General features: G+C 60.8%; 44 protein-coding genes. 32 read left to right on the top strand and 12 right to left on the bottom strand.

Annotation, left to right across the window (positions count from 1 at the left end; all coding sequences use genetic code 11):
* The first annotated feature begins 44 nt into the window (after nucleotides 1–44).
* From AC07OT_RS15585 to AC07OT_RS15575, 3 genes are all read left to right on the top strand, one after another.
* A complete protein-coding gene (locus AC07OT_RS15585) occupies nucleotides 45–371 on the top strand; it encodes a hypothetical protein (RefSeq protein WP_495108435.1) in 327 nt (108 codons plus the stop codon).
* 89 nt (nucleotides 372–460) lie between these two features.
* Nucleotides 461–754, top strand: coding sequence for a TreTu family toxin (locus AC07OT_RS15580; RefSeq protein WP_281113442.1), 294 nt, complete (start codon nucleotides 461–463; stop codon nucleotides 752–754).
* 8 nt (nucleotides 755–762) lie between these two features.
* On the top strand, nucleotides 763–1,050 hold the full coding sequence (locus AC07OT_RS15575) for a hypothetical protein (protein ID WP_477748201.1): 288 nt from the start codon (nucleotides 763–765) through the stop codon (nucleotides 1,048–1,050).
* Nucleotides 1,051–1,589: 539 nt separating this feature from the next.
* On the opposite strand, the gene AC07OT_RS15570 is transcribed toward AC07OT_RS15575, so the two are convergent.
* Both AC07OT_RS15570 and gspH read right to left on the bottom strand, forming a co-directional pair.
* Entirely contained in the window at nucleotides 1,590–2,201 is a 612-nt protein-coding gene (locus tag AC07OT_RS15570) for a type II secretion system protein GspJ (protein WP_495108434.1), read from the bottom strand.
* Complete coding sequence (gene gspH, locus AC07OT_RS15565) at nucleotides 2,198–2,650, bottom strand: type II secretion system minor pseudopilin GspH (protein ID WP_495108433.1); 453 nt, start codon at nucleotides 2,648–2,650, stop codon at nucleotides 2,198–2,200. The genes AC07OT_RS15570 and gspH overlap by 4 nt, the downstream gene beginning before the upstream one ends.
* 93 nt (nucleotides 2,651–2,743) lie before the next feature.
* Between gspH and AC07OT_RS15560 the strand changes: the two genes are divergently transcribed.
* On the top strand, nucleotides 2,744–3,175 hold the full coding sequence (locus tag AC07OT_RS15560) for a type II secretion system protein N (RefSeq protein WP_027607547.1): 432 nt from the start codon (nucleotides 2,744–2,746) through the stop codon (nucleotides 3,173–3,175).
* Here the strand turns inward: AC07OT_RS15560 and gspI are convergent.
* Nucleotides 3,162–3,527 (bottom strand): type II secretion system minor pseudopilin GspI, encoded by a 366-nt coding sequence (gene gspI, locus AC07OT_RS15555; RefSeq protein WP_027607546.1) that lies wholly within the window; start codon nucleotides 3,525–3,527, stop codon nucleotides 3,162–3,164. The two genes, AC07OT_RS15560 and gspI, sit on opposite strands and share 14 nt — an antisense overlap.
* A 148-nt stretch (nucleotides 3,528–3,675) precedes the next feature.
* On the opposite strand from gspI, the gene gspG reads away from it, so the two are divergent.
* The 22 genes from gspG to AC07OT_RS15445 all read left to right on the top strand — a co-directional run bounded on the left by gspG (nucleotide 3,676) and on the right by AC07OT_RS15445 (nucleotide 39,139).
* Nucleotides 3,676–4,125, top strand: a complete 450-nt coding sequence (gene gspG / locus AC07OT_RS15550; RefSeq protein WP_053140795.1) for a type II secretion system major pseudopilin GspG — start codon at nucleotides 3,676–3,678, stop codon at nucleotides 4,123–4,125.
* A gap of 8 nt (nucleotides 4,126–4,133) precedes the next feature.
* Complete coding sequence (gene gspK, locus AC07OT_RS15545; protein WP_281113440.1) at nucleotides 4,134–5,012, top strand: type II secretion system minor pseudopilin GspK; 879 nt, start codon at nucleotides 4,134–4,136, stop codon at nucleotides 5,010–5,012.
* Nucleotides 5,009–6,079 (top strand): type II secretion system protein GspL, encoded by a 1,071-nt coding sequence (gspL, locus tag AC07OT_RS15540; protein ID WP_495108432.1) that lies wholly within the window; start codon nucleotides 5,009–5,011, stop codon nucleotides 6,077–6,079. The genes gspK and gspL overlap by 4 nt, the downstream gene beginning before the upstream one ends.
* On the top strand, nucleotides 6,072–6,584 hold the full coding sequence (locus tag AC07OT_RS15535; protein ID WP_141157428.1) for a type II secretion system protein M: 513 nt from the start codon (nucleotides 6,072–6,074) through the stop codon (nucleotides 6,582–6,584). The genes gspL and AC07OT_RS15535 overlap by 8 nt, the downstream gene beginning before the upstream one ends.
* On the top strand, nucleotides 6,581–8,899 hold the full coding sequence (gene gspD, locus AC07OT_RS15530) for a type II secretion system secretin GspD (protein ID WP_495108431.1): 2,319 nt from the start codon (nucleotides 6,581–6,583) through the stop codon (nucleotides 8,897–8,899). Before AC07OT_RS15535 ends, gspD begins: the two co-directional genes overlap by 4 nt.
* A gap of 154 nt (nucleotides 8,900–9,053) precedes the next feature.
* Nucleotides 9,054–10,472 carry a type II secretion system ATPase GspE gene (gspE, locus tag AC07OT_RS15525; RefSeq protein WP_027607540.1) on the top strand — a complete coding sequence of 473 codons (1,419 nt, stop codon included), beginning with the start codon at nucleotides 9,054–9,056 and terminating at the stop codon, nucleotides 10,470–10,472.
* Nucleotides 10,472–11,683 carry a type II secretion system inner membrane protein GspF gene (gspF, locus tag AC07OT_RS15520; protein ID WP_141157431.1) on the top strand — a complete coding sequence of 404 codons (1,212 nt, stop codon included), beginning with the start codon at nucleotides 10,472–10,474 and terminating at the stop codon, nucleotides 11,681–11,683. Before gspE ends, gspF begins: the two co-directional genes overlap by 1 nt.
* A 516-nt stretch (nucleotides 11,684–12,199) precedes the next feature.
* Complete coding sequence (locus AC07OT_RS15515) at nucleotides 12,200–13,384, top strand: substrate-binding domain-containing protein (protein WP_495108430.1); 1,185 nt, start codon at nucleotides 12,200–12,202, stop codon at nucleotides 13,382–13,384.
* Nucleotides 13,385–13,570: 186 nt separating this feature from the next.
* Entirely contained in the window at nucleotides 13,571–26,059 is a 12,489-nt protein-coding gene (locus AC07OT_RS15510; RefSeq protein ID WP_495108429.1) for a filamentous hemagglutinin family protein, read from the top strand.
* 818 nt (nucleotides 26,060–26,877) lie between these two features.
* Entirely contained in the window at nucleotides 26,878–27,471 is a 594-nt protein-coding gene (locus AC07OT_RS15505) for a transposase (RefSeq protein WP_065939822.1), read from the top strand.
* 59 nt (nucleotides 27,472–27,530) lie between these two features.
* Nucleotides 27,531–29,120, top strand: a complete 1,590-nt coding sequence (locus AC07OT_RS15500; protein WP_495108428.1) for a ShlB/FhaC/HecB family hemolysin secretion/activation protein — start codon at nucleotides 27,531–27,533, stop codon at nucleotides 29,118–29,120.
* Nucleotides 29,121–29,144: 24 nt separating this feature from the next.
* The gene (locus AC07OT_RS15495) at nucleotides 29,145–30,944 is read left to right on the top strand and encodes a DUF2341 domain-containing protein (protein ID WP_495108427.1); all 1,800 of its coding nucleotides are present in this window, start codon (nucleotides 29,145–29,147) and stop codon (nucleotides 30,942–30,944) included.
* 11 nt (nucleotides 30,945–30,955) lie between these two features.
* Entirely contained in the window at nucleotides 30,956–31,381 is a 426-nt protein-coding gene (locus AC07OT_RS15490) for an ExbD/TolR family protein (RefSeq protein ID WP_010211136.1), read from the top strand.
* 3 nt (nucleotides 31,382–31,384) lie between these two features.
* The gene (locus tag AC07OT_RS15485; RefSeq protein WP_065939819.1) at nucleotides 31,385–32,089 is read left to right on the top strand and encodes an energy transducer TonB family protein; all 705 of its coding nucleotides are present in this window, start codon (nucleotides 31,385–31,387) and stop codon (nucleotides 32,087–32,089) included.
* Between the two features lie 47 nt (nucleotides 32,090–32,136).
* Complete coding sequence (locus AC07OT_RS15480; protein ID WP_115488586.1) at nucleotides 32,137–33,837, top strand: putative porin; 1,701 nt, start codon at nucleotides 32,137–32,139, stop codon at nucleotides 33,835–33,837.
* Nucleotides 33,838–33,855: 18 nt separating this feature from the next.
* A complete protein-coding gene (locus AC07OT_RS15475) occupies nucleotides 33,856–34,482 on the top strand; it encodes a DNA repair protein (protein ID WP_495108426.1) in 627 nt (208 codons plus the stop codon).
* Nucleotides 34,483–34,502: 20 nt separating this feature from the next.
* Nucleotides 34,503–34,964, top strand: coding sequence for a YbjN domain-containing protein (locus tag AC07OT_RS15470; RefSeq protein ID WP_065924373.1), 462 nt, complete (start codon nucleotides 34,503–34,505; stop codon nucleotides 34,962–34,964).
* Complete coding sequence (locus AC07OT_RS15465; RefSeq protein ID WP_141157436.1) at nucleotides 34,961–35,902, top strand: peptidylprolyl isomerase; 942 nt, start codon at nucleotides 34,961–34,963, stop codon at nucleotides 35,900–35,902. Before AC07OT_RS15470 ends, AC07OT_RS15465 begins: the two co-directional genes overlap by 4 nt.
* A 51-nt stretch (nucleotides 35,903–35,953) precedes the next feature.
* Nucleotides 35,954–36,934, top strand: coding sequence for a LysR family transcriptional regulator (locus tag AC07OT_RS15460; protein ID WP_323147274.1), 981 nt, complete (start codon nucleotides 35,954–35,956; stop codon nucleotides 36,932–36,934).
* A gap of 118 nt (nucleotides 36,935–37,052) precedes the next feature.
* The gene (locus AC07OT_RS15455; protein WP_495108425.1) at nucleotides 37,053–37,607 is read left to right on the top strand and encodes a histidine phosphatase family protein; all 555 of its coding nucleotides are present in this window, start codon (nucleotides 37,053–37,055) and stop codon (nucleotides 37,605–37,607) included.
* A 45-nt stretch (nucleotides 37,608–37,652) separates the two neighbouring features.
* A complete protein-coding gene (cobF, locus tag AC07OT_RS15450) occupies nucleotides 37,653–38,408 on the top strand; it encodes a precorrin-6A synthase (deacetylating) (RefSeq protein ID WP_495108424.1) in 756 nt (251 codons plus the stop codon).
* Nucleotides 38,409–38,419: 11 nt separating this feature from the next.
* The gene (locus tag AC07OT_RS15445) at nucleotides 38,420–39,139 is read left to right on the top strand and encodes an alpha/beta hydrolase (protein ID WP_115488593.1); all 720 of its coding nucleotides are present in this window, start codon (nucleotides 38,420–38,422) and stop codon (nucleotides 39,137–39,139) included.
* A gap of 69 nt (nucleotides 39,140–39,208) precedes the next feature.
* Here AC07OT_RS15445 and AC07OT_RS15440 read toward each other — a convergent pair whose 3' ends face one another.
* Nucleotides 39,209–39,763 carry a DcrB/PsbP domain-containing protein gene (locus tag AC07OT_RS15440; RefSeq protein WP_495108423.1) on the bottom strand — a complete coding sequence of 185 codons (555 nt, stop codon included), beginning with the start codon at nucleotides 39,761–39,763 and terminating at the stop codon, nucleotides 39,209–39,211.
* A 72-nt stretch (nucleotides 39,764–39,835) separates the two neighbouring features.
* A complete protein-coding gene (locus AC07OT_RS15435) occupies nucleotides 39,836–41,644 on the bottom strand; it encodes a monovalent cation:proton antiporter-2 (CPA2) family protein (RefSeq protein ID WP_495108422.1) in 1,809 nt (602 codons plus the stop codon).
* Between the two features lie 489 nt (nucleotides 41,645–42,133).
* On the opposite strand from AC07OT_RS15435, the gene AC07OT_RS15430 reads away from it, so the two are divergent.
* Nucleotides 42,134–43,126, top strand: a complete 993-nt coding sequence (locus tag AC07OT_RS15430; protein ID WP_257228077.1) for a glycosyltransferase family 2 protein — start codon at nucleotides 42,134–42,136, stop codon at nucleotides 43,124–43,126.
* A 51-nt stretch (nucleotides 43,127–43,177) separates the two neighbouring features.
* On the opposite strand, the gene AC07OT_RS15425 is transcribed toward AC07OT_RS15430, so the two are convergent.
* From AC07OT_RS15425 to AC07OT_RS15395, 7 genes are all read right to left on the bottom strand, one after another.
* On the bottom strand, nucleotides 43,178–44,881 hold the full coding sequence (locus tag AC07OT_RS15425; protein WP_495108421.1) for a hypothetical protein: 1,704 nt from the start codon (nucleotides 44,879–44,881) through the stop codon (nucleotides 43,178–43,180).
* Nucleotides 44,881–46,032 (bottom strand): hypothetical protein, encoded by a 1,152-nt coding sequence (locus AC07OT_RS15420; RefSeq protein WP_495108420.1) that lies wholly within the window; start codon nucleotides 46,030–46,032, stop codon nucleotides 44,881–44,883. Before AC07OT_RS15420 ends, AC07OT_RS15425 begins: the two co-directional genes overlap by 1 nt.
* A 60-nt stretch (nucleotides 46,033–46,092) precedes the next feature.
* On the bottom strand, nucleotides 46,093–47,493 hold the full coding sequence (locus AC07OT_RS15415; protein ID WP_495108419.1) for an ABC transporter ATP-binding protein: 1,401 nt from the start codon (nucleotides 47,491–47,493) through the stop codon (nucleotides 46,093–46,095).
* Complete coding sequence (locus tag AC07OT_RS15410; RefSeq protein ID WP_032885379.1) at nucleotides 47,490–48,341, bottom strand: ABC transporter permease; 852 nt, start codon at nucleotides 48,339–48,341, stop codon at nucleotides 47,490–47,492. The genes AC07OT_RS15415 and AC07OT_RS15410 overlap by 4 nt, the downstream gene beginning before the upstream one ends.
* Nucleotides 48,342–48,346: 5 nt before the next feature.
* Nucleotides 48,347–49,900, bottom strand: a complete 1,554-nt coding sequence (locus AC07OT_RS15405; RefSeq protein WP_065939807.1) for a CDP-glycerol glycerophosphotransferase family protein — start codon at nucleotides 49,898–49,900, stop codon at nucleotides 48,347–48,349.
* 217 nt (nucleotides 49,901–50,117) lie between these two features.
* Nucleotides 50,118–50,603, bottom strand: a complete 486-nt coding sequence (locus tag AC07OT_RS15400; RefSeq protein ID WP_141157445.1) for a hypothetical protein — start codon at nucleotides 50,601–50,603, stop codon at nucleotides 50,118–50,120.
* On the bottom strand, nucleotides 50,560–51,627 hold the full coding sequence (locus AC07OT_RS15395; protein WP_495108418.1) for a nucleotidyltransferase family protein: 1,068 nt from the start codon (nucleotides 51,625–51,627) through the stop codon (nucleotides 50,560–50,562). The genes AC07OT_RS15400 and AC07OT_RS15395 overlap by 44 nt, the downstream gene beginning before the upstream one ends.
* 701 nt (nucleotides 51,628–52,328) lie before the next feature.
* Between AC07OT_RS15395 and AC07OT_RS15390 the strand changes: the two genes are divergently transcribed.
* From AC07OT_RS15390 to AC07OT_RS15370, 5 genes are read left to right on the top strand one after another with little or no spacing between them, the layout of a single operon-like run.
* On the top strand, nucleotides 52,329–53,309 hold the full coding sequence (locus AC07OT_RS15390) for an NAD-dependent 4,6-dehydratase LegB (RefSeq protein WP_065939804.1): 981 nt from the start codon (nucleotides 52,329–52,331) through the stop codon (nucleotides 53,307–53,309).
* An 8-nt stretch (nucleotides 53,310–53,317) separates the two neighbouring features.
* Nucleotides 53,318–54,469: a LegC family aminotransferase gene (locus AC07OT_RS15385; protein WP_065939803.1), complete on the top strand. Its 1,152-nt coding sequence runs from the start codon at nucleotides 53,318–53,320 to the stop codon at nucleotides 54,467–54,469.
* Nucleotides 54,466–55,620, top strand: coding sequence for a UDP-N-acetylglucosamine 2-epimerase (gene neuC, locus AC07OT_RS15380; RefSeq protein ID WP_065939802.1), 1,155 nt, complete (start codon nucleotides 54,466–54,468; stop codon nucleotides 55,618–55,620). The genes AC07OT_RS15385 and neuC overlap by 4 nt, the downstream gene beginning before the upstream one ends.
* Nucleotides 55,621–55,623: 3 nt before the next feature.
* Nucleotides 55,624–56,709, top strand: coding sequence for an N-acetylneuraminate synthase (gene neuB / locus AC07OT_RS15375; RefSeq protein WP_065939801.1), 1,086 nt, complete (start codon nucleotides 55,624–55,626; stop codon nucleotides 56,707–56,709).
* Nucleotides 56,706–57,398, top strand: coding sequence for an acetyltransferase (locus tag AC07OT_RS15370; RefSeq protein ID WP_495108417.1), 693 nt, complete (start codon nucleotides 56,706–56,708; stop codon nucleotides 57,396–57,398). The genes neuB and AC07OT_RS15370 overlap by 4 nt, the downstream gene beginning before the upstream one ends.
* The last annotated feature ends 273 nt before the right edge of the window (nucleotides 57,399–57,671 follow it).

The raw sequence follows: 57,671 nt of genomic DNA, 5'->3' as shown, positions 1-57,671 counted from the left end.
GTAGACGAGGCCTGATCCCAAGTGGTCCTAAGAGGTTAATTGCCATGGATAAAGAGTCTAGGATAACTCTTGTTTCGCCAGAGTTTGAGACGTGTGCCGAATGCTATGTAAAATTAATGATATATCCTGGGGGTATGAGTCTGGAAAAAATCACTCGCCTTATGACGGTTGTGCTGATTTCAGTTAATGTTGTGGGGAGTAGTGTTACTAATAGTCGTGGAGTAACAAGGAGAGTGAAAGAATCAGGTTGGTTTGTATCTATTGAGGGATATTTTCTTTCAAAAGATATTAGGGCGCATGTGGATTGGTTGGTAAAAAAACACTCCCCATCGAGAATCGTTGAGACTGATTCAGCAGTCGAATGGCGTTAAGGTTACATTAAAGTGTGTCTGGTTTTCCTCGCTGGGCCATAGTGGTCCCGTCCTCTGGTCGGAGTAAATGAGGGCCTTGGCGGATTTGGATGCCTCCTGATGAGCTGGTGCAGATGCAAAATGCAAATAAAGTGGTGCAAGGCGCTGGAGGACAAACCTTTGTTTCGACTAATGGCATCTCCGACTTTAAAGAAGCTGCACCCAGAGGCTCTGTCTATGTTGAGTTTGATGTTCCAGCTAACAGCTTGCTGCAGGGCGGGAAAGATGGCTGGTTTAAAATGATTGGCCCTGATGAAGGTAAGTCTCAGCAGTTCTTGCTTAATAAGCAGGGCGGCGAGCATCTTCCGACGGTCAAGAACATTGAAATTCTAGATAAGAAGTGAGAAGTCTTATGGATGGCTCTTGGTTTAATGAAAGCGTAAAACCACTTTTGAAGGGGTTTTCTCTAGAGCACTCATCATTTGCTGATGGGGATTTTGGTGACCTTGAAAGGATAGAGCTGGAAGGTTTTAACAAGCTAGGAACTGTCGAATTTTGGTCTAAAGGTTGGGTGGGTATTGATATATATGACTGTGCTCTTGATGAGCAGGTTATGAATGTGTTGCTTTCTCCAGAAGAGGAAGAATCTGTTTCTCAAGCATTTGAGATTTTTGTAAAGATATTGATGCAAGATAGTTGATGGTGCAAAAGGCGCAGCAACGGCTCTAGAGACAACCAGTCCTGTTGTCGTGACTGGGAAGCGCGCAATTGATAAGGCACAAAGTTACAAGGGGCTCTTCGAGACGTATAGATGACCCACTGTTTCACGCTGTCATATATCACGGTGATATTGACGGCTGGAGAAAGGATATTAAAGCCGGTGCCGAAGGCCTCGGGTTGCTGCTGGCTCGAATCGAAGGTAATCAATTTGTTATTGCCGATGGCCGCTCCATTCCTCTTTCAGAGTGAAAAATAGAGTTCTCTTAAACTTACTCCACTGACACCGGCCTTGCGCCGGTGTTTTTGCACCCTACCTGCACCCTTTCTGCAGTTAAGTGGGGGGTAAACGGGGTCTGACCGAGTGATCCCCAGATCACCCAACAGGTGTTCCAACGCTAATCTCAGAGACAAAGTTGACTCAAGTAACTATGTCGTTCTTCAGGATGGTCAGTTAGTGAACCGACTGCTTTGCAATGTCTTGCGCTCGCCAGCTACATGAGAAGCGCGAGTGGGGGACGGCTATCTCAGTGGCCCCACCACCTGCCGATACTTCTCCACCCCCTGCGGCGTCTCCCGCACCAAACTGATCTCCAGTCCCAACGGATCCTCGCGCCGATTCCCGCTCAACTGCCGCCAGCCCTTATCCGCCTCCCACACCCGCACCTGCAAATCACGGACCCCGCTCAACACCACCACCCCATCCTTCGCCGCCGGCAGCGGATAGCGGTCTCGGGCGGGGGCCGCAGCGCGATACAAACTGTCGCCCTTGAGCCACCAGCGCACCCGTTGCAGGCCATCGCCGGCGACGGGTGCGCTGCGAATGATGTCCAGCCGAAAGCCTTTGCTGTCGGAACTGCGCACGGTGATCGCCGCCAGTCCATCGAGCTTTTCTGCACTGTTCTTTGAGGGCTCCGAGGCGTTCAGTTCGACGCCGGCGCGCAGGCTGATGTCGCGCTGCAGCTGGTTCAGGGCGCGGAGCAGCACTTCGGTCTGTTCGCTGCTCGCCTGCAGGTGCTGGTCGGCGCGGGTGACGCTGTCCAGGCCGCGCCAGGCGATCACGCTGACCACGGCCATAAGCATGATCGCCACCATCACTTCGATCAGGGTGAAGCCTTGCTCGGATCGCTTCATGGCTGGCTCACCACGCGCATCAGGCCGGCGGTGTCGCGTTGCAGGCTGAGGCTGTGTTGGCCGTCGGACAGCACGATGCGCACGGGTGGGTTGATCCATTCGGCGTCGAGCACCAGGGTTTGCCGGGGTTCGATATTGATGTGCATCGGTGTGCTTTCCCACAGGCGCGGGCGCAGTTGGGTATCGCCCTGGAACGCTTCGACGCCGCTGCCATCGTCGGTGCGGCGGTTGAAGCGAAAGCCCTTGGCGTCGGCGTGCCAGGTGATCGGGCGGCCGTCCGCGCGGGCTTCGGCCTGGGCCACTTGCAGCAGTTGGCTCAGGCGCTCGGCGTCCTTGCGCAGCAGGTGCAGCGGGTCGGGCTTGATGGTCAGGCTGATGGCGGCGCTGGCGATGCCGATGATCACCAGCACCACCATCAACTCGATCAGGGTGAAGCCTTGCTGTTTCATCGGTAGGCCCCTCGAAAGCTGGTGAGCTTGTGAAATAAAAACGTGCGAATTGGCCTGTAGGCTGGTGCCATGGACAAACAGGAGGTCCTTCCCATGGCATTCACCCTGCGTTTCTCACCGGCCCACGGTGTGCAGATCGTGGCGTTGCTGGCGGCATTGGCCGGTGTGGCGGTCTGGACGCCGCTGTTGCTGACGTCCGCCGAGTCCCATACGCCCCAGGCCGCGCCCCAGGTGCTGGCGGCGCGCAGCGATAACCCGGCGCTGCAATGGTTTTCCAATGCGCCGGCGGCGTTGCAGGTCAAGGTCTCTGGGGTGCTGGCCGGGGCGCGCGGTGCGGTGGCGATCCTCAGTCTCAACGACGGCCCGCCGCGCAGTTTCCTGCTGGGCGAGCGCCTCAGCCCGGGCGTGCGGCTCACGGCCATCGAAGGCGACGGGGTCGAGATCGAGCGCGGCGGCGAGAAGCTGCGCGTCAACCTCGACAAGTTGCCCGATGGGCCGGCCTTGCCGCGGCTCACTCGGCCCTGACCTGTGTCTCCACGCGGGCCAGCGGCGGCGCCTCGCGGCTGGCGTCGAGCACCTGCACATTGACTTGAAACAGGCGGCCATCGCGACTGATGGTCTGTTCGCATCGCAGCTTCAAGCGCCCCTGGTCACAGCTGAAGGTCTTTGTGCCGTCGCGCAAATGCCCCTCCAGGCGCAACTCCGCCAGGCGACTCTGCGCCGCCAGCAACCCCATGGATTTGTCCCGCAGCAGGCCGTTGCCCTGGGTCATCAACCCGGCCACGCGGATGGCGGCGGCCATCGCCACAGCGATAATCGCCAGCGCCACCAGCACCTCGATCAGGGTAAAACCTTGCTCCTTGCGACGGCCGTACATGGGGTTCTCAAAGCCGGGAAACAGGCCCGCAGACTAGCGCCGGCAGTTGACCGATTGGCGACCGAAACTCCCGAGGATTTTCAATACGACTGACATGTGTTCTTGCAACACTGCGCCACGAAATGTACCCAAGCCAAGGAATGTCGAGATGGATATCGCGCGCCTAACATCCCCATTGCCAGGCCCTCGCGGCCAGCGTGGCTTCACCTTGATCGAGATCATGGTGGTGGTGGTCATCCTCGGGATCCTCGCGGCGATGGTGGTGCCCAAGGTCCTCGATCGCCCGGACCAGGCGCGGGCCACCGCCGCGAAACAGGACATCGGCGGGTTGATGCAGGCGTTGAAGCTGTATCGCCTCGATCACGGCACCTACCCGAGCATGAACCAGGGCCTGAAAGTGCTGGTGGAGCGCCCGGCGGATGCCAAGAACAGCAACTGGCGCGCCTACCTCGAGCGCTTGCCCAACGACCCCTGGGGCCATCCGTATCACTACCTCAACCCAGGCGCCAACGGTGAAGTCGATGTGTTCTCCCTGGGCGCCGACGGCCAACCGGATGGCGATGGCGTGAATGCCGATATCGGCTCCTGGCAGTTGTAAGGCGCGCCATGAAAGGGTATTCGCCCCCAGCGGCGAAGCAGCGCGGCATGGCGATTATCAGTGCCTTGCTGATCGCGGCGGTGGTGGCGGTGATCGCCGGCGGCATGCTCACGCGCCAGACCGTATTCACCCGCAGCCTGGAAGCCGAACAGTCGCGCGTGCAGGGCCAATGGCTGTTGCTCGGTGGTCTTGAACGCAGCCGGCAGATGCTCTGGGAGGCGCGCCAGAAGGACGTGCTGACCCGCCTTGACCAGCCCTGGGCGCGGGCCCAGGCCGGCGTGTTCGAGGGGCGGATCGACGATGAACAGGGCAAGTTCAACCTGCGCAACCTGGTTAACCGCCAGCAGCCCGATGCCGAGCAATTGCAGAGCTTCGAGCGCCTGTGCCGCACCCTGGGCGTGGCCCCGGCCGTGAGCCGGCGCATCAGCCAGCGGGTGATTGCCTCCTACGAACAGAACGGGCAGCCCGCCAAATACCCGATGCTGCGCAGCCTCGACGACCTCAGTGGTCTCGAAGGCCTGACCCCGGAGGTGTTGCAGCGCTTGCAGGCGTACGTCAGCGTGCTGCCCGGCAATACCTGGGTCAACGGCAACACCGCGAGTGCCGAAGTGCTCAGCGCGGTGGTGCCGCAGCTCAGCCTGTCCCAGGCCCATGGGCTGGTGGCCGAGCGCGACAATGGCCATTGGTTTATCAACCGTGGGGATTTCGTCAACCGCCTGCACTTGCCCCAGGTCGAGTTGGAGTCGGTGCAGGTGGGCATCACCAGCGAGTGGTTTCGTTTGCAGGGCCAGGCGCGACGCGAGCGCCGGCGGGTGACGATCGACGCGTTGCTGCACCGCCCCGAAGACCGTGAGCCCAGGGTGATCTGGTCGCGGGTGGGCGTATGAAACGCTTGCGCATTGCCTTGCCGCCGCTGGATCAGGTCTGTGCTGAAAGCCAGGTGAAATTTGCCTGGCTCGAGCGTGGCGTGGTGGTGTCCGAGGGGCAGGAAAGCCTGGCGCAATTGGGCAAGAGCCGGCAGGCGGTGGACTGCTTTCTGCACGCGCGTGACAGCCTGCTCACCAGCCTGGAGCTGCCGCCATTGCCCGCAGCAAAAAACCAGGCGGCGGTGGCCTGTGCGGCCCAGGCGCTGATCCTCGGGCCGGTGGAACAGATGCACGTGGCCCACGGCCCGCGCGAAAGCGATGGGCGCGTGCAGGTGGGCTGGGTGCCCAAGGCCGGGCTGGAACGGCTGGGCCAGGTCTTGGCCCAGGTGCAGCTCAAGCTGCGCGGCCTGTACCCGGCGCCCTATGCCTTGCCGGTGGGGGCGGCGGCGTTGGACGACGGCTATCTGTTGACCCGCGACAGCCTGCAGCAGGGCGCTGTGCACCCGCTGGGGTTGCAGGCGCTCGACGTGCCGCTGGTGGCAGAGGCGCAGCGTTGGAGCGGCGCGGTGCCTGGCTGGGGCTTGCACGCTCGCCTCGGTCAAGCCTCCGGTGCCGGATGGGGCAGGGCGCTGGCTTGTGTGGCGCTGGCCGCTGCCATCTGGACCGTCGGCCTCAACCTGTATGCCGCGCGCCAGGTCGACGAAGGCCAACGGCTCAAGGCGTTGATGAACCAACAGGTGCGCCAGGCGTTTCCTGAATTACCCGTGGTGCTCAACCCCTTGCAGCAGGCCCGTCAACAGTTGGCCGCACGTCAGAGCGGCGCGGCCGCCGATTCGGGCCAACGCTTCAGCAGCCTGCTGCAACTGGCAGGCAGCAACCTGCCCTTTATGGTGGGCAGCGTCGATAACCTGAACTTTGAGCAGGGCACCTTGCACCTGGCGCTACTCGCCGACAGCCGCAACCCGGCGGCCGAGGGCGAGTGGCAGGCCGCGTTGGTCCAGGCCGGTTTTGCCGCCACGCGCGATGAGCAGGGCTGGAGCATCGGCCCGGCGCCGGCCACGGAAAAACCGGAGGCCGGCGATGAATAGGTGGCTGCGCCTGCGCACCCAGGCCCAGGTGTTCTGGAGCGGCCTGGCCCTGCGCGAGAAACGCCTGCTGATCGGCGCCGGGCTGGTGCTGGCGAGCCTGCTGACCTGGCTGGTGCTGGTGCAGCCGGCGTTGAAAAAGATCGACTACTGGCAGGCCGAAACCCCCAGGCTGCGCGCCCAGGCCGAGGCCTTGCAGGTGCTGTTGCAGGACGTCGCCGCGCCGCGCCAGGCCGACGAAGCCGCGTTGCGCCAGGCCCTGGACAGTGCCGGCCTGCAAGGGCATTTCCAGGTGCAGGCGCTGGACGCCGGCGGTTGGCGCCTGACCTTCGACAACGCCCCGGCCGACGCCGTGGTGGGCTGGCTGCTGGGCAATCCCCGTTCATTTTCCCTGGAGGTGTCCGAGGCGCGTTTGCAACGTGCTGCGGATGCCGTCGATAACTCGGCCGGCACTGTGTCCGGGACCGTTCGCATGGATCAGGCGCCTGGCGCTAAGGAAGCTTCATGAAGTGGTCAGTCCTCCCTTTTCGCAAGGCCGCGCCGTTGCTGTTGCTGGCCTTGAGTGCGTGCAGCAGCCCGTCAACCACGCCGTTACTGGTGGACAGTGAGCTTGGCCAACCCCTGGCTGATACCCGGCGCAGCGGCGATACCCTGCTGGATCGCCAGCGCGACGAAGCGCCGAAACCGCGGGTCCAGCACCCGGTGACCAACAGCGTCCGTGGCCAGGCCCCGGCGCCGGTCAAGGCGCGTAACCCGCTGGGTGACCAGCCGGTGCAGCTCAACTTTGTCGATGCCGATATCCAGGCGGTGGTGCGTGCGCTGTCCCGTGCCACCGGCCAGCAGTTCCTGGTGGACCCACGGGTAAAGGGCAAGCTCACCCTGGTCAGCGAAGGCCAGGTGCCGGCCCATCAGGCCTACGACATGCTGCTGGCGGCGCTGCGCATGCAGGGCTTCAGTGTGGTGGATGTGGGCGGCGTGGCCCAGGTGGTGCCGGAGGCCGATGCCAAGTTGCTCGGCGGGCCGATCTACAGCGCCGGCAGCAGTGGCATGCAGACGCGCACCTTCCGCCTGCAATATGAAAATGCGGTGAACCTGATCCCGGTGCTGCGCCCCATCGTGTCGCCGAACAACCCGATCAACGCCTACCCCGGCAACAACAGCATCGTCATCACCGACTATGCGGAAAACCTCGCGCGGGTCGCCCAGATCATCAGCGGCATCGACACCCCCAGTGCCATCGACACCGATGTGGTGCAGATTCAGAACGGCATTGCCGTGGACATCGCCGCCATGGTTTCCGAGCTGCTGGAAACCCAGGGCGCCGACCAGACCCAGAAGATCAACGTGGTCGGTGACCCGCGCTCCAATTCGATCATCATCCGTTCCGGCAGCCCCGAACGTACGGAGCTGGCGCGCAACCTCATCTACAAGCTCGACAATGCCCAGGGCAACCCCAGCAATATGCACGTGGTGTACCTGCGCAACGCCCAGGCCGCCAAGCTGGCCCAGTCGCTACGCGGGCTGCTCACCGGCGAGAGCGATTCCGGCGTGAGCGACGACGCGCGTGGCAAGCTCAGTGCCATGGGCGGCAATGGCAATAACAGCCAGGGCACGAGTAATGCCCAGAACAGCAGCGGCACGCCCACCGGTAGTGGCGTGCAGTCGGGCTATGGGCAAGCCACCGGCTCCAGCACCGGCACCAGCAGCGGCAATACCGCCAACGAGCAGGACACCGCGTTCAGTGCCGGCGGCGTGACCATCCAGGCCGACGCCACCACCAACACCCTGCTGATCTCCGCGCCGGACCCGCTGTACCGCAACCTGCGGGAAGTGATCGACATGCTCGACCAGCGCCGCGCCCAGGTGGTGATCGAAAGCCTGATCGTGGAAGTGGGCGAGGACGATGCCACCGAGTTCGGTGTGCAATGGCAGGCCGGCAACCTGGCGGGCAGAGGTGGCTTCGGCGGGGTGAACCTGGGGGGCAGCGGTGTCGTGGGCACGCCCGCCAGTCCCACCAGTATCGACGTACTGCCCAAGGGCCTGAATATTGGCGTGGTCAACGGCACCGTGGATATTCCGGGGATCGGCAAGGTACTCGACCTTAAGGTCCTGGCCCGTGCCTTGAAGAGCAAGGGCGGCACCAACGTGCTGTCCACGCCGAACCTGCTGACCCTGGACAACGAAGCGGCGAGCATTTTCGTCGGGCAGACCATTCCATTCGTCACCGGCAGTTATGTGACCGGTGGCGGCGGTACCAGCAATAACCCGTTCCAGACCGTGCAGCGCGAAGAGGTGGGGCTCAAGCTGAATGTACGCCCGCAGATCTCCGAAGGCGGCACGGTGAAGCTGGATATCTACCAGGAGGTCAGCACCGTGGACACACGGGCATCGGTGTCGGCGGGCACGGTGACGAACAAGCGCGCGATCGATACCAGCATCCTGTTGGACGATGGGCAGATCATGGTGCTGGGCGGGCTGTTGCAGGACGGCTACAGCCAGAGCAATGACGCGGTGCCGTGGCTCTCGGATATTCCGGGGTTGGGGGCGTTTTTTCGCAACGAGAAGCGCAGTGTGAGCAAGACCAACCTGATGGTGTTTTTGCGGCCTTACATTATTCGCGACAGTGGCGCGGGGCGCAGCATTACCTTGAACCGCTATGAATTCATGCGTCGTGCCCAGGGTGGGTTGCAACCGGAACACAGCTGGGCGATGCCGGATGTGCAGGCGCCGCAATTGCCGTCGGTGGAGAAGGCGATTCCGGGGGGGCAGCAGCAGGGGCCGAGGGCAGTCATTCGCGCCGTACCGGTAGGCGCACGGCCATGAGTCCAAATGAAGATCCAAATGTGGGAGGGGGCTTGCCCCCGATGAGGGTGTGTCAGCCACAGATATACAAACTGATCCACCGCTATCGGGGGCAAGTCGAATCGTCGCACCGCCCCTCCCACATTTGCACTGTGTATTCCTATGGGAGAGGGGTATGAGCCTGCTGCCCTACGCCTGGGCTAAATCCCAACGCATCCTCCTGCGTCCCGGCGCCGACGGCATGCTGCTGACCGTCTGCCCCTCAACCCCCGGCTGGTCCATCAGCGAAGTACGGCGCCAGTTCGGCCAGGCCCACCTCGAGCAGGTACGCGACGACGAACTCGACGGCCTCCTCGCCAGTGCTTATGCCGATACGGGCAGCGCCGCCGCTGTGGTGGGTGCGGCGGAAAACGAGGTCGACCTCGACCGCCTGATGCAGGACATGCCCGAGATCACCGACCTGCTCGACACCCAGGACGGCGCACCGGTGATCCGCATGATCAACGCCTTGCTCACTCAGGCGGCGCGGGACGAGGCCAGTGATATCCATATCGAGCCCTATGAAACCCACTCCGTGGTGCGCTACCGCGTCGACGGCACGTTGCGGGATGTGGTGTCGCCGCGTAAGGCGCTGCATGGCGCGCTGGTGTCGCGGATCAAAATCATGGCCCAGCTCGACATCGCCGAAAAACGCCTGCCCCAGGATGGCCGTATCGCCCTGCGCGTGGCCGGGCGGCCCATCGATATTCGTGTGTCGACCGTGCCCACCGGGCATGGCGAGCGGGTGGTGATGCGCCTGCTCGACAAGCAGGCCGGGCGTTTGCAGCTGGAGACCCTGGGCATGGAGCCGCAGCTGCTGGCGCGCCTCGACACCTTGATTCGCCAGCCCCATGGCATCGTGCTGGTCACCGGGCCTACGGGCAGCGGCAAGACCACCAGCCTGTACGCCGCGCTGGCGCGGCTGGATGCGAGCACCAGCAATATCCTCACCGTGGAAGACCCGGTGGAATACGACCTGCCGGGCATCAGCCAGATCCAGGTCAACGCCAAGATCGACATGACCTTCGGCCTGGCCCTGCGGGCGATCCTGCGCCAGGACCCGGACATCATCATGATCGGTGAAATCCGCGACCTGGAGACCGCCCAAATCGCGGTGCAGGCCTCGCTCACCGGGCACCTGGTGCTGGCGACCCTGCACACCAACGATGCGGTGTCGGCGGTCAACCGCCTGATCGACATGGGCGTCGAGCCGTTCCTGCTGGCCTCGTCACTGCTGGGCGTGCTGGCGCAACGCCTGGTCCGCCGCCTGTGCCCGCATTGCAAGCAGGAAGACCCGGCCGCGCCCGGCACCTGGCGCCCGGTGGGCTGTGCGCAGTGCAACCAGATCGGCTACAGCGGACGTACCGGTATCCATGAATTGTTTTGCGTCGACGACGAGGTGCGCAGCCTGATCCACCAGGGCGCCGGCGAGCAGGATCTGCGCGTGGCGGCGCGCCGTGCGGGGATGTTCAGTATGCGTGAAGACGGCGAGCGCTGGGTGCGCAGCGGCGCCACCGCACCGGAAGAAATCCTGCGCGTGACACGGGACGCCTGATGAATCGCTACCGCTATGAAGCCGCCGATGCCAGCGGCAAAGTCGAGGCCGGGCACCTGGAGGCCGACAGCCAGAGCGGGGCGTTTGCCGTGCTGCGCGGCCGTGGCCTGACCGCGCTGCTGGTGCAGGTCGAGGGCGGCCAGCAAAGCGCCGCCGGTAGCAGCCTGTTCAGCGCCAAGCTGTCGGACAACGACCTGGCCTGGGCCACGCGGCAACTGGCGAGCCTGCTCGGCGCCAGCCTGCCCCTGGAGGCGGCATTAAGCGCCACGGTGGAACAGGCGGAGAAAAAACACATCGCCCAGACCCTGGCCGCCGTGCGTGCCGACGTGCGCGGCGGCATGCGTCTGGCGGATGCGCTGGCGGCGCGGCCACGGGACTTTCCGTCGATCTACCGCGCACTGATCGCGGCGGGAGAGGAGTCCGGCGACCTGGCCCAGGTGATGGAACGCCTGGCCGACTACATCGAGGAGCGCAACAACCTGCGCGGCAAGATCCTCACCGCGTTTATCTACCCCGGTGTGGTCGGGCTGGTGTCCATCGGTATCGTGATTTTTTTGCTCAGCTACGTGGTGCCCCAGGTGGTCAGCGCGTTTTCCCAGGCGCGCCAGGACTTGCCCGGGCTGACATTGGCGATGCTCAACGCCAGCGACTTTATCCGCGCCTGGGGCTGGCTGTGTTTCGGCGGCATCGTCGGTGGCTTTTGGGGCTGGCGCCTGTACCTGCGCAACCCCGTGGCGCGCCTGAACTGGCATAGCCGGGTGCTGCGCTTGCCGCTGATCGGGCGTTTTGTGCTGGGCCTGAACACCGCGCGCTTTGCCTCGACCCTGGCGATCCTCGGCGGTGCCGGGGTGCCGTTGCTGCGGGCCCTGGAAGCGGCGCGGCAAACCCTGTCCAACGAGCGCCTGAGCCAATGCGTCAACGATGCCACGGCCAAGGTGCGCGAAGGCGTCAACCTGGCCCCGGCACTGGCGGTGGAAAAGGTCTTCCCGCCGGTGCTGATCCACCTGATCGCCAGTGGCGAAAAAACCGGCTCGCTGCCACCGATGCTGGAGCGGGCGGCGCAGACCTTGTCGCGGGATATCGAACGGCGGGCCATGGGCATGACCGCGTTGCTGGAGCCACTGATGATCGTGGTGATGGGCGCGGTGGTGTTGGTGATCGTGATGGCGGTGCTGTTGCCGATCATCGAGATCAACCAACTCGTTACCTGAATGCATGCAGTTGAGAAATGTGGGAGGGGGGGCCCCTGATAGCCATGGGTATTTACACAACGTTCAGAAACGGGTGAGTTCCTCTGTGGTGAGCGGGCTTGCCCCGCGTCGGGCTGCGAAGCAGCCCCAGTAAAGCAGAATGCGGTATATCAGAAACTCTGCTGAGGCTGGTTTTGGGGCAGGCCGATATCGCCGGCTCCCAACCTCGGGTTCCTCATTCCGTCACATCCAGGCCCTGCGCCACAGCCCGCGCCGCCTTGGCGAAACCCGCGCTGAAACCTCGCTGTCACCTGCCGCCAAACCGCTCACAATCATGACCAAAACACCCGAGAATCTTTTTAAAAATCAAGCCCTTCCTCCCGAGGTTTTTTCCTTTTGCTGTCATCGGAAACTGCGAAATTTCCTACCCATGGCCTCACCCCTTGCCACCCCCGAGACACGGCTCGGGACCGAAGCCATGGCGTCATGCAAGAGCCATCTACCCCAACGTACAAACACGACGAAAGGAGATTCTTCATGTTTAAGCGCAACGTTCTCGCGGTATCCATGACCCTCGCTGCACTGTGCTCGGCACAGGCTGCATTCGCTGACGTAAACGGCGGTGGCGCGACTCTGCCACAGCCGCTGTACCAGACCGCCGGCGTCCTGACCGCTGGCTTCGCCCCTTACATCGGTGTGGGCAGCGGCAAAGGTAAGCTGGCGTTCCTGAACAACGACTATAGCCAGTTCGGCACTGGCACCAAGAACGTGCACTGGGCTGGCAGCGACTCCAAACTGTCGGCGGCCGAGCTGCTGGCTTACAAAAACGACCACCAAGCGGCCTGGGGCAAATTGATCCAGGTGCCATCGGTTGCCACGTCGGTTGCCATTCCGTTCAACAAGGCCGGCACCGCGGCGGTTAACCTGAGCGTTAACCAGCTGTGCGGCGTGTTCTCGGGTCGCCTGACCAACTGGAACCAGATCACCGGTTCCGGCCGCACAGGTGTGATCAAAGTTGTTTACCGCAGTGAATCCAGCGGTACCACTGAACTCTTCACCCGCTTCCTGAACGCCAAGTGCAGCGAAGCCAAAACGTTCGCCATCACCACCACCTTCTCGTCGAGCTACGGCAACGTGGCCAATAGCGCGCCGGCCGGTTCCGTGGCCGCGACCGGCAGCCAAGGCGTGATGACTGCGCTGAACGCTACGGACGGTGGTATCACCTACATGAGCCCGGATTACGCCGCGACTACTTTGGCCGGTCTGGATGACGCCACCAAAGTCGCCAAGGTTGCCGGTGTTTCGCCTGCGCCTGCCAACGTGTCGGCCGCTATCGGTCAGATCCTTGCTCCAACCCAAGCCCGCCCTAATGGCACGTTCATCGACGCCACCAACCAAGACAACTGGGTCCCAGTATTTGCTGCCACCGCGAGCGGCTCAGCTACCTTTGCTTACCCAACTACCGGCTACCCGATCCTGGGTTTCACCAACGTGATCTTCAGCCAGTGCTACGCCGACGCTAATCAAACCACTCAAGTGCAAGACTTCTTCCTGCGTCACTACGACAGCGTTGATAACAACGACGCTGCCATCAGCGCCAACCGCTTCGTACCACTGCCAAGCAACTGGAAACAAGCGATCACCGACACCTTCGCTACCGCTTCCAGCGCGCAAGGCATCGGCAACACCAGCGTCTGCAACGGCATCGGTCGTCCGCTGTAACCCAAGCGTTCAACGACCCGCAACACCTGATCAGCAACGGCCTGTGCCGTTGCTGATTTTTTTGCATTAGCAGCCGTATGTGAACTTTGCATGACAGAAGTTCAGTCGCGCCCCTCGCCAACCGCCTAACCCTCATACGTGAGCGTGCCTTGCTCCCTGCGTGATAACAAAGAAGGAAGATCCCCGATGGTCCGCTGCAAATCACCGGTTAACCTGAAAGCCCAAGAGACGATCCTGCGCCTCAAGCCACTGGCCCAGGCCATCGCCCTGTTGATGGTGGCGGGCAATGCCCATGCGGCTACGGCGTTCAGTTCCAGTTGGTTTGCCGACAAGGGCGCGACCCAGGCGGCGACGGCGGCGCGGCTCAGTGCCGGGCAGGTGCCGGGGGTTCCGACGCTGAACCAGCAGGCACGGGTCAACCAGCAGTTGGCGCGTTCCATCAGCACGCTGAACACCAGTGTCGCGGCGATTGCCGCGCAACAGGCCGCGCAAGCGGCGGGGCGCCAGGCTGCGTTCGGCCAGGTGTCGACGATTCCCGATGGCTTGGGCAAGGGCGGCTTGCAGGTGGACAACAGCCTGACCCAGGGCTGGACCAACGCCAAGGCTCCGAGCCAGACCCAGGCCGGCGGCAAGACCACGGTGAGCATCGAGCAGACCGCCGACAAGGCGATCCTCAACTGGGAGACCTTCAACGTCGGCCGCAACACCACGGTGGACTTCCAACAGCAATCCAACTGGGCCGTGCTCAACCGCGTCAACGACCCCGATGCCCGGCCCAGCGAGATCCAGGGCCAGATCAACGGCGCCGGAACGGTGATGATCATGAACCGCAACGGCGTGGTGTTCAGCGGCACCAGCCAGGTCAATGTGCGCAACCTGGTGGCAGCGGCGGCGAACATTACCGATGAGCAGTTCACCCAGCGTGGCCTCTACGTCGATACCACCGGTACGCAACCGACCTTCACCGACGCGGCAGGCAAGGTCGAGGTGCAACGCGGCGCGCTGATCCAGACCCACAACGCCGCCACGTCCACCGATGCCGGCGGCTATGCCTTGCTGCTCGGCACCGAGGTTGAAAACGCCGGTACGCTCATCACTGCCAAAGGCCAGACGACCCTGGCGGCCGGCGACAGCTTCTATATCCGCAAAGGCGTCGGCACCGCCGGCAACGAGCGCTCCACCACCCGTGGCAATGAAGTTGCGACGGCCCTCAACGCCGACAGCACTGCGGGCAAGGTCACCAACAGCGGCCTGATCATGGCCTCCACCGGCGACATCACCCTGACCGGCCACCAGGTCCAGCAAAACGGTGTGGCCCTGACCAGTACCTCGGTGGATACGCGCGGCACCCTCCACTTGCTCAACGCGGCCAGTGACACCACCGGCAGCGTCACCCTGGGCGAGGGCAGCACCACCGCAATCCTGCTGGACGCCAGCGGCAGCGGCGCCCTCAATTCCCAGAAAAACAATGGCCTGACCTCGCTCGATGGCAAGCCCGCCAACCTGATCACCGAGCAATTCAACCACTTGAGCGCCGTGGCCGATCGTACCGACCAGTCGCGTATCGAGATCGTCAGCGGCGGCACCGTAGACTTCCAGAAAGGCTCGATCACCCTGGCCACCGGTGGCCAGGTCGCGGTCAGTGCGGGCGGGCGCAGCCTGGTGCGCGATGGGGCGATGATCGACGTGTCCGGCGCGGCGGGCGTCAAGGTGTCGATGGAAGCCAACAACATCAAGATCAACGTACAGGGCAACGAGCAACGCGACGCACCGGTCAACCGTGAAGACGGGAAGCTGATCAACAACGATGTGTGGGTCGACCTGCGCGAACTGGTGTTTGTGCCGGCCGGTACCAACGGCTATGCCACGGACCGCTGGTACACCGCCGGCGGCTTGCTGGAGGTTGGCGGTTACCTCGGCACCCAGGGCCACTCGGTGGGTGAGTGGATGGCCCAGGGCGGTACCGTGACCTTTACCGGCCAGGACGTGGTGACTCAAAAGGGTGCGCAGATCAACCTGTCGGGCGGCACCGTGGATGTGCAGGCCGGGTATATCCAGCAGACCTGGCTCAAGGGCCCGGACGGGCGTTTGTATGAGCTGTCCAACGCGCCCGGCGACATTCTCTATTCCGGGCTCTATAAGGGCTACGAAGACACCAGCAAGCGCTGGGGCCAGACCGATTTCTACTACAACCCGATGATCGCCAAGCAGCGCCGTTACGAGAACGGTTATACCGTGGGCCGCGATGCCGGCAAGCTGGTGGTCGGCACCACCAGTGCGGTGCTGGAAGGCCAGGTGGTCAGCGATGTGTTCCAGGGCGATCGCCAGACCCAGACACCGAACATCAACCTTGACGGTTACCAGCAGTCGCAGAAGGCCATGGCCCAGCGCGCGCAGTTGATCATTGGCGGCTACACGCCGGTCTACAACAAGACCACCGGCACCCTGCGCTATGCGCTGACCGGCAGCACCGAGCAGGTGCTGATCGACAGCAATACACAGAAAATCGCCGATGGCCTGGACCTCACGACGGCGCTGCCAGCGGATCGCCAAGGCCAGATCGTGCTCGACAGTGACCAGCTCAACGGTTTCCAGTTGGGCGCAATCAAGGTCGCCGCCAACCAGCAGGTCAGCGTCAACGGTGCACTCAACGTGGCGGACGGTGGTGCTATCACCCTGCTCGGGCCAGGCGTCACCATCAATGCCAACCTGACGGCCCACGGTGGCAGCCTCCAGGCCGGGAACATCCTCAGCCAGGTCGATCCGACCAAGGACGGCGCTGTCGAGGACACGATCCTGCCGGGCGACGGCAGTGTGACGGTCGCCGCCGGGGTCAAGCTGGATGCCAGCGGGCGCTGGAATAACCTGCTGCTGGACGCGGCCAACAGCACCGGCGTGGCCTATGTGAACGGTGGCAATGTGTCGCTGCGCAGCACGGGCAACGTGCACCTGATGGCCGGCAGCGTGGTGGACGCCTCTTCCGGCGGCACCCTCGGCGTGGATGGCCGGCTCACCGGCGGCAAGGGCGGCAACGTGACCCTGGGCGCACTCGGCGCCCTGGGGCTGGACGGCGAGGTGCGCGGCTATGGCGTCACCGGCGGCGGCACCCTGGCGTTGCAGGCGCGCAAGGTGCAGATCGGCGACAGCCCCCTTGCGGCGGATGCCGACACCCTGAAACTGGCCGCTGACTTCTTTAATAAAGGTTTTTCGGCCTACGATATCACCGGCAACGAGGGCTTGATCGTCACCGACGGTACCCAAGTCGATGTCACGGTCCCGGTGTATCGGTTGGGCGCACAGGCGTCGTCGATCGCCACCGGCAGCGACCCGGCCAGTGCGTTGGAGCGCTGGACGCCCATGCTCTATCAGGAAGATCCGACCAAGAGCCTGCTGACCCAGCGCCGTGGCGCCGGCTTGAGCCTGAACGCGGGCTACGTCGACTCCACCGCCGAACAACTGGCAACCGCTGCCCTGACGGTGGGCCAGGGCGCGGTCATCAATGTCGACCCCGGCCAGGCCATCAGCCTGCGCAGCGTTGGCCAATTGAACATGGACGGCACGCTGAACGCCTGGGGTGGCAGCGTGACCCTGGGGGGCATCAAGGCTGGGTCTGCCGAGGATGTGAATGCGGCTGGCCATGGTCGCTCCATCTGGGTTGGTGAACATGCGCTGATCGATGTCGCAGCGCGTGCTGCCACGGCGGTTGACAACCTTGGCCGCGCGTATGGCCTGGTCCGCGACGGCGGTACCATCACTATTGGTGGCACGCTTGATCTGCAGACCGGGGTGGCCACGGCCAGTGACGTGTTTGTGGTGGTGCGTGAAGGTGCGCGCCTGGACGCCTCCGGCACCGAGGCCCTGCTGAATGTTCCAGGGCAGGGCATGGTGCGCCAGGCCAGCAATGGCGGGAGTATCAGCCTGGCGTCCAATAACGGCCTGTACCTGGACGGCAGCTTTGTCGCCAGGGCGGGGGGCGCCGGCGCTGCGGGCGGCAGTCTCGCGGTCGCATTGGACAGCCCGCTCTACACACTTAATACCGTGGTTGATCAGGTGCTCAAAGGCCGTGAATTGCTGATCAGCCAGACGCACCAGCGCCACGACCTGGCGGGTACGCCGCAGGAGGCTGCCGGCAGCCTGGAGTACGGCCATGGGCGTCTGGGAGTGGACCAGGTCAGCGCGGGCGGTTTTGACAACCTGGCCTTGATGAGCAACGGGCTCATCAGTGCCGATGGCGATGTTTCGCTGACGCTGGGCCAGAGTCTGCGGCTGTTCGGTACGGCCTTCGGCCTCAGTGAAAATGCCGCTGACAACACCCGGGTCAACCTGGCTGCACCGTATCTATTGCTGGCTGGCGTCAACACGCCAGGCCGGGACGGCTATGTGCGTCCGGCGATTGTGCTGCCTGTCCCGTCCCAGCGTGAAACCGCCGCTCAGTTCAACGCCCGCGCTAGCCTGATCGATGTGCGCGGCAGCGTGCTGTTTGGCGTCAAGGGTAGCCTGCGCCAGGCGGATGGCAGCCTGTTGGATATGGAACGGCGTGGCTTTGACCAGGTCAACCTGACCAGCGAGGGTGACCTGCGGTTTCTGGCAGGGGCCAATGAGAACGGAGTCGCCCTGGGTATCAGCACCCAATTGCTGGCCCAGGGCGACATGACCTTGCGCGCGGCGCAGTTGTACCCCGGCACACAGGTCGGCGCGCGGGTGATCGCGGGCTACCTGGGTGAGGCAGGTATCAACGATATCCTGTTCGACCCGTTGCGTACGTTGACCATTGGCCGTACCGGCACGGCCGACGCCGCCATTCCCTATTCGGCGTTCGGCCGTCTGCAACTGGGCGCCGCCACGGTTCGCCAGGGCGGTGTGGTGCGGGCGCCGCTGGGGCTGATCGATATCGGCAGCATGGGCAGTAACCTGGTGCAACTGTTGCCGGGCAGTATCACCTCGGTCAGTGGCAAGGGGCTGGTGCTGCCCTATGGCGGCACGCTGGATGGCCAGGAGTACCGCTACAACGGTCAAAAGGTCACGTTTATCGGCCAGGGCGGGGTGGCCAACCTGAACAGCGACTTGAGCGTCGGCGTCATTCTGGGCGGTACCACCGTCGCCGTGCAGCCGGATGCCACGCTGGACCTCTCCGGCGGTGGCGAACTGCTGGGCGCCGGCTTCATTTCCGGGCGCGGCGGTTCCACCGATGCGCGCTATAACCCGCTGGTGCAGTTCGGCGCCAACGGCGGGTTTGTGCTGCCGGGCCTGTCCACTAACCCGATCTATGCGATTGTGCCCGGGGTCCAGCCAGGCGCGGCGCCGGTGGCGGCGGAGGGCGGTGCCGTGGCGCCGTTGATCGGCCAGCAGATCACCATCGGCGCTGGTGTGCCGGGGTTACCGGCGGGCACCTACACCCTGATGCCATCGACCTACGCCCTGATGCCGGGGGCCTTCCGCGTCGAAATCAATGGGCTGGCCGGGCTTGGCGGCGATGGTGCGACCACGCTGATGCGCAATGGCTCGTGGGCCACCTCGGGGCAGCTGTCGATTGCCCACACGGGGATCAGCAACAGCGTCGCCAGCCAATTGATCCTGACCTCGGCCGATACCCTGCGGCGTTATTCCCAATACAACGAAACCAGCTACGCCCAGTTTGCCAGGGCCGATGCAGCCCGGATCGGCGTGCCCCGGCCGATGCTGGAAGCCGACGCCAAAACCTTGAAACTGTCGCTGCGCCCCGGTGCGGGTGCGGATGCCTTCTCGTTCGAGGGCATCGGCCGTTTCGATGCCGCCCCAGGCGGCTACGGCGGTACGGTGGCAGTGCTGGACCCAACCCGGCAGGGTATCGAAGTGGTCGGCGCGGGCAAGTCCGCCACTGCAGACTTCGCCGGCATCACGCTCAAGGCCGACACCCTCAATGCCTTGGGTGCATCGCGGCTGGTGGTGGGCGGCATGACGGTGGTGGAGTACGGCCAGTCCGGGAACTTTATCAACCTGGCATCCGGCGCGAATGGTGCCAACAGCACGGTGACGCTGCGCGAAGGGGCAACACTGGCGGCCCCTGAAGTCTTTCTGGTGAGCGACACCGGCGCAATCGTGGTGGAGCAGGGCGCCTCGATCAACACCCTAGGCCGCGGCAAGGCCAGTTACGACGCACGTGACGGGTTTATCTATCGGGTTGCCAACATGCTGGCGGTGTCCAACGGGCTGCTCAATGTGGTCAGTGCGCCGTCGCCAGACGGGGTCAGCGGCGGGATTAACATCGGCGCCTGCGACGGCGGCACGTGCAGCGGCCAGACCGGCCTGTACTCCGATGGCAGCATCGTGGCGCTGACCAACAGTACCTTCCAGCTGGGCGACCAGGTGCGCTATGGCACGCGTCACCTCAACCTGGGTGTCAGCACCATCAACCTGGGCAGCGCCGAAGCCCTCGCCGCTGCCGGAAACCGCGTGCCGGCCGGCCTGACCCTGACCCAGGCGCTGCTCGACCGCTTGCTGCGCGGTGACACGCAATTCGGCGCGCCTGCCCTGGAAACCCTGCAACTGTCGGCCCGTGACAGTTTCAATTTCTACGGCACCACGTCCCTGGACACTTATGACCCCGTCACCGGCAAATCGCTGCTGAACAACCTGATGCTGTCCACCCCGGCGATGTATGGCGCCGGGGCGGCCAACGATGTGGCGACGATCCACACCGCCAACCTGATCTGGCTGGGCGCCACCAACGCCCCTGGCGCGGTGGTGACGGGCGGCGCGGGCACCGGCAGTGGACGCCTGGACATCAACGCCGAGCGTATCGAATTCGGCTACGGCGAGTTCGGCCAGCCGAGCAAGGTGAAGCTTTTCGACCGCCTGGCCTTGGGGTTCGCCAACGTCAACCTCAACGCCAGCGAACGCATCACCGCCAACCACAAGGGCAGCCTGTCGGTGTACCAGCGCCAGGGCGCGTATGACCCGGTCAACGGCTTCCAGTACAGCGGCGGCAACCTGACGATCCGTACACCGTTGATGACCGGTGAGGCCGGCTCGGTGAACACGATCAAAGCCGGCGGTGCGATTGATATCGGCGCGTCGGCAGGCCCCCGTGGCACGGCCAACGGCCAGGGGGCCGAGCTGTCCCTGCAAGGCGACAGCATTCGTGTGGCCGGTGCGGTGGTGTTGCCCAGCGGCAAGGTCAGCCTCAGCGCCCGGGGCGATGTGGTCTTGACCGATGACGCCTTGATCGACGTGGCCGGCCGCGCCATTGCCTTCAACGATGTGACCCAATACGGCTGGGGCGGCGATGTGTTACTGGACAGCCGCAGCGGCAATATCCGCCAGGCGGCGGGCTCGACCATCGACCTGTCGGCCCAGCACAACCAGGCGGGTAAATTGCGGGCCGTGGCCACGGATGCGGCGGCCGGGACCGTCGACCTGCAAGGCAGGATCCTTGGCAGCAGCAGCGGTTATTACGCGGCTGGCGGCACCTCGATGCTCTACCAGGCCGCTACCGTGGAACTCCAGGCCCAGCACCTGGGCGGCAGCGGTTCCCTGGACCAGCAGTTCGCCGACCTTAACCAGCGCCTCAACCAGGGCGCGGTCTTCGGTGCCCGCAGCTTCCAGCTCAAGCAGGGCGACTTGACCATCGGCAACGGGCTCAAGGCCGGCACCATCAGCGTGTCCATGGATAACGGCAGCCTGCGCGTGAACGGCCTGGTGGACGCCAGCGGTGAGCGGGTCGGCAGCATCAACCTGGCCGGCAAGCACGGCCTGACCCTCGACGGCACGGCGGTGCTCGACGCCCATGGCAGCAAACTGCGGGTGGACAGCTACGGCAAGATCATCGACTCGCCCAACCGCGCCATGGTGGTGCTGGGCTCCGGTGACGGCCAACTGACCCTCGCCGAGGGGGCACGTATCGACCTGCGTCACGGTACTGCTGCGACCGGCAATGACGGGCGCAGCCGCGGTACGCTGGAGCTCAACGCGCCGCGAGTGGGTGGCAATGACATCGCCATCGACGCCCGTGGGCAGTTGACTATCCAAGGCGCGCGTTCGATTGCGCTCAACGGCATGATCACCTACGACGACGCCCCGGAAAAAACCGACCCTACCGCCAGCGGCAAGCCGTATCAGGAAATCACCCAGGGTTACCTGGATGGCAAGCACGCCTTGAGCGACGCCTTTATCAAGGCTGCGTTGCAGAACAGCAACCTGCTGCAAAACAAACTCGCCGGATTGAACAACGCCACTTACGCCGATGCTTTCCACCTGCGCCCTGGCGTGGAAATCGTCAGCAAGACGGCGGACGGCGACCTGGTCGTGCAGGGCGACGTGGACCTGTCCCGCTACCGTTACGCCAGCCTCAACCCCCATAGCCAGCAGGATAATGCCGTCTACGGCTCGGGTGAATCCGGCAGCCTGACCCTGCGCGCCGGGGGTGACCTGAATATCTATGGCAGCATCAACGACGGCTTCGCACCGCCGCCGGCGTCTGCCGATGACAAGGGCTGGGTGCTGTTGCCGGGTATCGACTACCGTGGCGGCACGGTAGTGGTGCCTGGCAACGGCGTGACCCTGGCCGACGGCACCGCCTTCCCGGCCGGCGCGACCCTTAACTATGACCTGCCGATCAAGGGCCTGACCGTCGCCGCCAATACGCGTTTGCCCGTGGCCGCGACGTTGGGCCAGGACCTGGTATTGCCTGCGGGCAGCGTCGTCGCGGCCGATGTGCGCGATGCCGGCGGCACTCTGTTGTTTGCCGCCGGTACCTTGCTCGGCGAGGCGCAGACCCTGGTGGCGGGTACGCAACTGGGCGCCGGTACGCTGTTGACCGAGGGTACCCTGCTGCAAGGCATGACCTGGCCAAAGGGCGTACCGCTGCCAAGTGTGGACCAGGCAGGCCTGACCACTAACATTGTGCTGCTCGATGGCCTCAAGGCCTTGCCCACAGGTGCGTTGATCCCTGCCGGCACGGATGTCAAGTTGCCTGCCGGGGTCCAGTCGGTGGCGTTGCGCGCCGGTGCGGCCGGGCAGCTTTGGGCGATCTCGCCGATGCTTGCCGAAGGCACCCAGTCGTGGTCGCTGCGCCTGGTCGCGGGCGCCGATACCGAGGCTGCCGACAGTCGCATCCTGCAAGCGCACCCGCGCAGCGGCGACCTGCATCTGGCGGACACTCACTACGGCATGTTCGCCAAGGCATTACCACCCCGTGGCGTGGAAACCTGGACGGCTGCCGGGGTCACGTACCTGGCGGGCGTCGGGGTGACCGTCAAGGCCGGTGATCCGATCGACCAGCGTGTGCTCGACGGCCTCAATAAGGGCTCAATCGATGATTTCTGCGGTGCATCCCCGCAATTCTGCAAGACCACGGGTGCTTACATATTCACTCCGGCGGCAGTCGCTCGATTCGCGAGGAAGGGCATCATCGTAAAGGCGGGGGACGAGGTCACCGAGGCGCTGGCGTTCAGTTTCAGTCAAATTACCGTGGAGCAACTGTGCGCGAGCCCCACGTATTGCCAGATGAAAAACCCGCAGGAATACGCCGCTGCACCGGCAAGCACGCGCTTGAGCGTGATCCGCACCGGGACCGGCGATCTGGAGTTGCTGAGCGCGGGCAACCTGAGCATGGACTCGTTGTATGGGGTGTACACCGCCGGTACGTCTTCTGCCGGCACCTTCCAGGGCGACCCCTACAATCAGCCGAAGGCGAAGCAGGGGGCCACCGTGCTGGGTGATCCTGGCAGCCTGTTCGAACAGTTCGTCAACGGCTCGTCCACGAGCTTGTACCGGGCCTGGTATCCAGAGGCCGGGGGCAATCTGACGATTAATACCGGGGGTGACTTGACCGGTGATATCACCAGCATCGCCCAGAGCAACATCGGGCGACCCAACCCCAAGGATCTCGGGTTCGATTCGGCGGCAATCGGCAACTGGCTATGGCGCCAGGGCAGCAGCGATGTGGCGACGGGTGGCCAGGCTCAACCGAGCGCCTGGTGGATCAATTTCGGCAGTTACACCGCAGCGGCTGCAGGCGCGGACAAAATGCTCGGTTTCACCGGCTTCGGCACCCTGGGCGGTGGCGACCTGGCTGTCAATGTCGGCGGCGACGCCGGGGTCTTGAACACCCTGGGTTATGGCTTCGGCAACGATGCCGTAAACCCCCATAGCCAAGGCCTGGTCCTGGCAGTGGGCAGCACGGGCAGGGTCGCCAGCGATGGCAGCCTGCAAGTGACCGGTGGGGGCGATCTGCGGGTGCGCATCGGTGGCAGCATGAACCCTGCCAGTGTTGTCGTTGCCAATGCGGACCATCGTGACGGCATGCTGGTCAATCTTCGTGGTGATGTGCAGTTGCGCAGCGCCAGTGTAGGCAGCGTCGATTTGCTGTACGGGGCAACCTCTACCGAACAGAGCCCGGGCGAGACCCGTGCCTTCGACCCGCTGGTCTCGACCCGGGGCGTGGCGCGCGGTGGGCTGACCCTGGTGCCGGGTGACGCCACGTTCAACGTGCAGACCCTGGGTGACCAGGTGGTGAAAACCGTCGAAGACCCGGGCCGGGTGCCGGTTAGCCATTCTTCGCCTTTTGCACAAGGCACCACCCTCGGCACCGGCAGCAGCTGGTTTACCCTGTGGACCAAGGACACGGCCATTGATCTGTTTTCCTTGGGCGGTAACCTGACCCCCGTCAGCCTGCCCGACACGCCGGCTGACCTGGCTGTGGCCTACCCGTCAATCGTCAGGGCAACGGCGGCCGGCGGCAGTCTGTATTACGGTAAAGCGGCCCGTGCGCAGGAGAACTCTGACCTCAACTACACAGACCCCCTGATGTTGGCTCCCGGGCCGGCCGGCCAGTTGCAGTTCCTCGCCCAGGCCTCGATCTACGCCGGTGGCATGGCCGTGAGCCAGTCCGGGGCGGCGCCGAGTGCGATGGCAACCCCTTGGAACCCTGCGTACCAGGCCCGTATTGGCAATGCTGTCGTGGTCAGCAACCTGCCGCCCACGGGTAGCCTGGTCAGCCTGTCGCTGTTGGCGTTCGGTTCCGGCACGGCAGCCGCGTCATCCGCTGGCAGCGCTGAGCCGGCGCGCTTTTATGCGATAGACGGGGACCTGGTCGGGGTGAGCAGTGGTCGGATAATCACGTTCAGCAGTGACCCTGGATCCCTGCATGAGGGCGAGACCTGGTATGAAGGGAATGGCCCGGTCCGGATGATGGCCGGGCGGGATATCGTCAGCAGTGGGCGTAGTTTTGGTGTGGACAGGACGGACGCGCCTTCGAGCAATAATCTGTTCCTGCACAAAAACGCCAACGATATCTCCATCGTGTCGGCCGGTCGCGACATTCTCTACAGCAACTTCGAGGTGGCCGGGCCTGGCCTGCTGGACGTGTCGGCAGGCCGCAATATCCTGATGACGGGACCTGCGGGCGAGTACAGCGTGACCAGCCTGGGCGGGGTATTGCCAGGTGACAGCCGCCCCGGCGCGAGCATTGTGATGCAGGCCGGTGTCGGCGCCAACGGGCCGGATTACCAGCGTTTTGTCGAGCGCTACCTGAACCCTGTCAACCAGGCACAAGCGGGCGAGTCGTTGCAGGGGACCAAGGTCGCCAAGACGTACGAAAACGAACTGGTTACCTGGCTCGCCGAGCGCTTCGGTTTTGTCGGCGACAGCGAGCAGGCCCGCGCCTACTACGCGGCGCTGCCCGCCGAGCAGCAACGGATATTTGCCCGCGACGTGTACTTCGCCGAACTCAAGGCCGCCGGCCGCGAGTACAACCAGGACGGCAGCGTGCGCCAGGGCAGTTACCTGCGCGGTCGCGCGGCGATTGCGGCGCTGTTCCCGGACAAGGACGTGGCCGGTAACGCGATCACCTACCAAGGCGACATCACGCTGTTCAACGGCTCGGGCGTACACACCAATGCCGGTGGCTCGATCCAGATGCTCACCCCGGGCGGCAGCCAGACCTTCGGCATCGAAGGCGCGGCGCCGCCGTCGACAGCGGGTCTGATCACCCAGGGTTCGGGAGATATCCAGCTGTATTCCCTGGGCAGCATCCTGCTCGGCCAGAGCCGCATCATGACCACCTTCGGCGGCTCGATCATGGCCTGGACCAGCGAGGGCGACATCAACGCCGGGCGCGGCTCCAAGACCACCGTGGTGTACACGCCGCCCAAGCGCGTCTATGACAACTGGGGCAACGTGAGCCTGTCGCCATCGGTACCGAGCACCGGTGCGGGGATTGCCACGCTGAACCCGATCCCGGAAGTGCCGGCGGGGGATATCGACCTGATCGCGCCGATGGGCACCATCGATGCGGGGGAGGCGGGCATTCGGGTATCGGGTAACGTCAACATCGCCGCCCTGCGGGTGGTGAACGCGGCGAACATCCAGACCCAGGGCAAGTCGTCCGGGGTGCCGGTGTCGGCCACCGTCAACACCGGCGCCATGAGCTCGGCCAGCGCAGCGGGAGCGGCGGCGTCCCAGGCCGCAGAAGACGCGGCGCGCAGCCAGCAGGCGGCGGCCAAACAGGGCCGGCCGTCGATCATGACCGTGGAGGTGCTGAGCCTGGGCAGCGAGCCGTTGCCGCGTGAACCGGAACCTCGGAAAACCTCGGGCTACAACCCCGACAGCCCGGTGCAGGTGTTGGGCGCGGGGCCGCTGAGTGAACAGGCGCGGGCGCGGTTGACGGATGAGGAGCGTAAGCAGATCAGTTTGTAGAACTTCAGAAGGACCTCTCGATGTACCGTTCGGGGCGATCAGTGATCGCCCCATTTTTTTGCGGAAGCAGAAGGGCGGCGAGCTTATAGCCGAGCGGTATTGTGGGGGGACTCGGTTAAAACTGTGGGTGCGACGATTCGACTTGCTCCCGATGGCGGCCTTTGGGTCGACCATTTGTTGGAGTTGGAATGAGTACATATCCGTTGCTGCGGTAACGGCTGCCTATGGTTCCGCTCTTACAGCGGGTCACTTTGGAAAAGCCCCAAAGTAACCAAAGGGCTCTTGCCCCAACACTCGGCACCTCGCCTAGGCTCGGTGTGCCCGAACGAAGGCTTGAATCCGTGGGCCGCCGTCATGGGCCATCCTTGGCCCAGGACGGCTAACCCGGCGTCCTGCCGGGTTACCCACGGATTCAAGCCTGCGTTCGGCCAGCGTGTTTGACGGGGCGCCTAGGATCAAGATCAAAAGCCAGAGCAAAAGCAGACCGAGGTCCATCTGATATATGGAGATCCAAATGTGGGAGGGGGCTTGCCCCCGATGAGGGAGTGTCAGTTGATGGATTTGGTACTGACCCACTGCAATCGGGGGCAAGCCCCCTCCCACATTTACCCAGTACACCAGACCCAACTCCGGTCGGCTTCAGGGCCGCACATGCCGACCCGGAAAAATTGCCCCCCTCACAATCTCAAATGAAGCTTTCATGACAAAAGTTCGGTAGCTCATCGCCACTTCCGTCTTGCCTATGTAACGCGCTGGAGGCCGCCACGAGTCGCCTCCCCAGCCGTCAGCGGGACGCCAGGAGTGGGGCAATGGGAACTATGGAACGTTACTCGAAAGTAGGCATGCAGGAGCTCGACCAGCGCCTGTCGAAGATCGTCGAGGCTGCGCGCAAGAAGCCGGTTTCGGTGTACCGCTACGGCGCGCCGTGGGTGTGGATCGTCTCCCAGGACGACTGGCAGGGCGCCTTAAAGGAAGTGTCCAGCTACATCCCGGCGGGGCATTCGCTGGTGTTGTTGCGCCCGCAGATCGACGAGGTGCTCGAGCAGCATCGCGACCTGCTCCAGGTCGCGCCGGGCATGTCGATCGCGCCGCAGACCGTGGTGCAGATCCTGCTGCTGCAACTGCTGTATTCGGTGCCCAGCGAACAGCAGCTGCACGAGCAACTGAACTACAACCTGCTGTTCCGCTGGTTCGTCGGCCTGGAGCTGAACCAGAAGGTGTGGAGCATCCACGCTTTGCAGCGCGACATCGCCAGCCTGTTGAACAACCCGCAGGCCGTGCAGTTGATTCAGACCATCATCGGTGAAGTGTTCTGTGGCGCCTTGCTGCACATGCCGGAGTTCTCCCTGAACTTCGCCTTGCTGCACACCTGGCTGGCGCGGCACAGCCATCTTTCGACCAGCAGCAATTGAGCAGGCCAGACGCCGTGCAATCGGCGCCGGCGCAAAATCTTAGACAGTTAGGGGGCGGTGTGGAGCATCTGTTCAAATCAACGCTGGCGTTGTGCTGCCTGACGCTGGGCGTCCTGGCGCAACCGGTGTGGGCCGAGGAGGGCGATGAGGCCCCGGCGCGCAAGGTGGACGTCAACGAGTACTTCGTGCGCGGCAATACCGTGCTCGATGCGGCGACGATCGAGGAGGCGGTGTACCCGTTTCTCGGCCCGCAAAAGACCCTGGACGATATCGAAGGCGCGCGCGATGCGTTGCAGAAGATCTACCAGGCGCGTGGCTACCAGTCGGTGTTTGTCGAGCTGCCGGAACAGAAGGTCGATGACGGCATCGTCTATCTGCAGGTCAGCGAAACCAAGGTCGGCCGCGTGCGTGTGGTCGGCGCCAAGCACTATTCGCCGGTGGAGATCCGCGAGGAAGTGCCGGGGCTCAAGGAAGGTGCGGTGCCGGATTTCACCACGGTGCAAACCCAACTGGCCGGGCTCAACCGCAGTGCCGGCCGGCAGGTCACGCCACTGGTCCGCGAAGGCCAGCGCCCGGGGACCATGGACGTGGATCTGCAGGTCGAAGACCAGAACCCCTGGCACGCCAGCCTCGGCCTGAACAACGACTACAGCGCCGACACCGAAAAGCTGCGCTCGGTCGCCACCCTGGGCTACGACAACCTCTGGCAACTGGGCCACAGCATTTCCCTGACCTACTTCACCGCGCCCCAGGACACCGAGAACGCCAAGGTCTGGTCGGGCTCCTACAGTGCGCCGCTGAACGAACGCTGGACCTTGCAGTTCTCCGGTTACCAGTCCGACAGCAACATCGCCACCATCGGCGGTAGCAACGTGTTGGGCAAGGGCCATTCCTACGGCGTGTCCGCCATCTACAGCTTGCCGGCGACGGGCAACTGGGCCAATTCGTTTTCGTTCGGTGTGGACTTCAAGGATTTCGACGAGCAGATGAAGTTCGGCGCCAGCAGCGACCAGGTGCCGCTCAAGTACGCGCCGTTCACCCTGGGCTACAACGGCTATCGCTACACCGAGCAATCCCAGCTGGGGTTGGGCTTGAACCTGGTGGTTGGTACGCGCGCATTCTTTGGCTACGGCAGCGACGCCGAGGAGTTCGATTACAAGCGCTACAAGGCCAGTGCCAGTTTCGCCGTGCTCAAGGGCGACCTGAATTACACCTACACCTTCGCCAACGATTGGCAGTCGGCGTCCAAGGGCGCTTTCCAGCTGGCCTCCGGGCCGCTGGTGTCCAACGAGCAGTATTCCGCCGGCGGCGCCACCTCGGTGCGCGGCTACCTGGCGGCCGAGCGCACCGGGGACGAGGGGTATTTGCTCTCCCAGGAACTGCGCACGCCGTCCCTGGCCAAGTTCCTCGGCAGTTATGTGCAGGAGTGGCGCTTCTATGCGTTCGCCGAAGGCGCGCGCATGCGCCTGCACGACCCGCTGCCCGAGCAGGAAGACGAATACAGCCTGGCCAGTGTCGGCCTGGGCACCCGCGCCAGTTTGAGCAAGTGGTTGTCCGGCAGCCTGGATTGGGGTTACCCGCTGCTCGATGGACCGAACACCCAGAAACAGGACTCGCGACTGCACTTCAGTGTGCAGGCGACTTTCTGACTTTTTCTTCCGGAGACTTCACCCATGCAACGCCTATTCCTGAGCCTGTTGATCTGCCTGGGCTTCGCGCTCCCGGCCACTGCCCATGCCTGGTGGCAGGACGATTGGCACTACCGCAAACAGATTTCGGTGGACACCACCGCCCAAGGCGCCGCGATCAGCCAGGCCCTGGGCCGCACCGCGTTGCTGGTGCGCCTGCACACCGGCAACTTCACCTTTGACGGGGTCAAGGACGACGGCGCCGACCTGCGCTTTGTGAGTGCCGATGACAAGACCGTGTTCAATCACCAGATCGAAAGCTTCGACCCGTTGATGGGCATGGCGTTGATCTGGGTCGATGTGCCCAAGGTCGAAGGCAGCCAGCGCCAGGATTTCTGGATGTACTACGGCAACCAGAAGGCCCCGGCCACCGCCAATGGCCAGCTGACGTTCGATCCGAATTACACCGCGCTCTATCACTTCGATGGCGCCAACGCGACGCCGCCACGGGACACCACGGCCTACGCCAACACCGCGTTGAACGCCAACGGCGCGAGCATCGACGGCGTGATCGGCCGTGCCTTGCAGTTCGGCGGCCAGCCGCTGCTGTTGCCGGCCAGCCCGTCGCTGCAACACGCCGCCGGCGCTGCCTTCACCTTCAGCGCCTGGCTGCGCCTGGACCAGGCCAGTGGCGAGCAAATCGTGCTGGCCCGACGTGACGGTGCCCACAGCCTGTTGCTGGGCCTGAACCAGGGCTCGCCGTTTGTGGAGATCGACGGCCAGCGCGCGGTGTCGACCCAACCGCTTAACCCAGGCCAATGGCAGCACCTGGCGTTCACCGCCGAGGGCGACAAGGTCACGCTGTATGTGAATGGCCGTGAAAGCGCCACGCTCGCCGTGGCCATGCCTGGGTTCAACACGCAGCTGGCGGTCGGCGCCGACCTGCCGGAAGCCGGCAGCGCGCACCTGCCGTTCGCCGGGGCCATGGATGAGCTGCGCCTGTCCAAGGTGGCGCGCCCGGCTGCGCTGTTGCTGGCCGATGCGAGCGCCCAGGGCGCCGAGTCGAAACTGGTGGCCTACGGCGTGGATGAAGAACAGTCCGGCTTCGGCTTCGGCAGCCTGGGCTTTTTGCTCAACGCCGTGCCGGTGGACGCCTGGGTGATCATCTTGGTGCTGGTGGCGATGATGTTCCAGTCGTGGATCATCATGCTGCGCAAGAACCGCCAGGTCAGCCGCCTCAGCAGTGCCAACGAAGTGTTCCGCGAGCACTTCGCCCAGATCGGCACGCGCCTGGAGATGTATGCCGACGATGCGCAGCTGGCTGAGCGCCTGAGCCATTCTTCGCTGTGGCGCCTGTACCTGGTGGCGGTCAAGGAGATCCGCACCCGCCGTGCCCAGGGCGCCGACACCTCGTCGGTATCGGCGGCGACCATCGAAGCGATCCGCTGCTCCATGGACGGCGTGCGCACCCGTGAGAACCAGGCCCTGAGTTCCAAATTGTCGACCCTGTCCAACGCCATCGCCGGCGGCCCGTACATCGGCCTGCTCGGTACGGTGCTGGGGATCATGGTGGTGTTCCTCGGCACGGCCATGGCCGGCGACGTGAACATCAACGCCATCGCTCCGGGCATGGCGGCGGCGTTGCTGGCCACGGCCATGGGCCTGTTCGTCGCGATCCCCGCGTTGTTTGGCTACAACCGCCTGATCACGCGCAACAAGGAAGTCAGCGCCGACATGCGCGTATTCGTCGACGAGTTCATCACCCGCCTGGCGGAGATGCACGGCGAGAGCCAGCACAGTGAAACCGCGCACCGCCGCGACCATCACGCATCGGTTCCGGCCTGAGGAGAATCGCCATGGCTTCCGTAAATGCCTCCCACGACGATGACGATGATGCCGCCGTCGACAGCATCAACATCACGCCCCTGGTGGACGTGCTGATGGTGGTGCTGGTGATGTTTATCCTCACCGCCACCGCCCAGGTCTCGGGGATCCAGATCCACCTGCCCAAGGCCAGCGCCTCGGTGTCGCTGTCGGAGGCCAAGACCAAGGCCATCTCCGTGAATGACGGCGGCCAGGTGTTCCTCGATGCGTACCCGGTGACCCTCGGCGAACTGGAAGAACGCCTGCGCATCGAGAAAGCGCTGAACCCGGACTTCCCGGTGATCGTGCGCGGTGACGCCATGGTGCAGTACCAGAAGGTCATCGAGGTGCTCGACCTGCTGCGCCGGCTGGAGCTGTCCCAGGTCGGGCTGGTCACCGGCAAACCGAGCCAGGGCTGAGTCATGACCGCACAGATCCCGATCACGCCGTTGCCGGTGAAGAACAAACCGCCGTTGCGCCCGTTGAAGTGGGGCGCCGGCCTGTTGCTGGGCGCCGTGGCGGCCTGGTTTCTCTGGCAGTGGGCCAATGACATGAGTGGCGTACGCCGTGAAGCGCCGAAGGTGCCGACGATTATCCCGTTGCCGCCACCGCCGCCGCCTCCTCCGGAAAAACCCAAGGAGCCCGAGCCCCAGGTTGAAGAGAAAGTCCCGGAGCCGGTGCCCAGCCCCGAGCCCGAAGAGGTCAAGCCGGCCGAGGAAGCACCGCCTTCACCGAATGAAGACCTGGCCAACCCGATGCAGATCGACGGCGATGCGCAGTCCGGTAACGACGGCTTCAACATCGGCGCCGGCAAGGGCGGCGGCATGGCCGGCAGTGGCGGCGGCGGGCTGGGGACCGGCACGTACAAGCAATACCTGGCCGGTACCTATCAACGCCTGATGCGCGAAGACCCGGAGCTGCGCAAGAAGGCCTTTGCGATACAGATCGACCTGTGGCTGGGCGCCGACGGCCAGGTGACGAAGGCGCTGGTGGCCAAGTCCAGCGGGGATGCCGACACCGACGCGCAGATGCTGGCGCTGATCCGTGCGCCGCGCGCCACCCAGAAACCTCCGGCGTCGCTGACGCTGCCCATGCGCCTGTCCCTCAAGGGCCGGCGCCCGGATTGATTGCACGAAACCTCTTACCTACGGTTTTTTACAGGAGTTGCGTACACATGATTTCCCCCGTGAATCGACTGACCCTGGCGGTTGGCATGGTCATCGCGACCCTGGTCGGGCAGGCGGCGGCCGCCCCGGTTGCGCCCTCGGAAAACGTCACCATCAACCTGATCCGCCTGCTGGTGCAGCAAGGCGTGCTGACCCAGGACACCGCCAATGGGCTGATCGCCCAGGCCGAAAAGGAAGCCCAGCAGGCCCGCCAGGCCAACGCTGCGCCGGTGGTCGCCAGTGGCCCGGCGACCGCGCCCGGCGATGTGCGCGTGCAGTACGTGCCGCAGGCGGTGCGCGACCAGATCCGCGACCAGGTCAAAGCCGAAGTCATGTCCACCGCCAAGCAGGAAAACTGGGCGCAGCCCAATACGTTCCCCGACTGGATCTCGCGCATCAGCTTTGATGGCGATATTCGTCTGCGCGACGAGTCGCGCTATTTCTCGGGCAACAACAGCAACAACATCACTGACTTCGCCAAGCTCAATGACACCGGCCCGTACGACGTCAACAAGAACTCCAACACCAAGTTCCCGCCGCTGCTCAACACCCGCGAGGACCGCGAGAACCTGTTCCGCCTGCGTGCACGCCTGGGCATGAAAGCGGTGATTTCGCCTGAATGGACCGCCGGCATTCGCATCGCCACCGGCTCCGACAATAACCCGGTGTCCACCACCCAGACCCTGGGCGGCGGCTTTGGCAAAAAGGACATCTGGCTCGACCAGGGTTACCTGAGCTGGAAAACCACCGATTACATGACGTTGACCGCCGGGCGCATCGGTAACCCGTTCTATTCCACCGACATGATGTATTCCAACGACCTCAACTTCGACGGCGTGGCGGCGATCTTCAACCACAGCCTCAACAGCGAGTGGGGCCTGTTCGGTACCCTCGGCGCCTTCCCGGTGGAGTACACCTCCGACACCGCCAGCACCAATGGTATCGACAAGGAAGACAGCGACACCAAATGGCTGTTTGGCGGGCAGATCGGCGCGGACTGGAAGATCAACCGCAGCAACCGCCTCAAGCTCGCGGCCGCTTATTACCAGTTCCAGGACATCGAAGGCGAGCGCTCCAGCCCTTGCTCCACCTGGCAGGGCGCGGCAGGTTGCGACACCGACGGCACGCGCGTGGCCTTCATGCAAAAAGGCAACACGGTGTTCAACCTGCGCAACAACACCACCAACCCGGCTGATCCTGTCCGCACGCCCGACCCGCAATACGTAGGCCTGGCGTCCAAGTTCGATGTGCTGGACCTCAACCTGGTCTGGGACAGCGAACTGCCGAGCGACTTCAAGCTGCGCAGCCAGGCCAACTTCATTCACAACCTGGCCTACGACAAGGGCGAGATGCTCAAGCGCAGCGAAGGCGAGATCGTCAACAACATCAACAGCAATGGTCAGTTTGAAAGTGGCGGCAATGCGCTGATGGTCTCGTTCACCCTCGGCAGCGCCCTGGAGATGCGCAAGCGCGGCGACTGGAACCTGTTGGCCGGCTACAAGTACATCCAGCCCGACGCCTTGCCCGATGGCTTCAACGACTCGTCGTTCCACCTGGGCGGCACCAACGCCAAGGGGTATTTCATTGGCGGCAACTACGGTATCGACAAGAACATCTACGCCAGTGCGCGTTGGTTGAGCGCCTCCGAAGTGTATGGCCAGCCGTTCGAAGTCGATGTGATGCAACTGGAACTCAACACGCGCTTTTAATGCGCAGGGAGACGCCACATGAACACACGAATCTGCGCGCTGTTACTGCTGCTGGTGAGCACCGGCGCGTCGGCCGAAGGCATGGAGGAACGCCTGCGCACGCAATTGCGCAGCACCACCCAGCAATTGCAGGCGCTGCAAAGCGAACAGGCCCAGGCCAGTGCCGCACGGCTGGCCGCCGAAAACCAGGCCAAACAGGCCCAGGCGCAAATCAAGCAACTGACGGCCGAGCTGGAAAAGGCCCGTGGCACCGCAGAGCAACTGGCCGGCCAGCAACAGAGCCTGCACAGCCAGGCGCAGGCCCAGGTGGCGGCGAGCAACGAGCAGATCGGCAAGTTCAAGAAGGCTTATGACGAACTGCTGGTGCTGGCCAAGGGTAAAGAAGTCGAGCGCGCGCGCCTGCAGGCGGCCTTAAGCGAACGTGACACACAAGTGCAGCAATGTTCAGTCAAGAATCAACAGATGTACGGCGTGGCCCAGCAACTGCTCGCGGCCTACGAAAAAATCGATGTAGCCGAGGTGATGAGCATTCGCCAGCCGTTCGCCAGCAGCGCACGGGTCAAGTTCGAGGAGCTGGCCCAGGGTTTTGGCGACGATCTGTACAAGAGCCGTTCTGATGCGCCCCAGGCAGCCGCCAATCACTGATAGACAAGGAAGAGATCACCATGAGCGAATTGATCACCAGCGTCACCGTCCAGAGCCTCACCGACCTGTTGCAGGACGCCGGCTACCGGGTTAACCAGAGCGAGCAGAACGGCATCGTGCAGTTGCTCAGCGCCAGCCAGGGCATCGGCTTTGCCGTGCGCTTCGGCAACCCGGCGGCGGAGCAGGGCAGCTATGTGGACTTCACCTACAGCTGCGCGTTGCGGGTGCAGGGCGAGTTGCCCGAAGGCCTGGCCCCGGTATGGAACGCCTCGCGGCGCTTTGCGCGGTTGTCTGTGCAGGGCGAGTTCCTGCTGATGGAAATGGACGTGGTGGTGGCCGGGGTTGGCGTCACGCACCTGCGCAGCCAGCTGGAATTGTGGGATCGCCTGTTGCAGGAGTTTATCGTCTACCTGCGTGAGTACAGCCAGCAGGCCGCGCAGTTGCAGGCCGCCGCGGTGGGTGAAGAGGCGGCGGTGCTGTGAAAAAGCCAACCCTGATGCTCGGCGCGGGGGCGCTGGCTGTGCTGGTGGTGGCCGTGGCGTTGAGCCTGCGGCCGGGCAGCGACCCGGTGGCGGCCCAGCAACCGGCGCCGGTGATCAATCCCGCGCCGAGCGGGCCAGCGGTGGCGCGCCTGGGCAACCAGCAGATCGACCTGGCGGAGCTGAAAAGCGTGCTGGCCAGCCTGCCGGCCGAATCCCGCGAGCAACTGCGCGGCAACCGTGGCGCCCTGGAAACCTGGATTCGCTCGAGGCTGGCGCAAAAAGCCGTGCTTGAACAGGCCGATGCCCAGGGCTGGCGCCAGCGCCCGGAGGTGGAGCAGCAGACCCGCGCCGCCGCTGAGCAGATCGTGTTTCGCGACTATATGCTCTCGGTCAGCCAGGTGCCGGCGGACTACCCCAGCGCCGCCGAACTGCAACAGGCGTACGACAGCGGCAAGGCGCAATGGGTGACGCCGCCGTTGTACCAGGTGAGCCAGATTTTCCTTGCGGTGAATGACCCGCAACACCTCGATGCCGTACGGCGCCAGGCCCAGGAACTGAGCCGCAAGGCCCAGGCCGCGCCGGCTGATTTTGCCGCCCTGGCCACGCAGTTTTCCCAGGACCCCGACAGTGCCGCGCGCGGTGGCGATTCGGGGATGCAGCCGTTGCAGCAACTGGTGCCGGAGGTGCGCGGCGCGGTGGCGCGGCTCAAGGTCGGCGCGGTCTCGGATGTGGTGCAGAGCCCGGCCGGGTTCCATGTGCTCAAGCTCATCGGCCAGCAGCCGGCGCGTACCGCCACCCTGGACGAGCTGCGTGAACGCTTGACCCAGGCCCTGCGCGCCCAGCGCCAGGAACAGATCGCCAAGGCCTACCTGGAAGGCATGCTCAACACCGCGACCTTGAGTATCGACGGCGCCGAGTTGAACAAAGTGCTGGAGTAACACGCCTCAACCCGCATTGGATGCACAGACCAACCAGACAGGGAGTCTCCCATGGCATTTCTCGAACCGTCTGCCCCACAGGGGCCCACTGCTTACCGTGCACCTACCGAGCCCCGCAGTGCCTGGCTGGCCCTGGCCAGCGAGATCGACCCGGAGGTGGCCCGCTACTTTCTGGTGAGTGCGCGCTGCGGCTGTTTCATGCAGGCCGCGCGCAGCCTGAATATCAAGGCAACCCTGTTGCGCAAGCGCCTGGCCCAGCTGGAGGAACACCTGCGCCATGCGCTGTTCAGCTACCAGGGCAACGGCCTGGTGCTCAGCCGCGACGGCCAGCAATTGCAGGCCCAACTGATCGCCCTGGCCCATGAACGGCGCCTGCCGGTACTGGAACAGCCGCTGATTCGCCTGGCGGTGGCCGAGCCGATCCTGCACGACATCCTCGGCCGCGACCTGATCGCCTTGCTGCGCCGCAATGCCAGCGTGCGCCTGGAGATCATCTCCCTCGACAGCCACCTGTCCCTGCAAGCGGTGGACGTGGATGTGGTGCTGTGGCTGGCGGACACCGACGGCCCGGTGCCCGGCCCGAGCTTCGTCACCGAACCGCCGCGGGCGCTGGCGCGATTGCGGTACCTGCCGCATATCGCCAAGCGCTATTCACGCCTGACCACGCGCCCGGACAGCGTGGAAGACCTGGCTGACTACATGCTGGTGCAATGGCAGCCGGACGCCCAGGTCGAGGCCCTGCAGCCGTGGAACCAGGTGGTGCAACAGCGCCTGGCGGCGGTGGTGCAGGTGCATGCCTATTCGCTGATGCTGGAGATGATCCGCTGCGGCGCCTGCATCGGTTTGCTGCCGCACTACATGAGCAGCTTCGACCGGGGGCTGGTGGCGTTGCCCGGGTTGTTGGCCGAGGACAGCATGCAGCGCCAGGTGTGGCTGGCGGTGAATGCGCAGGTGCGCCATCCCGAGGCGGTGCAGATGATCGTCGAGTTGATCGTCGGTACGTTCGAGGGGCGGCGGGAGTGGTTTGACTAGCGCTGCAGTGCGCGGCCAATGATCGTTCCCTTGCTCCGCGTGGAAACGAAGGCGTTGCGTCATCGGGTTAACTGCGCCAGGCTTGGTCGCCTCGACCTCTGCGTATCAGCGACCCGCAATGCAAGCCACCCGCCTGACCTTGATCTGCCATGCCGCAACGTCCCTGCAAAAACAGGGGCGCTTTGCTGATGACGAGTGCGTTGCAATGGACTGGCAAGGCGCGGCGTTATCGCTGGCCAATCGCTATCCAAAAAACACACATTTGCTCTGTGCACCAGAGTTACGGGCACGGCAGACGGCGGGTTTGTATGGCCGTGAAGCGGTCATTGACGACGCGTTGCGTGATGGCGATTTGGGACGGTGGAAAGGCCAACGCCTCAGTCATGTCGACAGCGACGAGTTACAGGTCTGGCTGACCAACAGTGCCAGCGCGCCCCATGGCGGTGAGTCGGTCGATCAGGTGTGCACGCGGGTGGCGCAGTGGATGCAAACCCTGGAGGCCCAACCCGGGCACATCGTGGCCATCACCCATCCCTTTGTCATCCGCGCCGCGTTGCTGCATGTCATGCAGTGCCCGGTGTCGATGTTCTACCGGATCGACGTCGAGCCGCTGTCCGCCACCGAGCTGCGCTTCAACACGGTGTGGCGCCTGCGCCTGGAAACTCACGCCTGAGTGCGTGAACATGGCAAAATCCACGCCCCGCAATGAGAGCAATCCATGAAACGCATCCTGATCATCGGCATTGGCGCCGGCAACCCTGACTACATCACGATGCAGGCCGTGAAGGCGCTGAACCGCACCGACGTGTTTTTCCTGATGGACAAGGGCCAGAGCAAGGACAAGCTGATCGACCTGCGCCGTGAGATCTGCGAGACCTATATCACCGAACCCGGCTACCGCTTCGTCGAGGCCGACTGCCCCGAGCGCGTGCGCGGTGAGATCGACTACACCACCGCCGTGCAGGACCTCAACCGCGACAAGCAGGCCACCTTCGAACGCATGATCAACGAGGATATGGCCGACGATGAAGTGGGCGCTTTCCTGGCCTGGGGCGACCCGGCGCTGTACGACAGCACCATTCGCATCCTGCAGGCGATCCTGGCCAGTGGCCGCTGCGTCTTTGAATTCGAGGTGATTCCCGGCATTACCAGTGTGCAGGCCCTGGCGGCCCAGCATAAGGTGGCGTTGAACCGTATCGGCAAGTCCATCGAGATCACCACCGGGCGTCGCCTGGCGGCGGGGCAGGCCAGCGAGGCCGATACCCTGGTGGTCATGCTCGACGCAGAAGATTCCTACCGCACGGTGGCCGATCAGGACCTGGAGATTTACTGGGGCGCCTACCTAGGCACGCCGGATGAGATATTGATCAGCGGCAAGGTCAGTGAAGTGGCGGAACAGATCGAACGGGTGCGCAAGGCGGCGCGCCTGGAAAATGGCTGGATCATGGACACCTACTTGTTGCGTAAACCCTGAGGTCACGTCCCATGTTCAAACTGCTTGCCCTCGCGCTGGCCCTGGTGGCCGGCGTTGCCCACGCCGATTCCGAGTTGCACACCGATTTGCCGCTGGCGTACCTGGAACAGACCCAGGGCGATGCGCGCAACGAGCCGCTGGTGATTTTCCTGCACGGGTTCGGCAGCAATGAGGAAGACCTGTTCGGCATCAAGGACGCACTGCCGTCCACCTGGACCTACCTCTCGGCCCGCGCGCCGACACCGGTGCAGCCAAGTGGCTTTCGCTGGTTTACCAAGACCCCGGGTGACGGCGATTACGATGGTGTGACCGCCGATTTGCACAGCAGCGCCAAGCTGATCAAGGACTTTGTCGGCCAGGCCACCGCCAAGTATCACACCCAGCCTGACCGGGTATTCCTGGTGGGGTTCAGCCAGGGCGCGATCATGGCGTATGAGGTGGCTTTACGTGACCCGCAACTGGTGCGTGGCATTGCCGCGCTGAGTGGCAGCGTGCTGCCGGTGCTCAAGGCTGAGCTCAAGCCGGATCAGCGCTTGAACAACCTGGCGATCTTTATTGGCCATGGCACCCTGGACCAGGCACTGCCCTATGCCTCGGCGACGCGGGCGAATGAGGCGTTGGTGGGGCTTGGATTGAAGCCGGAGTTTCATGGCTATCCGGGGATGAACCACACGGTCAGTGAGGCGGAAGTGCAGGATCTTAAGGCCTGGCTGGAAACGAGTTTGAAGTGAGCGCGCTGAACAAAGGTGGGAGGGGGTAAGCTCCCTCCCTCCTTTGATGGGTGTTGTCAGGACTCTTTGTTATTTGCCGCCGGTAATCTGCTTCACCAGCTCTGCATGCCCCTTCGCATCATCGGCCCGCGAGATCGCCTGGATTACCAGCAAGTGGTTGCCGGAGCCGCCGAGGAACGTGGAGTTCAAGGTCTTGCCGCCGCCCTGGGTGGCGGTGCTGTCCACCTGACGCAGGCCGAGGCCCTTGAAGGTCAGTTTCTTCTCGCTCAGCTTCTTGAAGTCGGGCAGGGCTGCGCTCTGGTCCTTGACGAAACCGGCCACGGCACCATCGAGGAACTGCGGGTCGTTGTCCTTGATGGTTACGCCGTCGTTGCGCACGGTTTCGGCGACGATCACCACACTTTTCGTATTCTGGTTGGCGTACATCGTGCCTTGGGTATCAGCGGTGCCGTCCTCGGCCTTGCCGGCCGGGAGGGTGTCGGCGGCGTAGGCTTTGGGCAGATTGAAGTTGAACTTACCACCCAAGGTGGAAATGGTTTGCGTGGCCGGCTTGGCGGCGGCGAAGACGCTGCCGGCGGTCAGCGCGAGGGCCAGCAGGATAGCGGTCTTGGTGAACGTGGCCATGAAGCGCTCCAGGGGTGAACGAAATTGCGGCACATTCTGTCAGAAAATTCGCAATATCGTTCGCCCTTAGCCTCACACCTTGTCGGACTCTTCCTCAAGTCGATCCATCTCAAACAGTCGCGCCAGTTCCGCCCGGGCTTCCTGGGCGGTTTGCATCACCTTGGCCGCATCGTCGTACACCGCGTGCTGGGCGGCGAGCACTTGCAGGTCGTGGTGCTTGAAGCGGGTGATGCGGGCGTCGGCCTGGGCCTGGGTTAACCCAAGGCCCACCAGGGTGCGACGGCTCATTTCCAGGCTGGAGTAGAAGGTCTCGCGAACCGGCGAGGCGTCGAGGTCCACCAGGCGGTGCACGTGCTGGCGGTTACGCGCACGGGCGATGATCTGCATATGCGGGTAGAGGTTGCGCACCAGTTCGGCGGTCTTGATATTGATCTCGGGGTCGTCCATGGCGATCACGAAGAACTCCGCCTGGTCGACCTTGGCGGCGTGCAGGATCTCCGGACGTTGCGGATCACCGTAGAACACCGGCATGCCGCCGAAACTGCGGGTCAGCTCGATGGTTTCCACCGACGTGTCGAGGGCGATGAAGGAGATGTTCTGCGCGCGCAGGATACGCGCGACGATCTGGCCCATACGGCCCATGCCGGCGATCACCACGCGCGGCGCATCGCTTTCGATGGTGCGATATTCCTCCGGTACTTCCACCGGCTTGACCTTGGGCTTGAACAGCTTGGGGCAGACCAGCAGTAACAGGGGGGTGACGGCCATGGACAGGGTGATGGTCAGCACCAGCACATCGTAGAGGTGCGGTTCGAACAGGCCCTGGTCGCGGCCGATCTTGAAGACCACGAAGGCGAACTCACCGCCCGCTGCCAGCACCACACCCAGGCGCAGGGCGCTTTCGCGGTTGAGATCACCTACCATACGACCCACGGCATACAGCAGCGGCAGCTTCAGGCCGATCAACAGCAGGGTCAGGCCGATCACCACCAGCGGCGAGCTGAGCAGCAGGCTGAGGTTGGCGCCCATGCCCACGCTGATAAAGAACAGCCCCAGCAGCAGGCCCTTGAACGGCTCGATCTGGGATTCCAGTTCGTGGCGATACTCCGAGTCCGCCAGCAGCAGGCCGGCGAGGAAGGCACCGAGGGCCATGGAAACACCCACCAGTTCCATCAGCCAGGCGGTACCGATCACCACCAGCAAGGCGGTGGCGGTGGACACTTCGCGCAGGCCGGTCTTGGCGACGATGCGAAACACCGGCCGCAGCAGGTAGCGCCCGCCGATGATCACCACGGCAATACTGCCGAGGATCTGCAGGACGTGTTGCAGGCCCTGGGCTTCGGTGGCCGGATGATCGCTGCCGGCCAGCAGCGGCACCATGGCAATCAACGGGATCGCGGCGATGTCCTGGAACAGCAGGATCGCAAACGCCAGGCGCCCGTGGGGCTGGTTCAGCTCCTTGCGCTCGGCCAGGCTTTGCAGGCCGAACGCGGTGGACGACAGCGCCAGGCCAAGGCCGAGCACGATTGCGCTGTTCCACGGCTGGCCAAACAGCCATAACGCCACCGCGCCCATGACCAGGCCGGTGAGCAGTACCTGGGCCAGGCCGACGCCAAATACCGCCTTGCGCATCACCCATAAACGCTTGGGCGACAGCTCCAGGCCGATGATAAACAGCAGCAACACCACGCCCAGTTCGGAGAACTGCGCGACGCTTTGCGGGTTGCCGATCAGGCCCAATACCGACGGGCCGATGATCACGCCGGCAAACAGATAACCCAGCACTGCGCCCAATTGCAGGCGCTTGGCCAGGGGTACGGTCAGCACGGCGGCGAGCAGGAACACCACGGCTGCTTGTAACAGATTGCCTTCATGGGGCATTGCGAACTCCAGGATCTTTAAAACCAATCGACAGGAGGGTATTAGAGCGCTTTTTACATTTCGAAAATTGTGTTTTTGAGGCGAATGTCAATAAATACTGGACGAAACTCCCATTTATAGGGCGTCAGAAAAATATTAAGGGCCTTCAATTCATGAATTTTTGAGGGCTACTGCTGTTTCGTCTAACAAGGTCTGCCGTCGTATGTGTAAGGTATTTCCTACATGGAAAGTGGTGAACATTTGACTAGTGGCAATTTGCAATGTGTTAGAGAATCGATTTTCACTCAGAGTAGGATAGACAATCGTACAGCTGGAGTGGAAAATGCCAATTCGAGAACAGATTTTTCTGATTTGCGCTGGTCGCGCTTTTTGTGCGTATCGAATTTGAACTTTACGCTAGAGAAACAGCTCGAAAGTATTCTCGGCTTGTGAAACGCAAATTTTTATTGCTATCGGCACTGATGCTTGGATTTTGGGGATTTACGAAACGTGACTGTAAACAGGATTTCAAAAGGTTTAGATCCCGATCACGTACCAATGGATGGTGTGGGCTTGGCTGCTACTGCTTCTGTCGCCGTATTGTTGTGCACACGAGATGGTGAACGCTTCCTCGAAGAGCAAATAGCTTCAATTTCTCGTCAAACCCATCAGAACTTTAAAATCTATGTTTCTGACGATGGCTCCAGTGATTCTACACGAGCCATCGTTACTGCTCACGTTGAGCGCTTGGGGCATGAGTGCATTGAACTGACTCACGGCCCAGTTGAGGGGTTTGCCCGGAATTTTTTATCCGTTAGTTGTCGAGCTGATGTAAATGCCGACTATTATGCATGGTGCGATCAGGATGATATTTGGAATGAGGATAAACTCCAGATAGCTGTAGATAAGCTTGCCGGTGGCGATAGTTCTGTGCCGGCACTCTATTGTTCGCGCACTGAGCTAATTGATGAGCATGGCCAGAGTATCGGTTTTTCCTCATTTTTTTCAAAGCCTGCAACATTTCAGAACGCACTCGTTCAAAATATTGCAGGTGGAAATACCATGGTTTTCAACCAGGCACTGATGGATCTGATCCGTGAGGCGGGTGATCGTGTGCCTGCGGCGTCTCACGATTGGTGGGCTTACATGATTGTCAGCGGTTGTAATGGTCGAATTTATTATGACGCAACGCCCACTGTGCGTTATCGCCAGCACAGTTTGAATTGCATCGGTACCAATCGTGGGTTTCGTAACAACAGTAAACGTGCAAAGGAACTTTGGCGTGGACGTTATCAGCGCTGGATTGATAACAATATTGTTTCGTTGCAGGTAATCAGCCATCGGTTCACCGCGGAAAACAGGAAGATCCTTGAGCGATTTTCCGAGGCGAGAAAGAATAGGTTTTTTGGGCGGCTTTGGGGTTTTATGCGCTCAGGAGTCTATCGTCAGACGCTGATCGGGAATCTCGGTCTGGTGGTCGCGGTAATTATGCGCCGCGTATAGAAAACGGCGGCGCGAGCCGGTTGGCAAGCGCCTGATAGATGTATGTCTATGTCAGAAGATGAAGTCAGCTGGGGTGAGTTCTTCTTTCTTTATATTGAGCAGCAAGATTGAATCATCTGCGTTCAGCGTGATAAGCAAGTTGTCGCCCACCTCTACCGAGGCATCCAGTACGTCTTCGAAGGTAGCTAAAATACCTGCAAGGTCAATTTTATCTTGCTCACCGGCACTACCTGAAAAGTCTCCAATGATAGTTTCTCCGCCACCGCTGCCTTTCCAGAAAATAAAAGTGTCAGCGCCAGGGCCACCCCACAGGATATCGTTGCCTTCACCCCCATCCAGAACATCATCACCTGGGCCGCCAAAAAGCTCGTCGTCTCCATCATCACCATAGAGATAGTCATTTCCTTCCCCGCCTTCAATACGATCGTTGCCACCTCCGCCAGCCAGCAAGTTGTCGTGGGCATCGCCGAGGATCACGTCGTTGTAGGGCGAACCCTGGGCGCCTCGAATGTTGATCAGACGATCGTTACCACCGCCGCCAGACGCTCGTCCTGCGGCCAGATCAATGAATACGGGGTTGTCGGGCTTGCTTGGGTCGATCGGGGACCAGTAATCGACCATATTCCGCTCGCCGATTCCAATGATGATGTCGTCACCGTTGGATGGATTCGGTCGAGGAAGAAAGGCCGGGTTGGAGCGACGGTGCAGCGGTGAAAGGTAGGTCAGGTAAGGGGGCTCCACGGTTTCGATTTGGCCGGGTGTTGCCCGTCCCGGTTTCAAATCAAGAGTCTCTTCATCCGAAGTATTCTGCCCTAGATCTGCCACTCTTGTTCTGTCGTGATTGTCGGGGAGGTAATAAGGGATAAACGCATTGGTGACCCGGTTCCCAAGAAAAGAGCCCGACTCGGATCGCTTAAACGTTATTCCTTGCTTGAAGTTGTTGACCCGATTGTTGCTGATGACGACATCCCTGATGCCATCGCCACCTACCCATATACCGTAAGTAGACCTTGATCTGCTTTTCCAGGCGGGAGATGCGCTGCTTATTTCGAGCTCCCGATTGGCGACGCGATTATTGTCTACGACACTGCCTTCGCCATAGCGCGAGAGTGAAATGCCTACTCCCTCACTGATATCCTGAATGCCTTGGCCTCTTACTTCCATGATGCTGTTGTTTTGAATGAGGACCTCTTTGCCATAAGTTTCGATACCCATGGCATAAGCGTTGTCAGTAGTCGTGTCGCCACCGATGTCCGAGACTATATTGTCAGAAATGACTGAATTCTCACCCTCAACCCGAATGCCTCTGAATGTACTGAAGCGAATATTCATGCCTTCGACTAAATGATCGCGTCCTTCCAGCATTGAAGAGTGAGTGGCGAGATCGGAGAGGCCGGAAAGATATACTCCGTACTGGAAACCGCGAATACGTCCATTTTTTATGGTGATATTGCTTTGGCCGAACGAAAAAATACCGAATCCGGTATTGTCGCCGTCAGTCGGTCCGGTGATTGTATTTTGATTAAGGTCGATGGTGACATTGCTGGCAAGGATTTCAATGCCGTTACGATCGCTGTTCAATGACCGCGCAAGCCTATAGTTTCCTGGCCGACTGATGGTGTAGGGAATGCTTTCAATAACAGTAGCGTCGTCGTAAGTCTCCTTGTGCAGGGAAATGATCAGCGTTGCAACGCTGAGGACTATCAGTGCAGCAATAAATATGGGCGTAGCGGCTTTTATGTTGAGACGGAGCATTATTTAATTCTTAGAGGTGTTGGGCGAAGTGGTGGTGAGGTCTGTCTGGTGTTTTTTAGTATTTTTTCATTGGCCAGAGTCATATATTCTTTGTGCGCGGGCCTGAAGAACTTATCAATGTTTTGCGCAGTCAGTGCGTGAATAAGATGGGGGGCTTGCAATAAGCTCAGTAGCGCTGATGCGGATGAAACGGAAATAATGCCGCAAGATTCGAGTACGTGACCTAGGAACTCGATCGGCAGGCAATCCAGGCTGTCAGGCAGTTTTTTTGCATTATAGTTATCAAGTTGCTGTATTAGCTGCGCAATGAATGTGGCAGGCGTTCCGGCGTGTTTTTTAATAAATAGGGTGCTGCCCGGCGTCACGTATTTTCTGCAGATTTCTACATACAGTTCAAGCTCGTCAGACTCATCAGTCAGTTTACTGCTCGTGAAGTTGCTGAGGATGAGTAACCAGGATGGCTCTGTTTTTGATCTTGTGGCAATTTCCTGTTCAAGCCGGAGTACGGGTGCAAAAAATCTTTTGAGGGTGCTGAGCGTCTGGATGAGGATTTCGGTAGGTATGATGCTGTGTTCGGGGCCGGGAAGGGTGCGGTCCAGGTCGCCAAAATCGATGACGGTCAACGCTCTCTCTGCTGCAAGCCATTCGCTGTCGATGTTGACACGGCTGAACCAAAACAAATGTTTAAGCCCACGAAGGCTTACATCAAAGGCCGGGGTAGGGGGGGTTGTGGGTGGATAGAGAAAGCCAGGCGAGTCTCCATAACAGATGTTCCGTTTTGCTGCTAAAGCCTGCATGAACGCCTGCGCAGTATGTTCTGAACTGGCATCGTGTGCGTAGTAGAACGCGGGGCATTCTCCGGGAGTGATATTCAAGTACTCACGGAGCCACTCAGAGCGTTTTGACAATTTTCGGTACGGTGACAGAGGCCCTTTTCGTTCTTTCAGGGATGGCAGCACTGCGGTGACGAACGGGAAACTTTTAAGAGCAGCATCAAAGAATTGCCGGCTTTGTGAGTGTGGTGAGTGGTCCATTGGTTGATAGGACCAGAGCACGAGAGTGGCGGGGCTTTCTCTTGCAATATTCCTGGATTCTCTATCGAAGCGTAGCGCGCAGAGGGCATGTAAAAGTTGATGTGGAGACGAGATCAAAATTACCTCTTTCCCCCGAGAGGCAGGGGAAAGGGCGTGCTCATTGTCCGCGACCACTGACTATCGCGCCTGACGGTTTACGGGCATATCTACGTCCCAGGACAGGTGAGGCCGCACCATGCAGTTGGGCCATGCGTTGGGCCAGTTCCCACGAACCCCGGTCGCCTCACTGTCATCGGCAACGGTAAAGCTGATAACTGCCTGTTTGATGATCCGGTGGTCGATTTCAGCGCCAGGCCACAGTTCGACATCGATGCGATAGTCCCCAACATTGAGCAGCGGCGACTTCACGGTGCAGCGCTCGACATATTGTCCCACGGCCCGGATTTCGCTTCCTGTGTACAGGTTGTCCATGCTCACCAGGACATAATGGCCCGCCAGGTCTTTCAGGTGAAGGTGCACATTAATCGGCCACTTCGCCTCAAGTACCGTGAACTTGACTTCGATGACAAACTCTTCCTTTACGTCAAATTCGGGGCTCGGATTGCCGTTGTGATCAAGCACCATGATCGAATCGAGCCTTACACAGTCGTCAAACATCGGCGCGCTGGCCTCAGCCCAAGTGACTGCCGGCGTCAGTTGAATGCCTGAACGTATATAAGAACGGGTGATGTCTGAAACGCTTTGTGTAGAAAGTTGCGGGTCTTCGTCGCTTTTTGGCAGTTCGATTTTGCTGTCGTTGATGATACGGCCGTGAGCCATATGTACGGCTCTATTGCAGATACGGTTGACGGCATCCATATCGTGGCTGACGAACAGCAGTGTGCGTCCCTGGTCGGCTACTTGAAGCATTTTTTCGGTACAGCGTCTCTGGAACGCGGCATCACCGACCGCCAGAACTTCATCGACGATGAGAATCTCGGACTCAAGGTGCGCTGCCACGGAAAAGGCGAGGCGCACATACATGCCTGAGGAATAACGCTTCACCGGCGTGTCAATCAGTTCGCCGAGTTCTGAGAACTCGATGATTTCCTCGATACGGCGGCTGATTTCCTGAGGTTTCATGCCCATGATCGAGCCGTTCAGGTAGATGTTTTCGCGACCGCTGAGATCGCCGTGAAATCCTGTGCCGATCTCCAACAGGCTGATCAAGCGTCCACGGAAACGAAAGCCACCATGGGAGGGGGATGTGATTCTGGACAGGATTTTCAGCAGTGTACTTTTGCCGCAACCGTTGGGACCGATAATACCGACTCGATCACCTTGTTTTATCTCCAGGTCCACATCCTTCAGAGACCAGAAGTGATTGGGGGGCGCGTCTTGGGTCTGCGTGGCGTCGAGAATGGTGTGCGATTCGTGAGTGGTTTCCACCGGTTTCGCAGTTTTCGACTTTTGCAGCGGGTTAATGACTCGACCGAGCATCCACCGAATACGCATATTGATCATTTCGGCGGCTGTAACGTTGGACTTGCCGATCCGATAAAGTTTGGAAACGTTCTCGCAACGAATAGCCCACGTCATAGGGTGTCTACCACATTTTTATCGAAGTGCTGGAATATAAAGACGCCAACCGAGAAGCAAGTCACTGCAATGGCAATGAGCGTAAGCAGGGTGGATTGTGCTGGCCAATGTCCGTGCATGGCATCACGGTAACCGGTAATTACCAGAGAGAGTGGGTTGACTGCATACCAGGGTTTAGCCCAAGGCGGGACAGCCGAGACCGGGTAAATGGCAGGTGTTGAGTAATAAAAAAGTTGTAATGCCAGCGGGACCAAATGTTTCACGTCTCGATACTTGGCATTTAACGGTGCGAGCATCAGACCTATGCCCAGGCCTGTCATGAGTGTGCAGGCCAGCAGCAGCGGCATGATGAGCAGCAATTGAATCGTCCAGACGTCATAGATAATGGCGAACGGCGTAATCAGTAACGTGTAGGCGATCAGGAAGTCAACGGCCGCGCCTACGGCGTAGGCGCCGCCAATGAGCAGGCGAGGGAAGTAGACCTTGGTGATCAGGCCTGCGTTGCCTTCGATCATCTGGACCGAGGGGTTAAGGACGTTCATGAAGGCGTACCAGGGTATGACCGCCACCAGGTAAAACATAATGGTGGGGAGCCCATCGGTCGGCACCTTGACCATGATGCCGAACACGATAACGAATACGCCAACGGTAATGAGTGGGGTCAGAACGACCCAGCCCAAGCCGAATATCGTTTGCGTATAACGCCCCTTCAGATCCCGTTTGCAGAATACCCACAACAGTAATCGAAAATCCCATAGGGTTCTGATCAGTCCGCGCAGGTCGAAACGGCGGGAATTGTTGACGACCGTTTCCTTGAGAGGCGGGCGGATTTTTTCTTCGGTACTCATGAGGGTCAGGTTCTGGTTGAGGGGGTGGAGAGAGGCTGAGCGCTGGTCAGTTCGTCGAACAGGTCGATAATTCTCGCCATCGATTTACCGTCATGCAGGCCCCATTCATGAGCGCATTCAATTTGATTGGCTCGGGCCTCGGCGTACGCTTCCTTGTTGTCGGTCAATTGCTCCAGGGTCGATTGGAAGACGCTGTAGCGGTTGGTCGTAACAAGGCCTTTGGCGTTATCGAAGTCGGTATAGCCGTAGTCGTAGCAGTCATAGTTGATAGCTGGAATTCCACACGCCGTGGCCCAGCGTAGAGTGGACGACACGCACGCGACAAACAGGTCGCACGCGGGAACGAGTTCGAGTGTGTCGATATCGGTCACCCGGTGATGCAGGCGATAGGGCCTGAGGACTTCACTCAACAGTTCGGGGTCGGTGACGGGGTGTGGACGAATTACCACATTGAAATCAGTAAAGCGACTGACGCTTGCGAGGGCTTTAGCCCAGGCCTTGCACAGTGCCTTGTAGTCCTGGAACTCCATTGGGATGCTGCGTGAGCCATATTGGTCGGTGGGCCAGGCACAGACGAGCAAAGGCTTTGCAGGATCCAGGCGCAGTCGTCGGAAAATACGCTCTCGGGCGGTTTGCGACTCTCTTGCGGCATGCATGACGTCGTCGTATGCGGCCCCCGTCAAGCGCAACTGTTTCTCCGGGAAGCGCATGCGGCGATAGTAACGCTCCATTTCCGGGCTTTCGACGGCGATGCAGGTCACGCTGCTGTTATTGGGGATCCAGGGGTGTTCCGGTGCAAAACCGAAGGCTTCCAGCAAGAATATGCGCTGGCCGGGCAGACGAAGGAGTTTCTTCGAGGCGTAGTAGTTGACCCAGTGCGGAAACAGAAACGCCGCCAGTTTGTTAAGGATATTCCTGTCCGCTTCGTACATCGGTTTGTCGGAAAGGCTTTCGACCATTTCCTTGGCCGTGCCTACGGCGAACGGGACGATCAGTGTTGGGACGTTATCTTTGTTGCAGATTTTCGTCAGCAGGGTATTCACCGACCCCGGGAATTCCTGGCCGAAAACCACCATTGAAGGCTTGAGGACTTTATATAACTGACGCGCGTAGTTAAACGGTTGGAAGTTTTTGCTGTTGGCTTTTTCCGTGCGCTTTTGCTTGGTGCGCGTGGCGAAGTCGTGCAGCTTGAAAAATGGACTGAGCACTGTCGTCAGAATCAGGCCGGCCCATGTGAATGCTCGACCTTTGGGATTGGCCTTTTGCACCAAGGAGTGAGGGATATAACCGTTTTCAAGCTCCTTCGCGATCTTTTCGTACTTCATCGACAATAGAGAGCGTTTCAACGGACGCCCCGGGTAGTAAGCACCGAAGCCGTTCATGCGGCAAAACGCACGGTCAGGCTTGAGGTTGATATAGCCCGCTTGTACGAAAAGGAAGCTGACGTCGTAGCCTGCCATCTTGGCAGCTACTGCGACACGGCGAAGCTCGACGAACTCCCCGGCTTCGTTTACGACAAAAAGCACATTTTTGCCAGGGAGTGGAGAGCCCAATTTCATTCCTCACCTTTTGTTGCGTGCATCGTCCTGACATCTCCGTCGCTAAGCTAATGAAGTCGTTATGTGTTGGAAAACTAGGATAGAAATTCTTTCGCAAAAAGCGCGGCTCGCAGGTCTCTGATTGTTGCCGTCGACCGTTGCACAGTTCATGGAGCGGTCGAAACTGAGTTACTCGTGGTAACGACTCGCCCGCCACACTTTTTGGTAAGGTTGCTATCTATTTAGCATCCTTGATTGCCGCTGTGGCACGCAATTTGGCGCTCTTGGCCTTTTGGGCTGCGTCTTTCGCAACTTGTGACTGCGGGGCTGCTGCAGAAGCGGCCGATGCAAGCTGTACGTAGGCATCAAGCCTCAGCATTGCCGACTCCGGCGAGGACTTGATTTCAGAGAGCGCCTTTTCAGACGCTTGCATTGCCGCGACGGCAACGGTTTCCGGGGATTTTGCAGCCAATTGTGCAGCGCCTTCAGGCGAAGACAGTGCAAGTTCAAGCGCCTGATTTTCAAGGGTTACCGCAGGGGTCGCTTTGGCGGGGCGGCCAAGAGCCTGTCCTTGTTTGTCGGACGATTGATCGCAGCCAGCAATGCTGCCAGCGGTAGCGGTCAAAATAGTCAGAAGCAAAAGCATTTTTTTCATGGAAAATTCACTGTGCTGTTTGGCGTTAGTTTGCAGGCTGCCTTTCGGTTTTTTGCGCAGACCATTCATGTTGTGCTCGTTCGAATTCTTCGATGCGACCAATGTCAAGCCAGTACTCGCGCAGAGGAAATGCCGTAGTGGCTCTTTTGGCCGCGATCAAGTCCTCGAACATTGTCGGCATGTCGTAAAAAGTGCCAGAAGGAATCTGGTCGAGCACTGAAGGCGAAATGGCGTAGATGCCCGCGTTGACATAAAAGCTGTGTATCGGTTTTTCATCAATGCCGGTAATGGTCGAGCCATCGACCTTCACTACCCCGTAGGGCACCTGAAAGTCGTACTCGCGTACTGTCATCGTGGCTTCGGCGTTGTGATCTTCATGAAACTGCAGCAAATCGTCGAAGCGTGCATGGGTCAAGAGATCGCCATTCATTACCAGAATAGGGTGATCCGGGCGTTTGGGCAGTAGCGACAACGCGCCTGCTGTGCCTAGCCGTTTGTTCTCTTCCAGATAGCGAATTCGCACACCCCATTTGCTGCCATCCCCGAAGTGATTGCGTACTACTTCGGCGAGGTAGTTGACGGAGAGGAAGAAGTTGCGAAACCCTTGCTCGATGAAACTCTCCAGAATGCACTCCAATATGGGCTTTCCGGCAATCATCAGCATCGGTTTTGGACAGTGTTCTGTCAGGGGGCGCAGCCGTTGTCCCAGGCCGCCAGCCATCAATACCACCCAGTTTGGGCGTTCAAGTATGCCCGTCAGGGCATCGAGAGTGGCTAAGCCGACGACGCGCTGTTCGTCATCCAGCAGTGGCAGGTGGTGCAGAACCCCACGGCGCATCAGGTTCAATTGTTCGTTACCGGAAGATGTCGCGTGCGCAGTTTGCGGCGCATGATTCATCACCTCGGCAACAGGCGTTTCCAAGTGGACTTCCTTGAGGATTGCCCGGCGCACGTCACCGTCGCTGAGTAGTCCGACCAGTTTTTCCTCATCATCCAACACCAGCGCCATTTGCATCCCACAGGCGTCGATGCGGACAATCGCTTCGCGCAACGGAGTGTTCGGCGAGACTACGGTATCTCTCCAATCCTTCACTTTATCGACTTCCTAATCTGACTGGAGTACTTCGAAGCAGAGCTTCCCTATTTACTTCTTTATAACGCTCCGAATCTTTTGAACAGCCGAACTGTTGTGCAGCCGCAGCTGATAAACAGGGGCGCACCAAGCGTACACGAGAGGTCTGGTAAGTCAACAAAAGTGATTGATGGGCGGCTTGGGCATGCGGAGGATCAACGACTTAGACCGGTTTTTGCACCAAGAGTGGCCTGGGGATGTTTTTCGACGCTCTTTGAGCTGCTATGATCGGCGCCTATTTTGTGCAGGGATGCATTCTCACCGATTTTTTGCCAGGCGCCTCTCAGGCGGCTCGCAATTGATCCTGGCAAAGCTCCCTTGACGTAAAGTGACGGGAGCATTCCTCCCTGTTTGATTTTCAACACCTTTGGTTTCGCTGGATGGCGGGCCGTGCCATGTCGTCGTCGCTGCCCCAGGGTTACTGGTGGGCAAGCTGATGGCGCCAGCCGGGCTGTTCGGTGCAAGATATGTGCCTGCGGATGGCCTTGCCTTGTGCTTTGCCAATCAGGTTATCTATATGCAGCCTGGTGCAATGAGGGATGTGCGTCTTTTGGCGCGTATCGCAATTTTTAAAGCAGGATCCGTTTGTAGGACTCTTGCGTAACTGGATTTTTGTGTCTTGGGCTCTGGAGCTTCGGGGCAAGTACGTTAAGGGTTGAACGATGACTACAGTTTTAGTGACCGGTGCGGATGGGTTCATTGGCTCGCATTTGACCGAGCTGCTCGTGCGTGAAGGTTATAATGTCAAGGCGCTGTCTCAGTATAACTCCTTCAACTATTGGGGATGGCTTGAGGACGTCGATTGCCTGTCGCGAATCGAGGTGCTCAATGGCGATGTGCGTGACCCGCACTATTGCAAGCACATCACTAAAGGCGTCGATATCGTTTTTCACTTGGCAGCGCTGATTGCCATTCCTTATTCGTATGTCGCGCCAGACAGTTATGTGGACACCAATGTCAAAGGCACTTTGAATATTTGTCAGGCCGCCTTGGAAAACGGCGTAAAGCGCATTATCCATACATCCACCAGTGAGGTGTACGGCACTGCCCAGTATGTGCCTATCGATGAGAAGCACCCGCTTCAGGCACAATCACCGTACAGCGCTTCAAAAATTGGCGCTGATGCAATGGCGATGAGTTTTTTCAACGCATTTGATCTGCCATTGACGATTGCCCGGCCGTTTAACACCTATGGCCCTCGCCAGTCTGCTCGCGCAGTTATCCCGACGATTATCAGCCAGATCGCCGCCGGGCAGAAACAGATCAAGTTGGGTGATGTAACCCCGACTCGCGACTTCAACTATGTCGCCGATACCTGCCGTGGCTTCCTAGAGTTGGCCCGCTGCGAGCAAGCCATCGGTGAAACAGTAAACATCGGTTCGAATTTTGAAATTTCGGTAGGTGATACGCTCAATCTTATTCGCGAGTTGATGAATAGCGATGTTGAGTTTCTGACAGACGATCAGCGTCTGCGTCCCGAGAAGTCAGAAGTTTTCCGCTTGTGGTGTGATAACTCAAAGATCCACGGTCTTACCGGTTTCGAACCTGAGTATTCGATTCGCCAAGGCTTGGAAAAAACGGTTGAGTGGTTCTCCCAGCCTCAAAATCTCAGCAAATATAAAGCCAATATTTATAACGTTTGAGGCTCGAAATGTTTGATGCCCTGGTTCGGTTTGTACGCGATCAATATGGAACAAATGAGTTCATTCCGTTGCATGCCCCCGTGTTCTCCGGTAACGAGAAAAAGTATGTAGCAGATACGATCGAATCGACCTTCGTCTCCAGCGTGGGTGCCTTTGTAGATCGTTTCGAGCGGGACATGCAGGTTTACACGGGCAGTGAGCGCGCAGTCGCTACCGTAAACGGTACTGCTGCGTTGCACGTAGCGCTTTTGTTGGCGGGAGTGAAGCCGGGTGACCTGGTCATTACTCAGTCCCTGACTTTTGTCGCTACATGCAATGCCATTGCCTACTGTGGCGCCCAGCCTGTTTTCGTCGATGTCGATCGCGAGACCTTGGGCCTTTCGCCGTCAGCCCTGGATGCATGGCTTGAGTCCGAAGCGTTTATCGACGCCGATGGCCTTTGCCGCTTGCGAAGTGACGATCGTGTTGTCAGGGTCTGCCTGCCAATGCATACATTTGGTCATCCCGTAGCGCTTGATGCGCTCATGGAGGTCTGTACTCGCTGGGGGCTGGCGTTGGTGGAAGATGCTGCCGAGTCTCTAGGCAGTACTTACAAAGAGCGTCATACCGGCACCTTCGGGCTGATTGGCACCCTCAGTTTCAATGGCAACAAGATCATCACCACTGGCGGTGGCGGCATGCTGCTGACCAACGAGGTACTGGGCGTTAAAGCCAAGCATCTGACGACTACTGCCAAACAGCCTCATGCCTACGAATATGTACATGACGAAGTGGGGTATAACTACCGGTTGCCGAACCTCAATGCGGCCCTGGGTTGTGCGCAGCTGGAACAGTTGGATTCGTTCCTGGTATCCAAGCGACAGCTTGCGATGAATTACAAGCATGAGTTGGCACAAACCGACTTGCAGTTTTTTACCGAGCCGGCGCATGGCAAATCCAACTACTGGTTGAACGCAGTCATTTGCAATGACAAGACGCAGCGTGACGAACTCCTGAAAGCGACCAACGACAGTGGAGTCATGACTCGCCCCATCTGGAAATTGATGAACCATTTGCCGGCTTACGAGCATTGCTTGAAGGGTGATCTCAGTAACTCGCATTGGTTGGAGGCGCGTATCGTCAACCTGCCAAGCAGCGTGCCGCCTGCGGGACGCTCATGAAACGTCGCGTTGCCGTCTTTACCGGTACTCGGGCTGAGTACGGCTTGCTGTATTGGCTGATGAAAGGTATTCAGGCCAGCGAGCTGCTTGAGCTGCAAACCATCGTCAGTTGCATGCACCTTTCTCCTGAGTTTGGAGAGACTTGGCGACAAATCGAGCTCGATGGTTTTGCCATCGACGCCAAGGTCGAGATGCTGCTGTCTTCCAATACCGACGTCGGCGTAGCCAAGTCCATGGGGTTGGGGACGCTGGGATTCGCTGATGCTCTGGATCGGTTGCGTCCGCAGATGCTGGTGGTGCTGGGGGATCGATTCGAGGCGCTGAGCATTGTTCAGGCTGCGTTGGTCATGCGCATTCCCGTGGTTCATTTGCATGGTGGGGAGCTGACGGAAGGTGCCTACGATGACGCCATTCGCCATGCAATCACGAAAATGGCTTATCTGCATTTCGTGGCGGCCGAGCCCTATCGGCAGCGTGTCATTCAGATGGGTGAAAGCCCCGAGCGGGTCTTCAATGTCGGAGCGGTGGGGCTTGATCACATCAGGCGCACGCCGCTTATGTCGGCACAGGAGTTGAGCGAGAGCCTGCAGTTTGCCGTGGATGCACCGCTCATCCTGGTCACTTACCACCCGGTCACGGCACTGGCCGAGGACCCGGTGCAGAGCTTCAGCGCCCTGTTGCTGGCCTTGGAGGAGTTCGCGGATTATCGTGTCATTCTGACCTACCCGAACGCCGACAATGGTGGTCGCGCGATCATTCCGCTGCTTGAGGATTTTGCTGCCCGTCACGCTGATCGGGTATTGGCGATCCCTTCATTGGGTTTTCGGCGTTATCTCAGTGTCGTTGCACGCTCCTCAGCGGTTGTCGGCAACTCTTCCAGTGGGATCATCGAGGTGCCGTCTCTTGGCGTGCCAACCGTCAATATTGGTATGCGTCAGGCTGGCCGGCTTTGTGCGGACTCTGTATTAGCCTGCCCGCCGGATAAAGACGCCATCGTCGCGGCGCTTGCGTTGGCACTGAGTGCGCCATTTGCCCAATCTTGCAGGGACACAACCAACCCGTACGGGCAGGGCGAAGTCGCCGAGGCTATTGTGGCCGTTCTTGAAACTTGTGACCTATCGAGTCACAAAACATTTCATGATTTGAGTTGACGTATGAAACTACCCAAAAAAGATGCGGTGTACGTTATTGCTGAGGCCGGTGTAAACCATAATGGTGAGCGCGAGTTGGCGTTCGAACTGGTCGACATGGCCGCGAGCGCCGGAGCGGATGCGGTAAAGTTCCAGACTTTTGATGCTCGTAAATTGGCTTCCGCAAGTGCGCCCAAGGCCTTGTATCAGCAGGAAACTACCGACGCGGCTGAAAGTCAGTTAGCGATGCTGCAGAAGCTTGAACTGCCTCGTGCCTGGCACGCCGATTTGCAACGCCATGCCAAAGCCCGTGGCATTGAATTTATTAGCACGGCTTTTGATAGCGATAGCCTGGACTTTCTCTGTTCGCTGGGTATTCCGTTCTTCAAGGTTCCCTCTGGGGAATTGACCAATGGGCCGCTGCTTTGGCAGTTTGCCAAGACCGGGAAGGCGCTCATCCTGTCGACGGGCATGGCCACGCTGAGTGAGGTCGAGCAAGGTCTGGCTATTGTTGCGCACGCACTGTGCAATGACGCCGAACCGGCACATATGGACGAGGTTTGGCGGTGCTGGAGTGATGATGAGGCAAGAGGCCGTTTGGCTGGTCATGTCACCTTGTTGCACTGTACGTCGCAATACCCTACGCCGATGGCGGAAGTAAACCTTCGGGCCATGGATACGTTGAAAGAAGCATTCGGACTTGAAGTAGGGTACTCGGACCATACGGAAGGATTGTTGGTGCCTGTTGCCGCGGTTGCCCGTGGCGCGACGGTGATCGAAAAACATTTTACGTTGGATCGCTCCATGCCTGGCCCCGATCACAAGGCCTCATTGGAACCGTCGGAATTGGCTGACATGGTGAGGCAGATAAGAGCGTTGGAATTGGCTCTTGGGAAGCCGGGAAAATCCCCACAACCCAGTGAGTGGGACACTCGCAAGGCTGCTCGTCAGCAGGTAGTGGCAGCCCGCGAAATCACGTCGGGGCAGCCGTTCGCCCGCGCCGACCTCACCACCGCGCGCTCGGGCAGCGGCTTGCCTGCGACGCAGTTGTGGCAGCGCGTTGGAGCGATAGCTTCTCGTAACTATCGTGCCGGCGAGATCATCGAGTGACTGGGTCAGGTCGCGACGTTTCCCTGCTGCCATTTGTCATTCTCGGCGCTGGGGGGCATGCGAAAGTGTTATTGGCGCTGCTTCAGTCGATGGGGGCGGTAGTGAAGGGGGTCTGCGATCCTGGCCTGGCGCAGAGCGGTATCGAATGCTGGCGTGGCGTAAGGGTGCTGGGGGGGGATGAGGCACTTGATGGGCTGGATCCAACCCAAGTGTCATTGGTCAATGGCCTGGGACAGGTCATCGGCAGCGATCGCAGGATGCAGGTATTTCAGGAATTGACGGCCAAGGGCTTTACCTTTGCGCCGCTTGTGCATTCGGCAGCTTGGATCGACTCCACTGTGGTGCTGGAGGCGGGTGCCCAAGTCATGGCGGGGGCAGTGATTCAGCCCGACTCCGTCATAGGCGCCAACACGATAATAAATACCGGGGCCAGAATCGATCACGACTGTATAATCGCAAGCCATGTACACATTGCTCCCGCGGCAGTTCTATGCGGTGGAGTAAAAGTGGCGACTCGCGCATTTGTGGGTGCAGGTTCAACTACGCTACAAGGCCTCAGCATTGGCGAGAGTGCCATAGTGGCAGCGGGAAGTACGTTGGTCAGGGACCTGCAGGCGGGGCATTTGGTGGTGAGCTCTCCAATGCGGATCCGTGAGTCGAAATTTAAAGTTCAGTCCAAAAGATCATGAGATCAGTTGAACGATGCCCCTTAAAAATGCGCCTATCAGGCCCTTGGTCGCAATCCATGAAATGGGACTGCGCAAGGCTTGTGCGTCTGAGCGCGTCAATAGAACTCAGTTTTCAGATGATGTCAGGCAGTACTGAAGGAAAAAACGTTATCCGACTGAAGCGACAAGGAATGTCGGCCTCAATGAGCGGCTGATAAACCGAATACACGTAAGCGCTGGTATCTACGTGTGGGCCCCGAGGTACTCGATGAATTCGTCTATTGGGGGGCCGAG

The sequence above is a fragment of the Pseudomonas sp. GW821-FHT09C10 genome (assembly GCF_059418085.1).
This window is presented reverse-complemented; position numbering and strand designations above follow the sequence as displayed.

What these genes read in the sequence shown, in the direction of transcription:
- AC07OT_RS15585 (WP_495108435.1), top strand. Translation starts at nt 45, where the DNA reads ATGGATAAAGAGTCTAGGATAACTCTTGTTTCGCCAGAGTTTGAGACG.
- AC07OT_RS15580 (WP_281113442.1), top strand. Translation starts at nt 461, where the DNA reads ATGCCTCCTGATGAGCTGGTGCAGATGCAAAATGCAAATAAAGTGGTG.
- AC07OT_RS15575 (WP_477748201.1), top strand. Translation starts at nt 763, where the DNA reads ATGGATGGCTCTTGGTTTAATGAAAGCGTAAAACCACTTTTGAAGGGG.
- AC07OT_RS15570 (WP_495108434.1), bottom strand. Translation starts at nt 2,201, where the DNA reads ATGAAGCGATCCGAGCAAGGCTTCACCCTGATCGAAGTGATGGTGGCG.
- gspH (WP_495108433.1), bottom strand. Translation starts at nt 2,650, where the DNA reads ATGAAACAGCAAGGCTTCACCCTGATCGAGTTGATGGTGGTGCTGGTG.
- AC07OT_RS15560 (WP_027607547.1), top strand. Translation starts at nt 2,744, where the DNA reads ATGGCATTCACCCTGCGTTTCTCACCGGCCCACGGTGTGCAGATCGTG.
- gspI (WP_027607546.1), bottom strand. Translation starts at nt 3,527, where the DNA reads ATGTACGGCCGTCGCAAGGAGCAAGGTTTTACCCTGATCGAGGTGCTG.
- gspG (WP_053140795.1), top strand. Translation starts at nt 3,676, where the DNA reads ATGGATATCGCGCGCCTAACATCCCCATTGCCAGGCCCTCGCGGCCAG.
- gspK (WP_281113440.1), top strand. Translation starts at nt 4,134, where the DNA reads ATGAAAGGGTATTCGCCCCCAGCGGCGAAGCAGCGCGGCATGGCGATT.
- gspL (WP_495108432.1), top strand. Translation starts at nt 5,009, where the DNA reads ATGAAACGCTTGCGCATTGCCTTGCCGCCGCTGGATCAGGTCTGTGCT.
- AC07OT_RS15535 (WP_141157428.1), top strand. Translation starts at nt 6,072, where the DNA reads ATGAATAGGTGGCTGCGCCTGCGCACCCAGGCCCAGGTGTTCTGGAGC.
- gspD (WP_495108431.1), top strand. Translation starts at nt 6,581, where the DNA reads ATGAAGTGGTCAGTCCTCCCTTTTCGCAAGGCCGCGCCGTTGCTGTTG.
- gspE (WP_027607540.1), top strand. Translation starts at nt 9,054, where the DNA reads ATGAGCCTGCTGCCCTACGCCTGGGCTAAATCCCAACGCATCCTCCTG.
- gspF (WP_141157431.1), top strand. Translation starts at nt 10,472, where the DNA reads ATGAATCGCTACCGCTATGAAGCCGCCGATGCCAGCGGCAAAGTCGAG.
- AC07OT_RS15515 (WP_495108430.1), top strand. Translation starts at nt 12,200, where the DNA reads ATGTTTAAGCGCAACGTTCTCGCGGTATCCATGACCCTCGCTGCACTG.
- AC07OT_RS15510 (WP_495108429.1), top strand. Translation starts at nt 13,571, where the DNA reads ATGGTCCGCTGCAAATCACCGGTTAACCTGAAAGCCCAAGAGACGATC.
- AC07OT_RS15505 (WP_065939822.1), top strand. Translation starts at nt 26,878, where the DNA reads ATGGAACGTTACTCGAAAGTAGGCATGCAGGAGCTCGACCAGCGCCTG.
- AC07OT_RS15495 (WP_495108427.1), top strand. Translation starts at nt 29,145, where the DNA reads ATGCAACGCCTATTCCTGAGCCTGTTGATCTGCCTGGGCTTCGCGCTC.
- AC07OT_RS15490 (WP_010211136.1), top strand. Translation starts at nt 30,956, where the DNA reads ATGGCTTCCGTAAATGCCTCCCACGACGATGACGATGATGCCGCCGTC.
- AC07OT_RS15485 (WP_065939819.1), top strand. Translation starts at nt 31,385, where the DNA reads ATGACCGCACAGATCCCGATCACGCCGTTGCCGGTGAAGAACAAACCG.
- AC07OT_RS15480 (WP_115488586.1), top strand. Translation starts at nt 32,137, where the DNA reads ATGATTTCCCCCGTGAATCGACTGACCCTGGCGGTTGGCATGGTCATC.
- AC07OT_RS15475 (WP_495108426.1), top strand. Translation starts at nt 33,856, where the DNA reads ATGAACACACGAATCTGCGCGCTGTTACTGCTGCTGGTGAGCACCGGC.
- AC07OT_RS15470 (WP_065924373.1), top strand. Translation starts at nt 34,503, where the DNA reads ATGAGCGAATTGATCACCAGCGTCACCGTCCAGAGCCTCACCGACCTG.
- AC07OT_RS15460 (WP_323147274.1), top strand. Translation starts at nt 35,954, where the DNA reads ATGGCATTTCTCGAACCGTCTGCCCCACAGGGGCCCACTGCTTACCGT.
- AC07OT_RS15455 (WP_495108425.1), top strand. Translation starts at nt 37,053, where the DNA reads ATGCAAGCCACCCGCCTGACCTTGATCTGCCATGCCGCAACGTCCCTG.
- cobF (WP_495108424.1), top strand. Translation starts at nt 37,653, where the DNA reads ATGAAACGCATCCTGATCATCGGCATTGGCGCCGGCAACCCTGACTAC.
- AC07OT_RS15445 (WP_115488593.1), top strand. Translation starts at nt 38,420, where the DNA reads ATGTTCAAACTGCTTGCCCTCGCGCTGGCCCTGGTGGCCGGCGTTGCC.
- AC07OT_RS15440 (WP_495108423.1), bottom strand. Translation starts at nt 39,763, where the DNA reads ATGGCCACGTTCACCAAGACCGCTATCCTGCTGGCCCTCGCGCTGACC.
- AC07OT_RS15435 (WP_495108422.1), bottom strand. Translation starts at nt 41,644, where the DNA reads ATGCCCCATGAAGGCAATCTGTTACAAGCAGCCGTGGTGTTCCTGCTC.
- AC07OT_RS15425 (WP_495108421.1), bottom strand. Translation starts at nt 44,881, where the DNA reads ATGCTCCGTCTCAACATAAAAGCCGCTACGCCCATATTTATTGCTGCA.
- AC07OT_RS15415 (WP_495108419.1), bottom strand. Translation starts at nt 47,493, where the DNA reads ATGACGTGGGCTATTCGTTGCGAGAACGTTTCCAAACTTTATCGGATC.
- AC07OT_RS15410 (WP_032885379.1), bottom strand. Translation starts at nt 48,341, where the DNA reads ATGAGTACCGAAGAAAAAATCCGCCCGCCTCTCAAGGAAACGGTCGTC.
- AC07OT_RS15405 (WP_065939807.1), bottom strand. Translation starts at nt 49,900, where the DNA reads ATGAAATTGGGCTCTCCACTCCCTGGCAAAAATGTGCTTTTTGTCGTA.
- AC07OT_RS15400 (WP_141157445.1), bottom strand. Translation starts at nt 50,603, where the DNA reads ATGAATGGTCTGCGCAAAAAACCGAAAGGCAGCCTGCAAACTAACGCC.
- AC07OT_RS15390 (WP_065939804.1), top strand. Translation starts at nt 52,329, where the DNA reads ATGACTACAGTTTTAGTGACCGGTGCGGATGGGTTCATTGGCTCGCAT.
- AC07OT_RS15385 (WP_065939803.1), top strand. Translation starts at nt 53,318, where the DNA reads ATGTTTGATGCCCTGGTTCGGTTTGTACGCGATCAATATGGAACAAAT.
- neuC (WP_065939802.1), top strand. Translation starts at nt 54,466, where the DNA reads ATGAAACGTCGCGTTGCCGTCTTTACCGGTACTCGGGCTGAGTACGGC.
- neuB (WP_065939801.1), top strand. Translation starts at nt 55,624, where the DNA reads ATGAAACTACCCAAAAAAGATGCGGTGTACGTTATTGCTGAGGCCGGT.